The organism is Bartonella sp. CL100XZDX, assembly GCF_042195375.1.
Classification (GTDB): domain Bacteria; phylum Pseudomonadota; class Alphaproteobacteria; order Rhizobiales; family Rhizobiaceae; genus Bartonella.
Genome location: NZ_JBHIOH010000045.1, coordinates 115,343 through 173,013, shown reverse-complemented (window position 1 = coordinate 173,013; position 57,671 = coordinate 115,343). Strand labels below are relative to the sequence as shown.

42 protein-coding genes and 1 tRNA gene (2 of these 43 running past the window's edge) are annotated in these 57,671 nt (G+C 37.2%); 23 read left to right on the top strand and 20 right to left on the bottom strand.

Annotation, left to right across the window (positions count from 1 at the left end):
* On the bottom strand, window positions 1-480 hold the 5' end (the start) of the coding sequence (gene gyrB, locus ACFILU_RS04705) for a DNA topoisomerase (ATP-hydrolyzing) subunit B (RefSeq protein WP_273790211.1). It extends 1,953 nt beyond the left edge of the window; 480 of the gene's 2,433 nt are visible here — the first part of the coding sequence; the start codon lies at window positions 478-480; its stop codon lies beyond the left edge, outside the window.
* 1,307 nt (window positions 481-1,787) lie between these two features.
* Here gyrB and ACFILU_RS04700 point away from each other — a divergent pair.
* Window positions 1,788-2,693: a transporter substrate-binding domain-containing protein gene (locus ACFILU_RS04700; RefSeq protein ID WP_273790212.1), complete on the top strand. Its 906-nt coding sequence runs from the start codon at window positions 1,788-1,790 to the stop codon at window positions 2,691-2,693.
* 11 nt (window positions 2,694-2,704) lie between these two features.
* On the opposite strand, the gene ACFILU_RS04695 is transcribed toward ACFILU_RS04700, so the two are convergent.
* Window positions 2,705-4,237 (bottom strand): YifB family Mg chelatase-like AAA ATPase, encoded by a 1,533-nt coding sequence (locus tag ACFILU_RS04695; RefSeq protein WP_375630585.1) that lies wholly within the window; start codon window positions 4,235-4,237, stop codon window positions 2,705-2,707.
* A gap of 406 nt (window positions 4,238-4,643) precedes the next feature.
* On the opposite strand from ACFILU_RS04695, the gene ACFILU_RS04690 reads away from it, so the two are divergent.
* Window positions 4,644-6,608 (top strand): autotransporter assembly complex family protein, encoded by a 1,965-nt coding sequence (locus ACFILU_RS04690; protein ID WP_375674948.1) that lies wholly within the window; start codon window positions 4,644-4,646, stop codon window positions 6,606-6,608.
* Window positions 6,608-11,266: a translocation/assembly module TamB domain-containing protein gene (locus tag ACFILU_RS04685; protein ID WP_375674946.1), complete on the top strand. Its 4,659-nt coding sequence runs from the start codon at window positions 6,608-6,610 to the stop codon at window positions 11,264-11,266. Before ACFILU_RS04690 ends, ACFILU_RS04685 begins: the two co-directional genes overlap by 1 nt.
* 1,440 nt (window positions 11,267-12,706) lie before the next feature.
* Here ACFILU_RS04685 and ACFILU_RS04680 read toward each other — a convergent pair.
* The 3 genes from ACFILU_RS04680 to infC all read right to left on the bottom strand — a co-directional run bounded on the left by ACFILU_RS04680 (window position 12,707) and on the right by infC (window position 15,587).
* Window positions 12,707-14,473: an ABC transporter ATP-binding protein gene (locus tag ACFILU_RS04680; protein ID WP_375674944.1), complete on the bottom strand. Its 1,767-nt coding sequence runs from the start codon at window positions 14,471-14,473 to the stop codon at window positions 12,707-12,709.
* 64 nt (window positions 14,474-14,537) lie between these two features.
* Complete coding sequence (locus ACFILU_RS04675) at window positions 14,538-14,723, bottom strand: hypothetical protein (protein ID WP_375674943.1); 186 nt, start codon at window positions 14,721-14,723, stop codon at window positions 14,538-14,540.
* 345 nt (window positions 14,724-15,068) lie between these two features.
* Window positions 15,069-15,587: a translation initiation factor IF-3 gene (gene infC, locus ACFILU_RS04670; protein ID WP_273790218.1), complete on the bottom strand. Its 519-nt coding sequence runs from the start codon at window positions 15,585-15,587 to the stop codon at window positions 15,069-15,071.
* A gap of 195 nt (window positions 15,588-15,782) precedes the next feature.
* Here infC and ACFILU_RS04665 point away from each other — a divergent pair, with 195 nt between their 5' ends.
* The 3 genes from ACFILU_RS04665 to dapE all read left to right on the top strand — a co-directional run bounded on the left by ACFILU_RS04665 (window position 15,783) and on the right by dapE (window position 18,735).
* Window positions 15,783-16,562 carry an alpha/beta hydrolase gene (locus ACFILU_RS04665; protein WP_375660470.1) on the top strand — a complete coding sequence of 260 codons (780 nt, stop codon included), beginning with the start codon at window positions 15,783-15,785 and terminating at the stop codon, window positions 16,560-16,562.
* A 31-nt stretch (window positions 16,563-16,593) separates the two neighbouring features.
* Entirely contained in the window at window positions 16,594-17,340 is a 747-nt protein-coding gene (locus tag ACFILU_RS04660) for a M48 family metallopeptidase (protein WP_375674941.1), read from the top strand.
* 222 nt (window positions 17,341-17,562) lie between these two features.
* Window positions 17,563-18,735, top strand: coding sequence for a succinyl-diaminopimelate desuccinylase (gene dapE, locus ACFILU_RS04655; protein ID WP_375674939.1), 1,173 nt, complete (start codon window positions 17,563-17,565; stop codon window positions 18,733-18,735).
* Window positions 18,736-20,333: 1,598 nt separating this feature from the next.
* Here the strand turns inward: dapE and hemW are convergent.
* Window positions 20,334-21,533 carry a radical SAM family heme chaperone HemW gene (gene hemW, locus ACFILU_RS04650; RefSeq protein WP_375630575.1) on the bottom strand — a complete coding sequence of 400 codons (1,200 nt, stop codon included), beginning with the start codon at window positions 21,531-21,533 and terminating at the stop codon, window positions 20,334-20,336.
* Window positions 21,530-22,177 (bottom strand): RdgB/HAM1 family non-canonical purine NTP pyrophosphatase, encoded by a 648-nt coding sequence (rdgB, locus tag ACFILU_RS04645; protein WP_273790223.1) that lies wholly within the window; start codon window positions 22,175-22,177, stop codon window positions 21,530-21,532. Before rdgB ends, hemW begins: the two co-directional genes overlap by 4 nt.
* A 505-nt stretch (window positions 22,178-22,682) precedes the next feature.
* Here rdgB and hrcA point away from each other — a divergent pair.
* Both hrcA and grpE read left to right on the top strand, forming a co-directional pair.
* Window positions 22,683-23,753: a heat-inducible transcriptional repressor HrcA gene (gene hrcA, locus ACFILU_RS04640; RefSeq protein ID WP_375674937.1), complete on the top strand. Its 1,071-nt coding sequence runs from the start codon at window positions 22,683-22,685 to the stop codon at window positions 23,751-23,753.
* Between the two features lie 124 nt (window positions 23,754-23,877).
* Window positions 23,878-24,540 (top strand): nucleotide exchange factor GrpE, encoded by a 663-nt coding sequence (gene grpE / locus ACFILU_RS04635; RefSeq protein ID WP_375674935.1) that lies wholly within the window; start codon window positions 23,878-23,880, stop codon window positions 24,538-24,540.
* Between the two features lie 106 nt (window positions 24,541-24,646).
* Here grpE and thpR read toward each other — a convergent pair whose 3' ends face one another.
* From thpR to ACFILU_RS04605, 6 genes are all read right to left on the bottom strand, one after another.
* Window positions 24,647-25,186, bottom strand: coding sequence for an RNA 2',3'-cyclic phosphodiesterase (thpR, locus tag ACFILU_RS04630; protein ID WP_375674933.1), 540 nt, complete (start codon window positions 25,184-25,186; stop codon window positions 24,647-24,649).
* A gap of 624 nt (window positions 25,187-25,810) precedes the next feature.
* Window positions 25,811-26,104: an HPr family phosphocarrier protein gene (locus ACFILU_RS04625; RefSeq protein ID WP_012754483.1), complete on the bottom strand. Its 294-nt coding sequence runs from the start codon at window positions 26,102-26,104 to the stop codon at window positions 25,811-25,813.
* A gap of 10 nt (window positions 26,105-26,114) precedes the next feature.
* Window positions 26,115-26,516 carry a PTS sugar transporter subunit IIA gene (locus ACFILU_RS04620; RefSeq protein ID WP_273790227.1) on the bottom strand — a complete coding sequence of 134 codons (402 nt, stop codon included), beginning with the start codon at window positions 26,514-26,516 and terminating at the stop codon, window positions 26,115-26,117.
* A gap of 135 nt (window positions 26,517-26,651) precedes the next feature.
* Window positions 26,652-27,116 carry an HPr kinase/phosphatase C-terminal domain-containing protein gene (locus ACFILU_RS04615; RefSeq protein ID WP_375674931.1) on the bottom strand — a complete coding sequence of 155 codons (465 nt, stop codon included), beginning with the start codon at window positions 27,114-27,116 and terminating at the stop codon, window positions 26,652-26,654.
* A gap of 23 nt (window positions 27,117-27,139) precedes the next feature.
* The gene (locus ACFILU_RS04610) at window positions 27,140-28,924 is read right to left on the bottom strand and encodes a stimulus-sensing domain-containing protein (RefSeq protein WP_375674930.1); all 1,785 of its coding nucleotides are present in this window, start codon (window positions 28,922-28,924) and stop codon (window positions 27,140-27,142) included.
* Window positions 28,925-28,963: 39 nt separating this feature from the next.
* Window positions 28,964-29,686, bottom strand: a complete 723-nt coding sequence (locus ACFILU_RS04605; RefSeq protein ID WP_375674928.1) for a response regulator transcription factor — start codon at window positions 29,684-29,686, stop codon at window positions 28,964-28,966.
* A 386-nt stretch (window positions 29,687-30,072) separates the two neighbouring features.
* On the opposite strand from ACFILU_RS04605, the gene lysM reads away from it, so the two are divergent.
* Window positions 30,073-30,528: a peptidoglycan-binding protein LysM gene (gene lysM / locus ACFILU_RS04600; RefSeq protein ID WP_273790230.1), complete on the top strand. Its 456-nt coding sequence runs from the start codon at window positions 30,073-30,075 to the stop codon at window positions 30,526-30,528.
* 120 nt (window positions 30,529-30,648) lie between these two features.
* On the opposite strand, the gene ACFILU_RS04595 is transcribed toward lysM, so the two are convergent.
* Window positions 30,649-31,203 carry a copper chaperone PCu(A)C gene (locus ACFILU_RS04595; protein WP_273790231.1) on the bottom strand — a complete coding sequence of 185 codons (555 nt, stop codon included), beginning with the start codon at window positions 31,201-31,203 and terminating at the stop codon, window positions 30,649-30,651.
* A gap of 469 nt (window positions 31,204-31,672) precedes the next feature.
* Here ACFILU_RS04595 and ACFILU_RS04590 point away from each other — a divergent pair, with 469 nt between their 5' ends.
* The 6 genes from ACFILU_RS04590 (at window position 31,673) to lepA (ending at window position 42,178) form a co-directional block, all read left to right on the top strand.
* On the top strand, window positions 31,673-31,849 hold the full coding sequence (locus ACFILU_RS04590; protein WP_375637224.1) for a hypothetical protein: 177 nt from the start codon (window positions 31,673-31,675) through the stop codon (window positions 31,847-31,849).
* Between the two features lie 319 nt (window positions 31,850-32,168).
* The gene (gene dnaK / locus ACFILU_RS04585; protein WP_375674926.1) at window positions 32,169-34,061 is read left to right on the top strand and encodes a molecular chaperone DnaK; all 1,893 of its coding nucleotides are present in this window, start codon (window positions 32,169-32,171) and stop codon (window positions 34,059-34,061) included.
* Between the two features lie 158 nt (window positions 34,062-34,219).
* Window positions 34,220-35,362, top strand: a complete 1,143-nt coding sequence (gene dnaJ / locus ACFILU_RS04580) for a molecular chaperone DnaJ (RefSeq protein ID WP_375674925.1) — start codon at window positions 34,220-34,222, stop codon at window positions 35,360-35,362.
* Between the two features lie 1,728 nt (window positions 35,363-37,090).
* On the top strand, window positions 37,091-37,996 hold the full coding sequence (gene argB, locus ACFILU_RS04575; RefSeq protein ID WP_273790235.1) for an acetylglutamate kinase: 906 nt from the start codon (window positions 37,091-37,093) through the stop codon (window positions 37,994-37,996).
* 32 nt (window positions 37,997-38,028) lie between these two features.
* A complete protein-coding gene (locus tag ACFILU_RS04570) occupies window positions 38,029-38,943 on the top strand; it encodes a DMT family transporter (protein ID WP_375674923.1) in 915 nt (304 codons plus the stop codon).
* Window positions 38,944-40,372: 1,429 nt separating this feature from the next.
* Entirely contained in the window at window positions 40,373-42,178 is a 1,806-nt protein-coding gene (lepA, locus tag ACFILU_RS04565; protein ID WP_375611467.1) for a translation elongation factor 4, read from the top strand.
* Window positions 42,179-42,695: 517 nt separating this feature from the next.
* Here lepA and dapD read toward each other — a convergent pair.
* On the bottom strand, window positions 42,696-43,544 hold the full coding sequence (gene dapD / locus ACFILU_RS04560; RefSeq protein ID WP_375630559.1) for a 2,3,4,5-tetrahydropyridine-2,6-dicarboxylate N-succinyltransferase: 849 nt from the start codon (window positions 43,542-43,544) through the stop codon (window positions 42,696-42,698).
* A 106-nt stretch (window positions 43,545-43,650) separates the two neighbouring features.
* On the opposite strand from dapD, the gene ACFILU_RS04555 reads away from it, so the two are divergent.
* On the top strand, window positions 43,651-44,514 hold the full coding sequence (locus ACFILU_RS04555) for an LOG family protein (RefSeq protein WP_375674921.1): 864 nt from the start codon (window positions 43,651-43,653) through the stop codon (window positions 44,512-44,514).
* Window positions 44,515-44,546: 32 nt separating this feature from the next.
* On the opposite strand, the gene truA is transcribed toward ACFILU_RS04555, so the two are convergent.
* From truA to def, 3 genes are read right to left on the bottom strand one after another with little or no spacing between them, the layout of a single operon-like run.
* On the bottom strand, window positions 44,547-45,290 hold the full coding sequence (gene truA, locus ACFILU_RS04550) for a tRNA pseudouridine(38-40) synthase TruA (RefSeq protein WP_375630555.1): 744 nt from the start codon (window positions 45,288-45,290) through the stop codon (window positions 44,547-44,549).
* A 1-nt stretch (window position 45,291) separates the two neighbouring features.
* Window positions 45,292-46,221 (bottom strand): methionyl-tRNA formyltransferase, encoded by a 930-nt coding sequence (fmt, locus tag ACFILU_RS04545; RefSeq protein WP_375630553.1) that lies wholly within the window; start codon window positions 46,219-46,221, stop codon window positions 45,292-45,294.
* Entirely contained in the window at window positions 46,221-46,757 is a 537-nt protein-coding gene (def, locus tag ACFILU_RS04540) for a peptide deformylase (protein ID WP_273790310.1), read from the bottom strand. The genes fmt and def overlap by 1 nt, the downstream gene beginning before the upstream one ends.
* A 90-nt stretch (window positions 46,758-46,847) precedes the next feature.
* On the opposite strand from def, the gene ACFILU_RS04535 reads away from it, so the two are divergent.
* The 3 genes from ACFILU_RS04535 (at window position 46,848) to ACFILU_RS04525 (ending at window position 48,841) form a co-directional block, all read left to right on the top strand.
* Complete coding sequence (locus ACFILU_RS04535; RefSeq protein WP_375642998.1) at window positions 46,848-48,029, top strand: DNA recombination protein RmuC; 1,182 nt, start codon at window positions 46,848-46,850, stop codon at window positions 48,027-48,029.
* A 111-nt stretch (window positions 48,030-48,140) separates the two neighbouring features.
* Entirely contained in the window at window positions 48,141-48,728 is a 588-nt protein-coding gene (locus ACFILU_RS04530) for a hypothetical protein (protein ID WP_375674920.1), read from the top strand.
* On the top strand, window positions 48,719-48,841 hold the full coding sequence (locus tag ACFILU_RS04525; protein WP_375674919.1) for a hypothetical protein: 123 nt from the start codon (window positions 48,719-48,721) through the stop codon (window positions 48,839-48,841). Before ACFILU_RS04530 ends, ACFILU_RS04525 begins: the two co-directional genes overlap by 10 nt.
* A 1,478-nt stretch (window positions 48,842-50,319) precedes the next feature.
* On the opposite strand, the gene ACFILU_RS04520 is transcribed toward ACFILU_RS04525, so the two are convergent.
* Window positions 50,320-50,395, bottom strand: a tRNA-Ala gene (locus ACFILU_RS04520).
* 117 nt (window positions 50,396-50,512) lie between these two features.
* Window positions 50,513-50,893, bottom strand: a complete 381-nt coding sequence (locus ACFILU_RS04515) for a TIGR02300 family protein (RefSeq protein ID WP_273790244.1) — start codon at window positions 50,891-50,893, stop codon at window positions 50,513-50,515.
* Window positions 50,894-51,080: 187 nt separating this feature from the next.
* On the opposite strand from ACFILU_RS04515, the gene aroA reads away from it, so the two are divergent.
* From aroA to ACFILU_RS04495, 4 genes are all read left to right on the top strand, one after another.
* Window positions 51,081-52,409 carry a 3-phosphoshikimate 1-carboxyvinyltransferase gene (gene aroA / locus ACFILU_RS04510; RefSeq protein WP_375674918.1) on the top strand — a complete coding sequence of 443 codons (1,329 nt, stop codon included), beginning with the start codon at window positions 51,081-51,083 and terminating at the stop codon, window positions 52,407-52,409.
* Window positions 52,406-53,053, top strand: a complete 648-nt coding sequence (cmk, locus tag ACFILU_RS04505; protein WP_375617510.1) for a (d)CMP kinase — start codon at window positions 52,406-52,408, stop codon at window positions 53,051-53,053. The genes aroA and cmk overlap by 4 nt, the downstream gene beginning before the upstream one ends.
* 133 nt (window positions 53,054-53,186) lie before the next feature.
* Complete coding sequence (gene rpsA / locus ACFILU_RS04500; protein WP_026500132.1) at window positions 53,187-54,887, top strand: 30S ribosomal protein S1; 1,701 nt, start codon at window positions 53,187-53,189, stop codon at window positions 54,885-54,887.
* A gap of 228 nt (window positions 54,888-55,115) precedes the next feature.
* Window positions 55,116-57,671: the 5' end (the start) of a GH36-type glycosyl hydrolase domain-containing protein gene (locus ACFILU_RS04495; protein ID WP_375674917.1), read on the top strand. The gene runs 6,015 nt beyond the window's last position; 2,556 of the gene's 8,571 nt are visible here — the first part of the coding sequence; its start codon is at window positions 55,116-55,118; its stop codon lies beyond the right edge, outside the window.

Sequence of the window (57,671 nt, the reverse complement as noted above, 5' to 3'; positions counted from 1 at the left end):
ATCAGCTACCCCGTGGGTAAATGATATTTCATGAATTTTACCATTGCGTTTGATTTGCAATTTAAGCCAAACGGATAATGCATTCACAACAGAGACACCAACACCGTGTAATCCGCCTGAAACTTTATAAGAGTTTTGATCAAACTTTCCGCCGGCATGAAGCTGTGTCATAATAACTTCAGCTGCAGAAATACCTTCTGTTGGATGGATATCTGTCGGAATTCCACGTCCATTATCACGAACAGAACAAGAACCATCAGCATGGAGTGTGACGTTTACAAGAGTAGCATGACCGGCTAGAGTTTCATCAATAGCATTGTCTACAACTTCATAGACCATATGGTGTAAACCCGATCCATCATCAGTATCACCGATATACATACCAGGACGTTTGCGTACAGCATCAAGACCTTTGAGAACTTTGATAGAAGCGGCATCATAGTTATTGCTTTGTACTGGTGAGGTTATTTCATCACTCATAAGTTAGTCCATTCCTGTGTTCAATTTACAATATTTTATCCGCTTTTTTCAAAGCTCAATGTTCTGATCAGTTATTTATGGAATAACCACATTAAATATTTACCGTATATCAGATCTAGATTCAATATCTGTCGATATATAATGGAGAGAATGATGAAATGATAGTGTACTGTTATGCTGTAAAACACGAGGGCGGTGATATAAGGCGAATAAACACTTTTGACTTATACAAAAAGTTGTTTCATAAAACGATGCTATTTACTTTGTTTATTTTTGCATATGCGTAATGTTTTAAAATTAGTTATGCATTTTTGTGTTACTCTAGCAGAGGTCTTACTTGTTTTATCCATAAATCAATTTTCAATCCTAATTCTACCATATATTTAAAACAAAGGTTACGAGCTCTCTAAGCAGTTCAAACTTTTGTATGTTAGATTGAGGCGAAAATATTGTGTATATTGGTTTGTGTCATCTTTAAAATGTGAAAAAAGCCTCATTTGAGGAAAATATAAACGCGTAAATATAAAAACACGTTTCCACGATCATCTTTTTTTATATTCAACTTTACAATTTTAAAAAACGTCTACGGTGATGTTTTTGAATAATGATGGTGATGACGCATTATCTTACGCTTTATGTTTTTCTCATTCCTGTAATGGAGGTTACGTCCCTCATTTAAAACAAAGCACCATTGCGCTGATATTCTCGCGCTTTTTTAAGGAACATCTCTCAATGTTTCCAAACTCATTTTACAACGATGTTTGAATAATATAGCGCAAAATACCCTGTGAATACTACAAGATTCATGTCTCCCACCTTTCCCATCTTGACAATAAAGCACAAACCAGAATCATCATTTTATTTTTCAACTCTTAAATGTTGATGCAACCTTAATGTTGAGAAAAACCTCGGCATTTGAGGGGTATTTTTACTCTTTTCTTCAATAGTATCTATATACTTCCCTGGTTGTGATACGCAAGGAAATGGTCTTAATATTTTAAGATACGCGAGATATTTTGATAAAATAAAGTGTGCCACTAAAGTATATACAGCCTATTTCTTATATTTAAAAAATTAAATCGCCTTTCTCTAAAATTACCTTTTATATATTTATTTTGGAAAATTAACATCAGAAATCTAAGCATTTTCAATGGGTTCAAAAAAAATATATGAAAACTGTTAAATTTTTTAACAGTTTTAAAAAATAGCAAGAATTTTATTTATTAAACGCCAGATATTTTGGTGAAGTGCGTTAGATAATAGTTAAGAAGAGTTGCATCTTAGTTTTGAAAAATGGGGGAGAGATTTTGAAAATAAAAAAATCTATATATGTAAAACATCTTCAATTGCGTTTACGGTATCTTTTATTCAATAATCCATACAATATTTTTATTCGTATTTTATTTGTAGCAGGGGGGGTTCTATTTTCCTCTTACGCAGAAGCTGAAAGGCTGCCTTCTTTTTTTGATTCGCATGAACACTTGGTACAACCTGATACAACGGATATCTTTCGTTTGCGTTTTGTAACAACTTTTGATTTTCCTCCTTTTAATTTTATTGATCAAACGGGGCATCTTGCAGGTTATAATATCGATTTATTGCGCGCTATTTGTTCAAAATTAAAATTAGAGAAGCTTTGTGAAGTAGAAGTGATTCCTTGGAAAGAGCTTGTAGAACATGTTGAAAATGGTGATGCGGAAGTCATTATTGCGGGTTTAAAAGAAACAAGTAAAACCCAGCAAGATCTTGTTTTTACAAAGTCATATTTACGTTTTCCAGCGCGATTTGTTGCTTCTCGACGTTTAAATCTCGATGAGCCAATAAGCGATCAATTGATACATTTAACCAGTGGTGTTTTGTCTAAAAGTGTTCACGAAAAACTCTTTCAACATTATTTTCCTAAAGCCAAATGGCAAGGATTTAAAAAGAGAGAAGAACTCTATAAAGCGTTACAAGAGCGTAAAATTGACCTTATTTTTGATGATGGATTTGCTTTATCATTATGGTTCAAAAAACAAAAATCTGTTGATTGCTGCCATTTTGTTGGGGGGGCATATATGGCGCCACAGTTATTGGGGCAAGGAATGCAGCTTGCTGTTGCAAAAAAGAATGAAAAATTGGTTGATATACTCAATTATGCGCTGAAATCACTAGAAGAAGATGGTAAACTTACAGAACTTTATTTGCGTTATTTTCCAATAAGTTTTTATTGATGAATAGTTTTTTAATTAAGGGCTGTTAATCTTTCTGCACCTAGTCGATAGGAAATAGCTTCTGCGAGATGATAGCGTGAAAGAGTATCTGATCCGTCAAGATCAGCAATTGTGCGTGCAACTTTGAGAATGCGATGATAAGCGCGTGCAGAGAGGTGCATTTTTTCACTCACATCTCGTAAGAGTATGGTCGCACTTTTATCAGGAATGGCAATCTGTTCTATAATTTTGGCAGGGCAATCGCCATTGGTACGAATATGATCAAACCCCATTGTTGAAAAACGTTTAGCTTGAATGGTACGGCATCGTGCGACGCGTTTGGCAACGTCGCAGCTTTTTTCTGATTGTTCTGGTTGCATAAGGTCCATAGCTGTCAAAGCAGGGACATCAATCCGTAAATCAATTCGGTCAAGCAGAGGACCAGAAATACGGGACTGATAATCGATTTGACAGCGTATTCCTTTAGGGCAAACATGGTCTTTTTCGCCTGCCATACCACATCGGCAAGGATTCATTGCGGCAATGAGTTGGAAGCGAGCAGGATAGCTAATATGGTGATTAGCGCGGGCGATAACTGACTCCCCGCTTTCTAAAGGTTGACGAAGAGAATCAAGAACCTGCGGAGAAAATTCAGGCAATTCATCAAGGAATAACACACCATTATGGGCAAGGGAGACCTCTCCCGGTCGTCCTTTAAGCCCCCCACCAATCATTGCGGCCATGGAAGCAGAATGATGTGGGGAACGAAAGGGGCAATGAAGTGAAATGGTATTATGAACCGTTTCTCCTGTAATAGAAGCAATCAGAGAGACATCTAAAAGCTCACGGCTATCAAGAGGTGGCAAAATGGAAGGTAAGCGTTGCGCTAACATAGATTTCCCAGCACCAGGGGGGCCTACAAACAAAAGGTTATGGCGTCCAGCAGCACAAACTTCTAAGGCACGTTTGGCTGTTTTTTGTCCTTTGATTTCGCAAAGATCTGGAAGTTCAGTTTCGATAGTATATTGGCGCGGTTGTGGACGTTTTTGAATTTGGGTTCCTTTGAAATGGTTGACTATAGTGAGCAGAGTCTCTGGAGCAAGAATATTTATTTCTGCATTTGCCCATGCTGCTTCAGGTCCACATTGGAAGGGACAAATCAGCCCTTTATCGAGTGATAAAGCTGTCATGGCGGCTGGTAAAACACCATTAACAGCGGTAAGTGAACCATCCAGTGATAATTCTCCTAAAATGATATAGTCTTGTGCTACTTCAGGAGGGAGGATTCCCATAGCAAGCATTAAGCCTACGGCGATTGGCAAATCATAATGCGATCCCTCTTTAGGCAAATCAGCTGGTGCAAGATTAATCGTAATTCGTTTAGTAGGCATAGAAAGTCCACAAGCGTGGAGGGCTGCTTGTACACGTTCACGGCTTTCTGCAACTGCCTTATCAGCTAATCCAACAATAGCCATTCCTATTTTACCAGACGAAATCATAACCTGTACATCGACAGGGACTGCTTCTAGACCGCGAAAAGCAACAGTTGTAATACGTGCGATCATTTATTTATTTTCCCCCTTTAGACTTGGTAGAGACAATCATATCTATTTATAAAAATCAAGAAGCATCTCTATGGTTTTTTTATAGAGAGATCTATATACATGGGCAGTTTTTAGCGTTCTCATGGAAAGTCATTTGTACAAATTTAACCATGATAATATGGGACGCAATAAAACATTTATAATAAGCTAAATAAATATGTTAAGAAAAAAAGAATGAGGCTGTTCGTGTTATACAACAGTGCAGAATTTTATGAAAATATAAGGGGAGGGTGACGTTATGTATCGCAGAGTGTTATTTGATGTGATAAAACGCGTAAAATGTGCAAAGTAATTATATTTACCTTTCTTATTTTTATATTATTTAAAGCGTAGTAGATGCAAAGTGTATTATAAGGTATCTGATTTTATGGTATACCAGACAAGAATTTTGTTAAAATCAGGGACTGTGCGCTGTGTCTTTATAGGCTTGTGTTTTTCTTTTTCTTTTCCACAGCCTCTTGCTGCATTTGATTTTTTCGGCATTCCTCTTTTTGGTAAAAAGAAAACAAATTCTCCTTCACATTATGCAAAAAGTACAGAGAGATTTTATAAAGTTGATGTTGTTGCACCGCCAGGTGCGCCATTAGAAGGTATAAAAATAGTTAAATCTGTTTCTTCTCTTGTTGCTGATAAAGAGAAAGCATCCGCTAGTTCTTCTGGTTTGCTAGCCAAGGCGCGTTCAGATTATCGAGCAATTCTTTCTGCTCTTTATGCTGATGGACGCTATGGTGGTGTCATTAGTATTAAAATTAATGGTTTAGAAGTCGCTGATTTAAGTCCGGTAACTCAACTTCCAGCACAATCGAATATCGTTATTACAATTAATGCTGGTCCACAATATGTTTTTAGTATTGCCAATATTGATAAAGTAGCTCCGTTTGAAAAACGTAAAGCGCATAAAATGCCCACAATTGAAGAATTGGGCTATAAAGTTGGGGCTATTGCTAAATCTGAAACCATTTTGAAAGCAGAAAAATGGGCGATAGAAGGATGGCGGCAACAAGGTTATGCTAAAGCTAAAATTATGAAGAGTGAAGTCGTGGCTGATCATGCTACATTGCGTGTTGAAGGACGGATTGTTGTTGGTCCTGGACAAAAGGCTCATTATGGTCCTTTAAGTGTGCGTAATATAAGTAAGAAACCACGTGTAGATTCAGCTTATATCGCGTGGATGACTGGATTGAAACCAGGGCAGATATACGATTCCGATGCGTTAGCTAAGGCAAATGAACGTCTTGCGCGCCTTGGTGTTTTTCGTGCTATCAATATACGTGAGGCTGATACTATTAATCTAGATGGTAGTTTACCGCTTATGCTTGTTGTACAAGAACGTAAACCGCGTCGTTTTGGTGTAGGCGGTAGCTATTCAACATTAGATGGTGCTGGTTTTGAGACTTATTGGATGCATAACAATCTTTTGGGTCATGCAGAGACTCTTAAAATTGAAACAAAAATAAGTGGTGTTGGTAGCAATAAAAAGCAATCATATAATTTTAAAAATTTTGATTATCTTTTCGGTGGTACGTTTATAAAGCCTGGTGTACTCACGCCAGATACAGATCTCAGGTCAGAATTAAAAATACAACAAGATGTTTTAGAAAATTATACGACAAAAGCCATCAAAGGAAAATTAGGTATTACGCATATTTTCAATGGTAATCTATCGGGACAGGCTGCTGTAGAAGTTTCAAATGGTTATTCACGTGATATCTATTTTGGGAGCCGTAATTTTACAACAATCGGTTTCCCTAGCGGCTTGATTTACGATAGTCGTAATAATAAGTTTAATGCAACAAAAGGTTTATATGGTGAAGTTTTCATTGAGCCTTTTTATGAGATGCGTTTTAGCAACTTTGTTGCAAAAGTAACAGCAGAAGGTCGTTCTTATTGGGCGTTGGATGAAGGGGATCGTTTTGTTGTTGCTGCGCGGGCAAAGCTTGGTACAATTCTTGGGAATGATACAGCACAAGTACCCGCAAATACGCTTTTTTTTGCTGGTGGTGGGGGCTCTGTTCGTGGTTATGCTTACCGTAATATTGGTATCAAAACAGAAAATGATGCGGTTGTTGGTGGACGGGCGCTTATTGAGGGATCGGCAGAATTGCGTGTTTCTTTAAATGATAAAATAGGGTTTGTCGGTTTTCTTGATGGAGGTTTAGTAGGGGAAAAGGCGAATTTTGATTTTTCTCAAAAAATTAAATGGGGAGCCGGTATAGGAGGACGTTATATGACGGGTCTTGGTCCTTTACGCGTTGATTTAGCCTTTCCTTTAAAGAGAGAGAAGGGTGACCCTCGCATTGGTTTTTATGTGGGTATAGGGCAAGCATTTTAATGAAAAAAGGTGTACGTTTCTCAGCTTTCTTCTTTGTATTTTTGTTTTTTGGGGTGGGTGGTTTTGTTTTTGCGCAAAGAGGAGACATTCTTCCCTCTAGCGAAATGAAAACAGATGATCGCTCATGGTTTGTTTCTTTAATTGAACGAAAGCTTTCAGCGCCTAATCGTCAAGTTCGTTTACACAATATGCAAGGGACACTGTCTTCTCAAACATCAATTGATACTATTACTGTCAGTGATAAAAAAGGGGTTTGGCTTAAAATTACCAATGCTAAAATGGATTGGAATCGTCTAGCGTTGCTGAGAGGGCGGATGGATATTAACCAGCTTTCGGCAGAACAGGTTACATTTTTACGCAAACCGCAAGGCAATTCTTCTTTTGTTTCTTCCCTTGAGACGGGTAAGTTCTCTTTACCAAAATTACCGCTTGCTCTTTCTATCAATACGCTTACAGCTCAACATGTGACATTTGAACAGAATCTTTTTGGTTTTTCTGCTGATATGTCCTTAAAAGGCAATTTCACCTTGGCTAGTGGTAATTTTGATGTCGATATAGCGGCGCATCGTTTAGATGCACCGGGTTCTTTTTCTGTTCTCACCAAGATATCTGATAGTAATCGTACAGCTCAAATTGATATTTCTGCTAACGAACCACAAAATGGTATTTTGGCGAATATTTTTAACATTGAACAATGTCCAGCATTAAATCTCGTCCTGAAAGGTGATGGTACTTTTGATGATTTGGTTATCAAACTTTCTTTAGAGTCCGATCATCATTCTATTTTAGATGGTAATGTTATTCTTGCAAGTGTTCCAGAAGGACAGAGTTTTTCTACGAAACTAGAGGGAACACTGAGCCCTTTAATACCTTCTCAATATCGTAGTCTCTTCGAATCTAATATAACATTAAAAGCAAAGGCAAGAAGAACAAAAGAAGGTGTGACACACCTTGATCAGATGGTTATTCAGAACAAAGCAATGAATGTTATAGCCAATGCTGAAATAACCGCCGATGGATTTTTGCGACGGCTTTTTGTTGATGGAAAAATGGCTCTTGATAACAAAAAGGATTCTGTTCATTTACCTATATCAGACGTGCCAAAATCTGCGAATACTCTTGCTTTGAACATTGACTATGGTCGCGAAGGTCAACAATCTTGGAGTGGGCGGTTGGTTGTAAATCATTTAAGCAATAAAAATATTTATATTCGCGATGCAATTTTTGATATGGGAGGAGTAAGCGAAAATCTTGATAATGCAGCTTCTCGTCATGTTGGTGTTCAGGTTAAAGGGACGCTTCAAGGGGTTAAAAAGATAAAGGGAGCGTTAGTAGAAAATTTAAGCCAAGCGGTTCATGTGCATTTAGATACGGATATTGTTTCGAACAAACCAATTTTGATTCATGATCTGAGTGTTACGGCTCAGGGTTTTTCTTCTTGGTTAAAAGGGACAATGGAGAATTTTGTTTTTAAAGGCGATCTCGGTTTAAAAGCTCAAACATTAACTCCTTTGGAAGTGTTCAGTAAACAATCACTTTCTGGTAGTGCAGATATTAAAGCCAAAGGAACGATCAGTTTATTGAGTGGCATTTTTGATCTCCAATTATCAGGAATGGCTGACGATATGAAAATAGGCATGCAGTCTTTTGATCGTTTATTCAAAGGAAACATCACTCTTTCAGGTGGTGTTACTCGAAATACGAGGGGTGTCATTTTTCGTCATTTTAATTTGAAAAATCAATATACAAACATAGAGGCTAATGGTTATTTTTCAGATGAAAGCGCTAAAATGGATCTATCTGCTCAAATATCTGATTTGTCCAAATTAGATCCAAAGATAAGCGGTGCGCTTACAATTCAAAGTACGGCGAGAGGGCGCAATAGCCATATAAAACTAAATACACGTGCCCATATTGCTGAAGCATTAATTGTAGGGAAGAAACTTCAAAACACAACACTTAACATAGATGCATTTGTAGATAATACAGCACCAATTACTTCTTTAACGGGGGTGGTAAAAGGTGAAGGGATTTTTGCTAAGAAACCTTTGCATGTATCGGCCTCTTTTGAAGATTCTCATAAAATTCGAAAACTTAAAAATATCGATATTAGAGGGGGAAGTGCAAAAATAACGGGTGATCTTTCTCAACAACTTGGCGGTTTTTTGAAAGGAGCGCTGCATATTGATGCCGATGATATTTCCGTACTTTCAGCGTTATTTTTGCAGGATGGTAGTGGAAAAGTAAAAGGAGATTTTATTTTTGATGAACAAAATGGCAGACAAAAAACCAATGTGAAGGCGCATGTTAACCATTTGAATTTTTCCAAGAATAAAATAAAAAAATTGGCAATAGATGCTGACATATTCGATCCTTTTGGCATGACTCAGTTTGAAGGAGTTATCAATGCAGAACATATTCAAACACCTTTGGTAATGGTCAATCGTTTAAATGCTCACGCTGATAGGAATAATGGACAAACGGTTTTTACTGTCCAAGCGATGTTGCATGATACTCTCAATGCACGGCTTTCTGGTTGTTTAATGGTTGAGGAACTTCCAGAAAGTATAAAACGAGAAGTGCAAATTGAAACTGTGGACTTAAAACAACATACTTTTCATGCAACATTGCCGAAGCCATCCATAATTGCTTTTGATAAAGATGGAATGACAATCAATGAATTAGGAATTGCAATAAATGGAGGCAACATCATCTTAGCAGGGAATATTCAAGATACCCTGAATTTGCAACTTACAATGAATGCGCTTCCTGCTGCTTTAGTCAATCTGTGGAAATCCGATCTTGGAGCAGCAGGGAGTGTAACAGGGCAGGTTATGATTCGTGGTCATTTAAAAAAACCTAATATAACTTACGATATAAAAGGTGAGGGACTGACAACCGTTGCTTTTCAAGATAAAAAAATTATGCCTTTTTCTCTTTCTGCTACGGGGAACACTGTAGATCAAAATCTTACTTTGAATGCAAATTTAACAGGAGAAGGAGTACAAGCACAAGCTCAGGGGCATGTATCTCTAGAGAAAAATGCGCTTGATCTTCATATTAATTTGCAAAATTTATCTGCACGTTTGGCGAATGGTTTTATTGCAGGACAAGCGCTTGATGGGACAGTGATAGGTAAAGTTGATATTGGTGGAACAATGAAGGATCCATCTGCTCATTTTGAGCTTTCTAGTCAAAATTTAACCGCTATGACGCATAAAGGACCGATGTCAATCAATATAAATGCTCGTGGTTCTTATAAAAAATCGACATTTCATATTGAAAATATGATAGCTACTGGAGATAAAGGATTAGATCTTTCCATCCATGGGCCTGTGTCTCTTAATGGTTCAGAGGCAAAATTAAACGTTAAAGGGATAATGCCTCTTGATTTTGTTAATCTCTTATTAGCCAAGCGTGGTGCACATATAACGGGTACAGCAAGAATTGATACATCTCTTAATGGGGCGTTATCAAAGCCACAATTGTTAGGAAATATTTCTATAGGCGACGGTAGCTTTTTTGATTCACAAACAAATGTAGGATTGAATAATATAAAGCTTGAAGGCAAATTGAAAGGTGATCATATCCTTATAGAGAAAGCTTCAGCTTCTTCGTTTGAGGGGGGGGGAATTTCTGCTTCAGGTCGTATCTCTAATAGTCTAGAGACAGATTTGATATTTCATCTTGATAATGCCAATTATAATGATGGTTCTATGATTCTGGCAACATTATCAGGTGAGATGACAATGACAGGTCATTTTTTAAATAATCTTGTTCTTGGTGGTGATATCATCGTTGAAAAAGCTGAAGTTTTTGTTCCTGATTATTTTAAAAGTGCCAAGTTTCTTGATGTTAGAAATAAGAATTTAACTAAATCGATTCAAACAACACTTGAACGTGCTGATGTTAAGAACACGAACAAAAGCAAAAGCCGTATAGTTACACAAGAATCGTCATCTGTCGTGCTATCAAATATGCGTATTACAGCACGCAATCAATTTTTTGTACGCGGAAAAGGCTTAGATGCTGAACTGGGAGGACGCATTAATCTAGCAGGTCCATTGAATGATGTGCATCCAGTTGGTGAATTTAGAATGATTCGTGGACGTTTTGATATCCTGTCGCAACGTCTTAATTTTGATCAAGGACAAGCGAGTTTTAGTGGTAATCTTAATCCTACGGTTTATTTTGTAACCAACAATAACAGTGGTGATATTCGCGTCACTGTAACTGTAAGTGGGACGGTTGATAATCTTGATATTAATTTTTCTTCACAACCAAATTTGCCTCAGGATGAGATTTTGGCTCGTTTGATTTTTAATCGCTCTCTTAATGAATTATCACCATTTCAGATTGCTCAACTTGCAGCAGCAGCGGCTGATCTTGCAGGTGCTTCTAATACATCTTTGTTGAATACTTTACGAACTAAAATTGGACTTGATGATCTTGATGTTATCGTTAATGAGAAGGGTAATACAGGCTTACGTATTGGACGTTACATACACAATAATATTTATTTGGGCTTTGAAGCAGGGTCTGATGGAACGACGAAAGGGACAATTAATTTAGATATTTCGCGTCATCTCAAAGCTAAAGGTGCCATAGGAAATGAACAAAATTCTAGTATAGGTCTCTTTTATGAAAGAGATTATTAAAGATTGAATTTTAAAAAAAACAATTTCTTCGTTTTTTGTCTTTCATTTCTAAATCTGAGGAAGGAGGCATAGACTAGAAATCCTATAAAAGAAGAAGCTTTTTGTTGAGGCGTGAAGAGATATATCTGAAATATTCGATTTTTTGTTATGCTATTCTCTAAAGGGACAAAATCTTCACGAAAGATAGTATGTTATTTTGCTGATATATATTTATTTTAGAGAAATACCTTACCTTGTTTTCAAGCCCATATCGTGCTGTTGCCTAAAGAATGTAGTGTGTGCAATATATTGATTTATAAAGATAATTTATTGTTATTCAACTTGAATTAGAACTTTGAATATCGTACGAATCTCTTTCGTATTGAATCAATCAAAACCATTCGGCTTGTATGCTACAAGCGGGGAATCCTGTGTGGATAAAACTATTAAGAAATGACTAAAAATGCCTCTTATGAATCATCTCGAGAGCTAAGAGCTGTCGCAACATTAGGGACTGGCAGAATAGTGTGAATGGTGCCGGTTTATTACTCCATAAGCGTAAAGATAGAGGGGGTTAATGGATTTATCGTTATACAATTCACGAATGTTATCGCGAAATGGGCTTAGGGAAGACTTTGAGAGAGGTCTCTTTAAAACAAGTACGTGAATTTGCAACACAATGGCATTCTGTTTTTACATGAAGGACATGATTCCATTAAAGACCGTCAAAAGCATGAGGCAAGCAGAGAATTCATAAGATATCGATTTTATTGTCAAACGCATTTAAAGCAATATTTTTTAATAATAAAAATTACCTATTATTTTAGATTTTTGTTTATTGTGTCTTGAATGAGATCACTTTTCTTATAACGAATAGCTCCCCAAACAGAATACTCCAAAATATAACATTATTGTGTTGCAAGTTTATGTACTTGTTTTAAAGGAACATTTCTCAGTGTGCGCTTGAGTCTATTTCATAAGATTGCTTGTGAAATGGTATAAAGTACCTCTTATGAATGGTATAAAATCTACACTACCGTTATTAATAAAGGTATAAGTATTTGCTAAAGCTATAAGCCGGCATTATCATTCTATTTTCCAGCTTTTCATATTGCTGACAATCTTTTCACTTGAAAGTGTAGAGGTATTTTTATTGCTTATCTTAAGAGTTTTTATGCATATACCAATATCTCTTATGACGTACAACAAGCGCTTTTGATTGATTCATCATAAATATAAAGAAAATTTGCAATAAGCAAATTACATCTTATCTTTTGCATTCAACAAAACAACGAGTAAAGTTTTCATCTAAATCCAAGAATTTTATTTTCAATAAACCATAAATTATTTACCAATTCTTGATTGAAGTAATGCTTTTTCTTGATAACAAGTCTTTTTTTATAAATGGAGCATTACCTTCTATCCATTTTTTATTTCAAATCTTATTTAAGGATCTAGAAATTAGGGGGTATGTTTTTTGAACTGGATATTATGAAGTTTTTTATAAAACCCATGTTCTTTTGCTAGCAATTCTTTTTGAGTACCTTGTTCAATCAGTTGTCCATTTTGTATGACCACAATTTTATGAGCACGAGCAATCGTTGAAAGGCGATGAGCAATAATGATCGTTGTGCGTCCTTTAGTAAGGTGGTGAATGGCTTCATTAATTTGTGCTTCGGTGTGTGAATCGAGCGCACTTGTTGCTTCATCAAGAATCAGAATTTCACTATCGTGAATCATTGCTCTAGCGATAGCGAGTCGTTGTTTTTGCCCCCCTGAAAGATTACAGCCATTATCACCTATCTGTGTATCATAACCATTTGGCAAACTCATAATAAAGTCATGAGCATTTGCTGCTTTTGCTGCTTCGATAATTTCGTCATCACTAGCCCCTTCTTTTCCAAGCCCGATATTATATTTAACAGTTCCTTGAAAGAGAAAAGTATCCTGTCCTACATAAGCCATCAGGTTTCTCAGAGAGCGAAATGTTGTGTAGCGAATGTCTTGATCATTAATCAATATGCGTCCTTTTGTGGGGTCATAGAGGCGCATAATAAGGTTGATAAGGGTTGATTTTCCCGAACCGGATGGTCCCACCAATGCTGTCATTTTTCCGGCTTCTATTTCTAGATTGATGTCTTTCAATATCATTTTGTTATTAGTGTATGCAAAAGAAACATGTTCGAAACGAATAGTTCCTTGCGTTTTATTCAGATCTTTAGCTTCTTTATGTTCTACAACTGTAAGGGGACAATCGAGTATTTCAAACATCGTACGGATATTGACCAAGCCAGATTCAATTTTAACACGTACATTTGCTAGTCTTTTTGCGGGTTCATAAGCTAAAAGTAAAGCAACAATAAAGGACATAAATTCACCTTGAACACCTGCGCGTTGGGTTGCAAGATAACCGGAAAAACAAATAATACCTGCAATGGCAACACCCGTGAGTGTTTCCATAATTGGATTGGTAATAGCTTCGAGTGTTGCAATACTGTTTGTTTGTTTTTCAACATCACAAATGGCTTTGTCCATCCGTTTTTTCATGACTTCTTCTAGTGAAAAGGCCTTGATGATTCGAATACCAACAGCCGTTTCCTGTACGATTTTGATAATTTCACCAAGTGAAAGGAGCTCTTTTTCCATCAAGCTGCGAACGCGTTTTAAAGCCATTCGAACGCCTAAAAAAGCTAGTGGTCCTACGATTAAAGTAATGGAGATTAACACAAAGTTTTGAATGAACATGACAAGCAACAGACCACTAACGGAAAGCAAATCACGTACAAAAGTTGTGATAATAGTATCAATTATATTACGTACGGCTGTTGCATTATGAGTTACACGAACAAGAAGATCAGATGAAGTATTATTATGATAAAAAGAGACTCCTTGTTCCATAAGTCGTGCAAAAATTTTACGCTGTTGTTCAGCAATGATACTGTTGCCTGCTTTGTTTAGAAAGTAAGTTTGGAAAAAAGTTGCAACTCCTTTGAGAATAAAGATAAAAGCAATGCAGCTAGAAATCAAAACAATCATAGGAAAATTTTGTGCATCAATAATCTGATTAACAACATCCCGCATAATCCATGCACTGGTTGCTGTGGTACAAGAAATGATGATCATTGAGAAGATAGCCGCACTGTACCAACGCATATGTTTACGAAAATTTTCTCGTAAAAGGCGGATAATAAGATGTTTGTCGAAAGAGGAAATTTGTTTTTTAGCCATGAAGTGCTTCTATATTCTCTCATTATTTTATGCAAGATTGAAACACTCTTAATTAAAAAGCCCCTTAATCTTTTTTACAAAAATAGTCTTTTCTTTCAAGGCTCATCATATCAATTTCACGACGGCGAGAGTGAAGAATGTAGTGCAAAGTTTCTGTAAAAGGTATAACGAAAATTCGTTGTTCATCATTATTTGTAGTTTTCAATAAAAGATACCGGCGAGTTTCACTATTGTATTTACCAATTTCCATATTGTGATAGCCTTTGGCACTTGAAATGGCTCACAAAAAACATTTCTGCTTTTTTAATAATTTTTTATGTATCATCTCCATTTGTGATGTGTAAGCAAACAATTTCGCCGCATTGCATGATAAGAGTGCTTGAAATAAGAAGGCCTTACGATGTTTGAGCTTTCTCATTTAATATGCAAAATAACGAATTCTTCTTATAAATCGATCAAGCATTATTAAACTCTTAAAAGGCTTTATACACATTTATAAAACCTTAAAAGCACCACAAAAACTCTATGTGGTGCTTCTAAAAATACCATACGCTCATGCTGATGAGTTGCATGCGAATATTATTCCAATGCAAAACTATTTAGGTGCTATCACCATCATCATTTGCCGGCCTTCAAGCTTTGGCTCCAATTCGATTTTGGCAATTTCACTTGTATCTTCTTTCACACGCTGAAGAAGCTTTAATCCAAGATCTTGGTGAGCCATCTCACGACCACGAAAACGCAAAGTAATTTTTACTTTATCACCATGATCAATAAAGCGATGAACAGCCTTGAGCTTGACTCCATAATCATGGACATCAACATTTGGGCGCATCTTAATCTCTTTGATTTCGATGACTTTTTGCTTCTTACGTGTTTCAGCAGCTTTTTTTTGGGTTTGATATTTTAATTTTCCCAAATCGATGATTTTACATACGGGTGGCTCTGCATTTGGTACAATCTCAACCAAATCAAGTCCCGCATCTGCAGCCATAGCAAGAGCTTCTTGTATCGCAACAACTCCCTGATGTTGTCCCTCATCATTGATAAGCTGAACATGAGGTACCCGAATATCCTTATTTGAACGTGGTCCGTCTTTTTGGGTAGGTGTCATTTTAAACGGTTTACGAATGGTTTATGCTCCTTAAATTTTGATTCAACTACAGTTAATTTAATATACAATTATGCACCTAAAAACAACTATAATTCGTGTTATTTTCATTATTTGATTTATTACTTTTTGGAATGATTTAGATTATAAAAGTTTTCTCTTAATTTAAAGAAATTGTTTTATGGAGGATAAAGAATCATGGATCAACATATTCCTTGTCAGTTTTTTTCGTTTGAGAACACCACACTTGCAGTACGCTATCGCAAGGGGCGCCAATCTCCAGGTTTGGTTTGGCTTCCTGGCTATCAATCCGATATGTTGGGAAGTAAGGCAACGTTAGTTGATCAATTTGCTCAGAAGAATGATTTGTCTTGTTTACGTTTTGATTATTCTGGACATGGAGAATCTGAAGGTGATTTTTTTCAAGGAACAATTTCGCGTTGGGTTAAGGAAAGTTTAGCGACTTTTGAAACCTATTGTGAGGGTCCACAAATTTTGATTGGTTCCTCTATGGGTGGGTGGATTGCACTAAGGCTTGCTATGATGCTAGCACAGAAAAATAAGAAGCTTGCTGGCATGATATTGATTGCTCCAGCGCCTGATTTTACACAAACATTGGTGGAACCAAAATTAGGCCCAGAAGAATGGAAGATTTTGGAAGAAAAAGGCTATATTGAACGACCTGCTGTTGATGATACAGAGCCAATGCCCTTTACAAAAACATTAATTGAAGATGGGCGCGAAAATTGTGTTATGAAAGGATGCATTGATGTTGGGTGTCCAGTCCATATTCTACAAGGGATGGAAGATGAAGATATTCCCTATCAGCATACATTGACTTTACTTGATCATTTACCTCTCCATGATGTAACGTTGACACTTGTTCGTGATGCAGATCATCGCTTTTCTCGTCCACAAGATTTAGATTGCCTTGAAACAGTATTGAGATCTTTTATTAATCAGATTAATGCAAAATAAGGGGTACATTTATTGATGAAGATAAAAATATATGAGCATTTCTAAACAGCATTTTATTTTTTCTGATCGCTCTGTACCTGTACGGGTGCGGGAAAATAAGTATGCACGCCGTCTTACCTTACGTATTGATGCCAGCAGTCAAGAGATTTGTGTAACAACACCACCAGCGATAAGTCTCTGTACGATTCAAAGTTTTATTGAAAAGCATCGATCTTGGATTGAGGCACGTCTTGCTCGTTTACAAATCTCTCATGAAAATGCTTATCTCAAAGAGGGGGCAATGATTCCTTTATTAGGTGTTTCCCATACCATAAAGCATAAAGAAGGGCGTGGGGTAACAGAAATCCTTACAGCAGATGCGGAGCAAGGACCTAAAATTATTGTTTATGGTCAATTAGAATACCTCCCAAGACGCATTGCTGACGTTTTGAAAAAACAAGCAGCACTTATTATAACACCTTTGGTGGCACATTATGCCCATAAAGTAGAGCGTAAAGTCAAATCAATTTGTTATAAAGATACGAGAAGTCGTTGGGGATCTTGTTCAATAGATAAGCGTCTTTCTTTTTCTTGGCGCCTTGTTATGGCACCAAAAGAAGTTGTGGAATATGTTGTTGCTCATGAGGTTGCTCATCTTGTTGAAATGAATCACGGACCAAGATTTTGGGCTCTTTGTGAAGAGCTATGTCCTGATAGTAAAACGTACCGTGCTTGGTTGAAGGAAAATGCCCATAGATTGCAAGCAATTAATTTTGATTCATATAATTTAGAGGCGTAAAAAACTTTCAAATGAAGGCAACATTTAACGGAACTTTTTGTTGAGTGTTTTGTTGTGTGTGTGCTTGCTCATGTATAATGAGGAAGCCATTGAAGCTCTCAGCACGATTGTTCTCCCCTGCTTGGTTTGCTGAGTGTCTTCAATGTTTTTTCTTTATCTTTTTTGTAATTCAGCGTAATAACCTTAAGTTCCGATGACTTATAAAAAATGGGAAGGGACCTTATGCCTGTTCTTACAGATCCACTTCAGCTACTAAAGAGACTTATCCGTTGTCCTTCTGTTACACCTCATGAAGCGGGAGCTTTATCAACTTTGGAACAATTTTTGAAAAAAATGGGATTTCACGTCGAGCGCCCTATTTTTACGGATAAAAATACAGATAATGTTGAAAATCTTTATGCAAAAATGGGAAATGAAGGACCCCATCTTATGTTTGCGGGTCATACAGATGTCGTACCACCAGGTGCATTGGAAGATTGGACTTATTCACCTTTTGAAGCTGTCATAGATCAGGGAAAATTATATGGGCGGGGTGCTGTTGATATGAAGGGCGGAATCGCTTGTTTTATTGCGGCGCTAGCGCGAGTTCTTGAGAAACGATCCATTAAAGGAATGGTAAGTTTTTTGATTACCGGTGATGAAGAGGGACCTGCTGTTAATGGTACCGTCAAACTTCTCAAATGGGCAGAAAAAAAAGGCGAAAAATGGACCGCGGCTCTTGTGGGGGAACCAACAAGTGTAAAGACTGTTGGGGATGTCATCAAAATCGGTCGCCGCGGATCGATTTCTGGTATCATTACCGTGAAAGGTCGCCAAGGTCATGTTGCTTTTCCAGAGCGGGCTGCTAATCCCTTGCCTTTGGCAAGTAAGCTTATTCAAGCATTGACACAAACTGCTTTAGATAAAGGGACAGAGAATTTTCAACCCAGTAATCTAGAGCTAACAAGCATTGATACCGGTAATTTAGCGGTCAATGTTATCCCAGCGCAGACAACAGTTCATTTTAATATACGCTACAATGATCTTTGGACAAAAGAAACACTGATGAAGGAAATTGAAAAGCGTCTTGCTTTGGTGCAATCAAAAAACAATGGTGACCAATATCCCTCTTATCAGCTTGAATGGATTCCAAGTTTAGGAGATGTTTTTTTGACCAAAAATGATAAACTCATTCAAACTTTATCCAATGCTATTAAAAGTGTAACAGGGAATATACCAGAATGTTCCACTTCTGGTGGTACTTCAGATGCGCGATTTATTAAGGATTATTGCCCAGTGATTGAATTTGGCTTACCAGGGCAAACGATGCATATGGTAGATGAGTGTGTGGCCCTTAATGCAGTGGAAACTCTTACTACTATTTATGAGCGTTTTATTATTGAATTTTTTGCATAAAGAAAAGATTTTTGGTTCAAAAATACCTTTATCTTGTTGAGCTATAAGATATTGACATTTAAGGTGTGGTGATATGAGTCTCGTAAGACTTAATATATTAAGTGGTTTTAGAGTAAGTGATGAATATTCTTAAGTTGGGATTCTTGCCTGTAGAGTTTTTAGTTAAGTGAATTACATAATTGGAAAGCCAAGAGAGACCTGCTTGAAGAAGTAGAACTGTTTAGACCATATTGGATTGAAAATATTCGTTCTTTAAAGTGTAGAAAGGAAGTCACACGCAATCATATATGGAAAACAATGAATATTATATCATCATTGTGTGATGACAGGTTGAAGCCATAAAGACACACAAAAACATGCTGCTATTGTAAAAAGTTCGTACAACATAAATGCGCTCATTCACAGCTCATGTTTTGATATGTTTTCTGCACTCTCATAAAAGGTACTTCTTGTTCCAATTAGACTCTCTTAGAATAAAGCCTATAGGAAAAGCGCTTTAAGTTTGTTTTATTTCATATATTTTGCCATGCTTTTTTTGTCCCCAAGAACTTCCGTTGCAAAATCATTACGAGATAGAAGGTGAGCTTATTTAATCAGCTTGAATCTTGGTTATGATAAAGATACACAGAATTTTTTGTAGCAGCATGTTGACTTCTTGAGCCAAGGATTGTCCTAGTATTATTCTCAATTTTTTAATAAAATAACCTTAAAGGACGCGTACAGATACTCATAAGTATTATGCATACAAGTAAGATCATATGGGATTAACATCGTTTCGCTCGCTAACAAAGCAATCTCGATTCATATCGGGTATATTTGCCATTTGAGTGCATTATTTGTTTAATAAAGCTCGTGATTTTGCTGTGACCTATAAATCAATACCAATCATACAGCCGCGTATCTCAAATAAATATTGGTTCAGTACTTTTTGCGATAACCGCTTTTACATGCCAGAATAGGATAAAAGTATTGCGTATATCTATTTTTTATAATCTCTGAAACAGACTTACAATCTCATTGAGGAAAAATATAAAGGTATAAAGGTGAAAATCAGCGTGCTTTTTTACTTTCTTTTTTATTCGGCTTTACGGTTTTCAAAAGTAAATAGAGTAAGATCTTTTTAAATAATCAGAAATTGATGCATGGTTTCATGCTTATTTCTATGGTTCTTTTAATGGTGCCACGATTTCATAAAGAAAAAATACATTATCGTGTTATGCATTCACGTATTTGTTTTAGAGGAATTTTCTCAATGTTTGTCACATTTGTGCTACTACGGTGCTTATGAATGTTGTAATATAAAATCTATAATGCCTCCCCATCTTTATGTTTATGAAAAATAAAGTTAGAGCACCATACACTTTCTAGCTCAAAATATTGCAATAGCTTTTAGCACTTAAGAGTGTTCATAAGAGGCCTTTTTACTCCTTTTTTATAGTTTTTATCCACATGCTTCTCTATTTTTAAGGTGTAAGCAAATGGCGATAACTAACTTGCTATAAATAGTTTTGAAATGAGAGAAGCTCACAATATTCTAATCTCACCTTGCTATGAAAAATGATAATTATGATTAAAATAAGTATGTTGTTATAAAAACTTTAATTTGCAAGTTGGCTGATGATGTGATCAAGAACAATACGTCCTTTGGTTGTTGCTTTTAAGCGTTGGTTATCCACCATTTCTATCAATTCTTGGTGTTGTAAATCGATCAGTTTTTCCATTGGGATACGTTTAGGGCTTAAGGTTTCATAGCGTATAAGTTCTAAGCCTTCGCAAAGGCGTAATCCCATAAGGAGCATTTCATTTGCCTGTTGTTCAGTGGTTAAATGTTCCGTTTCAATACAGCCATGTCCTGTTGTTTCTACCAAATTAAGCCACTGTTCGGGATGCTTTTCATTTATTGTGACATAACGTTCGCGGTTTTCAAGGTGTGATGACAATGTTTTTGAACAGAAAGAGGAATGATTCGATGCGTGCTCAATGAAACGTCCATGTGCTCCTGGACCAAAGCCTGCATATTGGTGATAACGCCAATAAAGAAGATTGTGTGCTGATTCGGCACCGGGCATTGCATGGTTTGAGATTTCATAGGCAGGAAGTCCATGTAGTGCCGTTATTTCTTGAGTAAGATGATACAGATCTGCTGCTAGCTCTGATGGGGGAAGGATAAGTCTTCCTGCATCATGAAGCCGTTTAAAGGCGGTTCCTTCTTCGATCGTCAATTGATAAAGAGAAAGATGGTCCGCTGCTAAATCAATTGCTTGTACAAGTTCAGATTTCCATTGTTCAAGGGTTTGTTCGGGGCGGGCATAAATGAGATCAAAGGATAAACGTGGAAAAATTTGCCGTGCTAAAGCAATGGCACAAAGAGCTTGTTCCACATTATGGAGTCGGCCAAGTTTGCGCAATGCTTTATCATTGAGCGCTTGTATCCCTAGAGATAAGCGATTAACACCTGCCGCACGGTATCCACGAAAGCGCTCTGCTTCCACACTGGATGGATTAGCTTCTAATGTAATTTCAACTTTATCATCGACTACCCATTTTTTTGCAAGTGCTTGCAATAGGGCATCGACAGTTTGCGGCTCCATAAGGGAAGGGGTTCCTCCACCAATAAAAATACTTGTAATATGGCGTGGGCCTATTTTGTGGTATTGTGTTTCTATTTCGCGCTTAAAGGCGGTGACAAAACGTGGTTGATCAACACCATGGATGCGAACATGCGAATTAAAGTCACAATAAGGACATTTAGCTGCACAAAAGGGCCAATGAATGTAAATGCCAAAAGGTTCTTTCATGAGAATGCTAAAAGGTTTTCTGCCAAAAGTTTGAAAGCACGTGCGCGATGTGAAAGAGGGGGAATATCATTACGTTTCCAGTTGTGTTTTTGCTCTGTTGACATTTCTCCAAAGGTATTTTCACATCCATCGGGTAAAAAAATAGGATCAAAACCAAAGCCTTTATCTCCCCGTGGAGGCCAAATGAACGTTCCTTCAACGCATCCACGGAAGTAATCTGCATGAGCATCAGGCCATGCAATGCAAATGACGGATATAAAACGGCATTTCCGTTGACTTTTTTCTCGTGCTCCGACTTTTTGGAGTTCATTTTCTATTTTTTTCATAGCTTTTGGAAAATTACGTGTACCATCGGCTTGAATTGCCCAATCAGCGGTATAAACGCCTGGCGCACCCTCCAATGCATCTACCTCTAAGCCTGAATCATCAGATAGGGCAGGAAGTCCTGTTTTTTTTGCTGCTGAAAAAGCTTTAATATAAGCATTTTCTTCAAATGTTTTTCCCGTTTCTTTTGGTTCTGGCAAGCCCAGTTCTTTTGCCGATTGTATTATTAAACCGAAAGGCGTAATTAAAGTAGTGATTTCATGCAATTTTCCGGTGTTATGTGTAGCAATGACAAGTTTTTTATCTGCTATGCTTCTCATATAGATTTCTCCAAAAATGAAAGGGGAATTATTTTTGTGCTAAAAACCGACTTTAATGCTCATACACACACATTTTACATGATATGATTATTTTACACGTTTAATGATATTTTATTCCAATAAAATTTTTTATCTTGTATGAAAATAACCTTGCAAAGATATGAAAGACATGTCTTTATTTATGATAGCATTTTTATGGTAAATTTCCAATTTCCTGCTTGCTCTAAAGGGTGAAATTTTCTATCTACAGCGGTTTTTAATCAATCTAGATTCTCTTGATAAGTCCCTACAGCAGACCACTTTACAGATCAACTCTTATCTTAAATATTTCTCACACACTCTAACAAAAAATATTTCCTGCGTAATTTATCAAGCATCACTCTGAAAGGTAGCATTTTACAGCTCAATAGGATAATATATTTTTATACTACTTTAGACTATTTGACCAAACCTTGGCAAAACTTATATAAGAGATGAGGATTTTAAAAGTAGTGAAACAATTGAGATGAAGCACAAAACTATTGATAATGAACTAAAATATCTTGATGAACGTTCGCGTGATATTTTTCGCCATATTGTTGAAGCTTATCTTAATGATGGTGAACCTGTAGGGTCACGTAATATTTCGCGGCTTTTACAACAGACATTATCGCCTGCGACGATTCGCAATGTGATGAGTGATCTTGAACATCTCGGTTTGATTTATGCACCACATGTTTCTGCGGGTCGAATGCCGACACAATCAGGTTTACGCTTTTTTGTTGATGCATTTATGGAAGCGGGTGATTTGCCAAACGAAGAGCGAGAAAATATTGAAATGCAAGTCAAAGAGGCTGGTCATGCACAATCGGTTGAACATTTTCTTGTTCAAGCAAGCCGAGTTCTTTCAGATCTTTCACGTGGGGCAGGGCTTGTTTTAGCAACAAAACAAGAAGGAACATTGAAACATATTGAATTTGTGCGCCTTGATAGGGAGCACGCTCTTGCCGTTTTGGTGACTCAACAAGGTGAAGTTGAAAATCGTATTGTTCATTTACCAGAAGGGGTTACCCATGCACAATTGACGGAAGCAACGAATTTTCTCAATGCCCATATTCAAGGGCGTACATTGAGTGAAGCTAAAGGGGAAATTGCCCGCTTATGCGCAGAAACAAGGGCCGCACTTGATGATTTATCACATCATCTTGTTGAAACGGGATTAGCTCTTTGGGGAGGAGAAGATGCTGATCATAAAATACACCTCATTGTTCGCGGGCGTAGCAATTTACTTGAAGATGTGAAAGCAGAAGAAGATTTAGAACGGTTACGCCATTTGTTTGATGATCTTGAAACGCGCGAGAGTATGGCACAGCTTCTCGATTTAACGGATGAAGGTTCTGGGGTTAGAATTTTTATTGGTTCAGAAAATAAGTTATTTTCTCTTTCTGGTTCTTCTTTAGTTGTAGCACCTTATCGAGATTCACAACAAAGAGTCATTGGTGCTTTAGGTGTTATTGGTCCTACACGGCTTAATTATGCAAGGATTGTGCCCATGGTTGATTATACAGCTCAACTTGTGTCACAGTTATTGCGTTAAAACGATGCAAGTAAGTATTTGTACTATAAAAGCTCATTGTATTATATACATCGCTACCCCTTGATTTTTGTCTGTAGAATTTCGATATCGAGAATAAAGAATCTTATGAAGGAATAAAATTTTTATGTCTGATGAAAAAAACAAATTTACTGACGCTTCATTTGAAAATTGTGATTTAAAAAATCCAGCTGATCGTAATACACTTAAACAGGCAGCCGATGAATTTTTAAAAACACATAAAACAGAGGAACACGAAGTCATTGAAACAGAAAGCAATGAGGTTAGTGATCTTTTAGCGTCTTTGCAGGATGAAAATAAAGAACTGAAAGATCAGCTTTTACGTCTTGTTGCAGATATGGAAAATCTTCGACGCCGTACTATGCGAGATGTGGCGGATGCAAAGGCTTATTCCATTGCTAATTTTGCACGGGATATGTTATCGGTTTCTGACAATCTCAGTCGTGCTTTGGAAGCTATTCCAGAAGGTGCACGGGAGAGTGATGCTGGTTTGAAATCATTGGCAGAAGGCGTTGAAATGACTGAACGTGCCATGATGGCAGCATTAGAACGTCATGGGGTGCAAAAAATTCATCCAGAGGGGCAAAAATTTGATCCTCACTTTCATCAAGCGATGTTTGAAATTCCCAATGCTGATGTTCCAGATAATACTGTTCAACAAGTGGTTCAGGCAGGTTATATTATCGGGGAAAGGGTGTTACGTCCAGCTATAGTGGGTGTAGCTAAAGGAGGAGCAAAAGAAGCTTCTGTTGAAGCTGATTCGGCTTAAAACACATCAATAACAAACCTCTATCGTAAAATGCAGTATTCCCTGCAGTTTCATATATATAGGGTCTTTTCTCAAAGAGTTTTTAAAGGGTGTGACAAACACCCTTTTATTTTTGAAGTGGCCAATTTCCTTTTACAATATAGGGAGCCTTATTTAAGGGAGAGGCCGATAACAATAAAACAAAATGATCAACTTCAAAAGGAGGGACAAAAAAATCATTTTGAAAAGATAGATAAGAAGAAAGATCTTTAAGATTAATATCAAATATTCGTGCAAGAGTGATATGCGGAATAAACAGTCTTTCATCAGGCTTTAACTCTAATTTATTCCGAATATATTGCATCTTTTCATGTAAAAGAGTAAGCTTTTCACAAGGTTCAATGCGAACCACAAGAGAATGGGGAGCATTTTCTGAACCAAAAACTTCAAAATCCTTTATCTGTAGTGTAAAAGAAGGAAGTTCTATAGTGTTAAAGGTATGCATAATTTCATCTGCTGTAGAACTTTCAACTTCGCCAAAAAAAGATAAGGTGACATGAAAATTTTGCGGGTTGATCCATTGCGCTTTTGGTAAGCCATTTTGCAATGATACGAGGGCTTTTGTTGTTTGTTGAGGAATCTGGAGAGCACTAAATAGACGACCCATGATATTATCTCCTTATAATGAAAGATGCTATCCCAAGCGCAATATAGATAATAAGGGCGGGGCACGTACCACATAAAACAAGGCAATAGTGTAGAAAAAGAATGTCTAAAAAATGCTTACTATAATTATGAGCGTATAAAGCTTATTCGTTTTAAGAAAATGGTTATGACATTGATAAGAATTGCGTTTTCATGATCTGTATCACAATGATGTGCAATGGAAGATTACTTGTGTATTATAAAGGCTACAAAGTTAGCAGAAAATAAGAAAAGTTGATAGATTGTTGATGTGCGAAATTATTTTGACATTTATCTTTAGCCTAAAATAAAGCATATTCTAATACAAGGTGAAGAGTTCTCTTTTCTGTAAAGATTTAATTATATGATTAAGTCGGGGAATAGCCATAATACGCAAAACTATTCAAATTGGTCAAATAATGTTAGGAAAGGAAGAAAAAACCAGCATAACAAAATTACTATAAGCTTTTACATTTATGATAATTATACCAATCCATAATGGATATGAATATTGGTATAAAAGCGGGAAGAGAAATTAAAATTCAAAATAATGATGGAAAGTTCCTATTTTCTAAGAATTATCATCCTTGTTTATGATGAAAAAGCACTAGTTTTCCTCTCCAAAGTTGTTATTGATGAGCTTTTCAAGAGCATTAAGAGCATCTGTTGCTTCTGGTCCTGAAACACGAATGGTGAGGTTGCAACCGGATGAAGCCGCTAGCATCATAAGTCCCATAATTGATGATCCGCCAACAATTTTTCCATCTTTTTCAACTTCAACAGTAACATTAAAATTGTCAACAGTTTGTACAAATTTTGCAGAAGCACGTGCATGCAACCCACGTTTATTACAGATATTAAAATGACGACTTATACACGGGAGGGTATCTTTGGAAAACATTGGTATTTTATTATCCGCTAATCATACTTGGTACATTAATATATTTACGCCCTGCTTCTTGTGCTATTCTTAACGCGTCTGATAATGAAATATCAGGACATTTGCGAATAGAAATCAGTTTAATAAGCATGGGCAAATTAACACCCGCAATCATTTCAACGCGCCCTTTTTCAATAGCAGGAATAGCTATATTTGATGGTGTTCCACCGAACACATCTGTTAATATGATGACGCCATGATCCGTATCTGTATCGGTTACTGCGGCTATAATATCACCTCGGCGCTGATCTATATCGTCATCGGGATAAACGCATATTGTTGCGAACTTTTCTTGTACTCCAACAACATGTTCCACGGCATGTAAAAATTCGACAGCCAGCTCACCGTGCGTTACAAGCACGAGTCCAATCATTTACGCAAACTCCTGTTAACTAATAAGACCCAACCATATTGGTGGGAAAGACATTGTACAAGGCTTTATCTTGCTGCCAAGAAAAATTTGCAAAAAAAAGGCAAAAATTGTGATTTTTTTATCTTTAGAAAAAAATTAGACAGATTTATGCCATATTTTTTTAAACAAAAATGCTTCAATAGCTTGACAAATGGCGGTACAATCGGCTTCACGAAGAGAGGGAAGTTTTAAAAGAGGAATGTGCAAATTTTCAAATTGAAAAGTTTTATTTGTGGAAAAACGTTCATATTCCGGACCGAGAAAAATAGCACAATCGATAGTTGTGTGCTTTTCAAATTCTATCATATAAAGACCAACGCCACGAATCTCGATGCCGCCCTCTAAATTATCGGGAGTGTATCCGTGAAGCTTTCCATTTTCCGCACGCAACATTGTATAATCATCACTGATAAGCTTCGCTTCACGTTTTGACCACTCAGCGCGGTCAAGCAAAGAAAGGGTGAGGGTTGATTTTCCTGATCCCGATGGACCTATAATTAACAGCCCCTTGCCGCCTAGTTGAAGGCAATTTGCGTGGAGTATTTCACATTTTGTTTTCATGTCTTTTACTTTGGATAAAAGATTTATTTAGCAAGCGGAAGCATAATAGTAAAACGTGCACCAGTTTTACACTTCCCAAGTGTAGGATCAATAATATTTTCGGCTGTAATTGTCCCATTATGAGCTTCGATGATTTGCCGACTAATAGAAAGGCCAAGTCCAGAGTTTTGCCCAAAAGCATCTTCATTTGGTCGATCTGTATAAAAACGTTCAAAAATGCGTTCAATATTTTCTGAACGAATACCTGGGCCATTATCTTCAATGGTTAAAATAAGGGTTGAAGCATGACTTTTCATAGTAATGCAAATTTTGCCACGATTCCGAGGAATAAAAGAACGCGCATTTTCAAGAAGATTTGAAATCACTTGTCCTAAACGGAGTTCGTGTCCCAATACAAGATAGGCTTTTCCATGAGGACGTGGAACAATATTAAGGCTTATATCAATGGTTTGCGTATTACGATACACTTCCTGAACAGCATGAACAAGACTTTCCAAAAGCGGTGTCATATCAACAATCTCTGCGGTTTCTCGTGCAAGCTCTGCATCGAGCCGTGATGCATCAGAAATATCTGTAATCAACCGATCAAGGCGGCGCACATCATGTTGAATAATTTCAAGCAATTTCTCTTGTGCTTCTTCATTTTTAGCCAGAGGGAGCGTTTCAACAGCACTGCGTAGAGAGGTGAGAGGATTTTTTAATTCGTGGCTTACATCAGCAGCAAAGCGTTCAATGGCTTCAATACGCATATAAAGGGCATTGGTCATATCACGAATAGAAGTTGAAAGGTGACCAATTTCATCTTCACGCATTGAAAAATCAGGAATTTCTACACGCTGATTATTGCCATTACGCACTCGATTAGCCGAGGCAGATAATTTACTTAATGGATGGGCAATCGTATGGGCCAAAAAGAGAGAAAGAACCAAAAGTACGCTACCTACAACGGCAAAAACTTTAAAGATAACCAGTCTTTCGCCTTTTACAATGTTATCAATATCGGAACCAGTGGTTGAAAGAAGAAGAGCTCCAACCACTGCGCGATAGCGTTGAACAGGAACGGCAACAGAAACAATTAATTGCCCTTGTCTGTTGCGTCTTTTTGCCGTAGCAAGAGATCCGTTTAATGCACGGTACACTTCTGGATAAGCAATACCACTGGTTTTTATTTGTTCTCTGTCAAGAGCAATACCTTTGCCATAAAATGCGCTTGAATACCATGAAGTAAGGCGATCCCACATGTTTTGTTCTGTTTTAAGTGGGGGTAAATCATAACTAAAAACTTCTCCACTAGAATAAAGAACGCGCGAATCAAGAAGGAGAGTAGCATCACGATCATAGATACGTGCTCTTGTCGTTTTAGGTGTGATGAGACGCCGTAAAAGAGGGGCAACTTGCTCAGGGTTAATAGGAAAATCCCAAGAATCGGTTGATTGAGGGGCTGGTGTAACGCTTTCACCAGTCTGTAACTCTAAGAGTTTTTGGGGATCAATGAGGATAGAATTTGTATCTACTGTTGCAGAAGCAGCAATAGCCCCAGCAATAATTTTTCCTTGGGTACATAAACTTTTAATTTTTGCTTCAATTAAACCATCGCGAAATTGGTTAAGGTATAAAATGCCTGTAACTAAAACGGCAAGGGCAGCAATGTTTAATATAACAATGCGACGTGTAAGGCTGGAAAAAAGCAATTGTCTAAAGAGACGTTGTATTCGAAGATGCAAACGAGCAAACATAAGAAATGGCGTTGAGGATGTACCATTAACGGTTGTTTTTTGTAAAGTTTCCAGTTGAGAATTGTCTGTCATCGATTTGATTGCCGTTCAAATTTTTGCGACAAAGTAGTTTTATACCTCGTGGAAACGATAACCTACACCATAAAGTGTTTCAATCATTGCAAAATCATCATCCACTTGTTTAAACTTTTTACGCAGACGTTTAATGTGACTATCAATGGTGCGATCATCTACGTAGACTTGATCACTATAGGCAGCATCCATTAAAGCATCACGACTTTTTACAACTCCTGGTCTTTGTGCTAAGGTTTGCAGAATCAAAAATTCCGTAACGGTTAAAATAACAGGTTTATCTTTCCATGTACAGGTATGGCGTTCTTGATCCATCACAAGATCTCCACGTTTGATAGAAGAGGTGGAAGAAGTTCCTGTAGAAAGCGGTTGGTTACGTGCATTAGAACGGCGCAAAATAGCTTTCACGCGTTCAATAAGAAGACGTTGGGAGAAAGGTTTAGTAATAAAATCATCAGCTCCCATTTTGAGACCAAATAATTCATCAATTTCATCATCTTTAGAGGTGAGAAAAATAACTGGAAGATCAGATTTTTGACGCAAACGACGCAAAAGTTCCATCCCATCCATTCGGGGCATTTTAATATCAAAAATAGCTAAGTGTGGAGGGTGAAGTGTGAGACCCTTGAGTGCAGATGCTCCATCTGTATAGCTTTCAACCCGATATCCTTCTGTCTCAAGCGCAAAAGATAAAGATGTCAAAATATTGCGATCATCATCAACAAGTACAATCGTTTGTGTGATTGTTGGTGTATCTTTCATGGTTTCTTAGACCTTTCTATTGCTGTGGTAGCAAATTACCCACACTTATTTATATGGGAGTTCATATTTTTTTTGCAAAACAAATATGATACAAATTGTAGCAAAGTAAAAAACCTTTTGTCATTACTGTAAAATCTTGTTTTGCTTTCATAATTTATAATGTTTCTATGTCTATTAAGATCCCTTCATTTGAGAGAAAATTTTCATAAAGGCTTTTTTTATCAAGGTTTATTACAAAGTTTATTATTGTATTTGTCTCATAATTGAACAGATGTAGTTTTGATTGTTGAAGTTTAGAAAATCTGCCTATGTGTTTTAAGAGCAAAGAAAAGAATGTGGCAATATATGCACAAAAATTTGTTTCTGCTACACGAAAGAAGGTCGTAATGGGATTTTTTAATTTTATTAAAACTGTAGGGGAAAAGTTAGGTATTGGGGACCATGAACCAAAAGAAAAGGATTTTAAAAGAGCATTTGATGATTTTCAACTCGGTACAGAAAAAGTCAATATTCAAGTTGAAGACGGTAAAGCTATTTTAAGCGGTGAAGTTCCAGACAGGGAAACACTTGAAAAAGCACTGCTGGTTGTTGGCAATTCACAAGGTATCTCTTCTGTAGATGTTGATCAATTAAAGGTTATAGATACAACGCCTAGAAAAACTTCTCGCTTTTATGAGGTTAAATCTGGTGATAATCTTTGGAAAATTGCTGAAGAGGTTTATGGAAAAGGGCAAGGTAATAAAAACACATTTATTTTTGAAGCCAATAAGCCAATGCTAAAATCTCCCGATAAAATTTATCCTGGACAAGTTTTACGTATTCCTGAAATTGACCATAGTTAATTCATCAAAGAGGATAATTTTTTACTGATGGCATTAAACAAAAAATAAAGGAGCGTAAAAAAATTCACGCTCCTTCATTTTATAAAGTGTGTATTTATTGTGTATTTATATAAAAGGAGCTTAGTGAACAAGAGAGGATTTAGAAGGTGATGGTACTTTCATAGCGTTTACAGAGAAATCAACATCAATGGTTCCTGCTTTCTCAAATGTCAATTTTGCGCTAATTTTATCACCTAACTTGAATGGTTTTGAAAGCCCCATAAACATAATATGATCACCGCCAGGCTTAAGCGTGATTTCTCCATTTCCCGGAATTTCAATGCCATTGTGCATTTTTTCCATTTTCATAATATCATTAACGACAGCCATAGAGTGTATCTCTGTTGTTTTTACTCCGTTTGTGGAAATAGAAACCAAACGGTCTGGGGTATTACTGTGATTAATAATATAGAGATAACCGCTACCAACTCTTATACCTTTAGGTGTTTCTCGTGTCCAAGGATTGAGAATTTCTATGTCGCCAAGTTTATATTGCTGAGCACCTGCTGGCAGGGTTATACCAGCAAAGAGAAGAGCACACACGATATTTATGATAACCTTTTTGTATGGATATTGTGTATGGATTATATTCTTAAAGATGAGATTTGTTATTTTCTTAATAATAGATGTCATCATTGATTTACCCTCCTTCATAAGATTCACACTTTGAATATTTTTTTATTTTAGCAGAGCTTTTATTTAAAATAAAAGAAAGAAATACTAAAATGAAATTGATTTGAATATGAGAATAAAAATCATAGAATTATTTGATTTTAAAGAAGGCAGTAAGGTTTACAACGACAACACACCTCTCAACGCTTCCGTGTTCATCTCATAAATAATATTTGTAAATGGTATAAAATCTATGATGCACTACTATTTTGCTTAATAAATATAATATAGAACAATCATCAACCACTTTACCAAGTTTAATATTATGACAGCTCTTGGCATTTTAAAGCGTTTATACAGAGGCATTTTTATATATTTTCAAAGTTCAAAATTATATAGTTAAGAAAAAACGCTTTAGGTGAGTTTAAAGCATAGATTTCAAATAACCGCAAACAATGAGACCGTTAGAAGGAGAATTTTTGAAAGGAGATCGATGGATAATACCTTTACAGATGTGAGCATTAGATATGATGATTATTTTAGTCCAAGAAAAATTTATAATATTCGTGATATAAATTATTCGCCTTTTAAAAAGCTTTTACGGGAGTATCATTTTATCAATGATGAGAAGATCAAGAGCGAGAGTGCAATCGCTCTTTTATTTTTTTAATTTTTATAGAAAGATATATTTGTTGAGAATTGCAAGAAAAATATATTATGATCTCAAGTCTCTCATAAATATGGTATTTATGGGTCATTAGAGTGCCTATTTTAAAATAAATTTTTTATTTTAGAGATGTTTCTCTCATTATTCTCTTGTAGCAATAAAAGCCTGTTCTTATATACGAGGCAGCAAGGCTTGTTGCGACTTGCAGTTTATTATTATTTATGTTGCTTGAAGCAATATACGGGCTTTAGGTGTTATGAGGAGCTATCTTAAAAAGATGCTTTATGAAGGTTGAGGTAGCTTGCTGAATGGAGATTATAATATGGCAAAAGTAATTGGTATTGATTTGGGGACAACGAACTCTTGTGTGGCTGTTATGGATGGCAAAAACGCAAAAGTTATTGAAAACTCAGAAGGAGCGCGAACAACACCTTCCGTTGTTGCCTTTACTGATGGGGGGGAGCGGCTTGTTGGGCAGCCTGCTAAACGGCAGGCGGTGACAAATCCTGAAGGGACAGTTTTTGCAGTTAAACGTTTGATAGGGCGCCGTTTTGATGACCCTATGGTTGAAAAAGATAAAGCACTTGTGCCTTATAAAATTGTTAAAGGTGACAATGGTGATGCATGGGTTGAAGAAGCGGGAAAGAAATATTCTCCGTCGCAAATTTCAGCTATGATTTTGCAAAAGATGAAGGAAACAGCAGAATCTTATCTTGGTGAAAAAGTTGAACAAGCCGTTATTACGGTTCCTGCTTATTTTAATGATGCGCAACGTCAAGCTACGAAAGACGCGGGTAAAATTGCTGGACTTGAAGTTTTACGGATTATTAATGAGCCAACAGCTGCTGCTTTAGCTTATGGTTTGGACAAAAAAGACGGAAAAACAATAGCAGTTTACGATCTTGGTGGTGGTACATTTGATATTTCAGTTCTTGAAATTGGAGATGGCGTTTTTGAAGTTAAATCAACCAATGGAGATACGTTTTTAGGTGGTGAAGACTTTGATATGCGCCTAGTTGGTTATTTTGCAGATGAATTCAAAAAAGAGCAAGGAATTGATCTGAAAAATGATAAATTAGCTTTACAGCGCTTAAAAGAAGCGGCAGAAAAAGCAAAGATTGAGCTTTCTTCGTCACAGCAAACAGAAATCAATTTACCATTTATCACGGCAGATCAATCAGGTCCCAAGCACTTAACAATGAAATTGACTCGGGCAAAATTTGAATCTCTCGTTGACGATTTAGTGCAGCGTACCATCGAGCCTTGTAAAGCTGCGTTGCAAGATGCTGGATTAAAGGCTGGTGAAATTGACGAAGTTGTTTTAGTAGGTGGTATGACACGTATGCCCAAGATTCAGCAAGTCGTGCAGAGCTTCTTTGGTAAGGATCCACACAAAGGTGTTAATCCTGATGAAGTGGTCGCAATGGGTGCTGCCATCCAAGGAGGTGTATTGCAAGGCGATGTCAAAGACGTGTTGTTGCTAGATGTAACGCCTTTATCTTTGGGTATTGAAACCTTGGGTGGGGTTTTCACACGCCTTATTGAGCGCAATACCACTATCCCAACAAAAAAATCGCAAGTTTTTTCGACAGCTGATGATAACCAGAGTGCTGTGACGATTCGTGTTTTCCAAGGTGAACGGGAAATGGCAAGTGATAATAAGTTATTGGCTCAATTTGATCTTGTTGGTATTCCTCCAGCACCACGTGGTATACCTCAAATTGAAGTTACTTTTGATATCGATGCGAATGGTATTGTTAATGTTTCGGCCAAAGATAAGGGAACAGGTAAAGAGCATCAAATTCGTATTCAGGCATCAGGTGGTTTAAGTGATGCTGATATTGAAAAAATGGTAAAGGATGCAGAAGAGCACGCGGCTGAGGATAAAAAACGCCGTGAAGGTGTTGAAGCTAGAAATCAAGCGGAGGCTCTTATTCATTCAACTGAAAAGTCGCTCAATGAATATGGCGATAAAGTATCAGCTGAAGAAAAGGGACAGATTGAAACAGCAATATCTGATTTGAAATCTGCGCTTGAAGGCAGTGATACGGAAGAAGTAACAACAAAGATGCAAAAATTAGCAGAAGTCAGTATGAAGCTTGGACAGGCTATGTACGAAGCCTCACAAGCAGCGAGCGCTGACACTGAAACAGAGGCAAAGAATGATGATGTTGTTGATGCTGATTTTGAAGAAGTTAATGATAAGAAGAAATAGTGTCAGCATATGTGTTGATTAATTTATAAACCCGGCCTTTGAAATATAAGGCTGGGCTTTATTATTTGAGATAAGTTGCAACTTTGTTGCTAAAAATATAAATTAAAAGCAATATTATCCATAAAGATGGATGACAGAAAAATTATCAGGAATACATGATGAAGGTTGACTATTATGAAATTCTTGGCGTGACTCGCGAATGTGATGATAAAAAGTTGAAATCTGCTTTTCGTAAGTTGGCAATGCAATATCATCCTGATCGCAACGCGGGGGATAAAGAGGCAGAGCGAAAATTCAAAGAAATTGGCGAAGCCTATGAAGTTCTTAAAGATCCTCAGAAGCGTGCTGCTTATGATCGATTTGGCCATGCGGCCTTTGAAAATAGTGGTGGTCAAGGGGGAGCAAATCCCTTTGGCGGTTTTGCTGCTGGTGGTGGATTTGCGGATATTTTCGAAGACTTTTTTGGTGAGATTATGGGAGGGACACACCGTAAGCGTGGTGATAGTCGCGAACGTGGTGCAGATTTGAGTTATAATATGGAAGTGACTTTAGAAGAGGCATTTTCAGGAAAAACTGCAGAAATTAATATTCCCAGTTCCGTCACGTGTGATGTTTGTGAGGGATCAGGAGCGAGAAAGGGCTCTAAGCCGCAAGTTTGTGGAATATGTCATGGATCTGGTCGTGTGCGTGCAGCACAAGGTTTCTTTTCTATTGAGCGAACATGTCCTTCATGTCATGGACGTGGTGCAACTATTACGGATCCATGCCCCAAATGTCAGGGGACACGACGCATAGAGAAAAAACGTTCATTGAGCGTAAATGTTCCAGCTGGTATTGAAGATGGAACGCGTATTCGCCTTTCTGGTGAGGGTGATGCTGGTATTCGTGGTGGCCCCAATGGTGATCTTTATATTTTCCTTTCCATTAAACCGCATGAGTTTTTTCAGCGAGAAGGAGCAGATCTTCACTGTCGCGTTCCTATTTCAATGGTAACAGCTGCTTTAGGAGGAGAGTTTGAAGTTTCCGACCTTGATGGTGTTAAAGCACGCGTTAAGATTCCAGAAGGGACACAAAATGGACGTCAATTCCGCCTTAGAGGCAAAGGTATGCCCATGTTGCGCCGTCAGCAAGCAAGGGGTGATCTTTACATCCATATCACGATTGAGACACCGCAGAAATTAACGCAAGAACAACGTGAATTGTTGCAAAAATTTGAAAAGCTCTCAAATCATGAAAATTCACCGCAATCACATGGTTTTTTTTCACGTATGAAAGAATTTTTTGAAAATATTTCTGGTTAAAATATGTGAATGTTCTCAGAATAATTAGAGAGAGCTGTAGGAAAGTTATTTTCATTAAGTTTTCTATTATCTCATTGTCTTTGAAAAGCATTTTTTCTTGAAAAGAAAAGATAGAGACAGCTAATTTAGGATAAACTCCTGCTGCTGATAGTTTTTATATTTCATGAGTTTTATGGATAAGTCTTATTTTTGAGTGTCTATGACATTTTAAAAAGGGCTTATCCATATAAGAACGCAATTGAGTGATTGATAATAAATATTGCCAGTGTCATGATAACTGCCTTTATGCATTCAGTATTTTTTGTGTTTATTTTTTCACTCAAAATTTCTTTTTAAAGGCTCTATAATAAAACTATAAAATAGGTAGCGGCTTGCCAAGAAACGCTAAATAAGCTGTTAGGCAATCCATCTTTTTCAAATAAAGTATCAACTTCTTATAACCGATTTTATTTTTGGCATTTTTCATAGTTTTAATCACTGCTTCCTTTAAAATAAGGGTTATTTTATTTGGAATAGCTTTTACATGCCTCATCTTAGCTTTTAGCCGTAATCATGTCTTTTTAGATGCGGATTTAGTTTTGTATTTCTGATGTCATAAATACTTCTTCCAGATAATAAAAAACGCTATAATCAAGTGTATTTTGTTCCAAAGAAATTGTGGAATGAGATAATGTGTGTTTAATGCTAAAGAAGACATAACAAAACACTTTTTGAGGTATTCGATGTATCTCTCTTGTGGGGAAACAGATTCGATGGAGTTCACTTAATTGAATTTATTGGCATAATAAAAAGTTGGTGGGAAGATAGAGGAAGTTACCTTTAAAAAGAAAAAATAAATACAATAAAAAATAGCACAATATGCTTAGAAAATAGCACGATATATTATTGAAATTGTTAGTGATATGGAAAGAGAAGTATACGAAATGAATCTTTTTTCATAAAATAACATAATTAAAATAATACATTAAAGGAATTAAAAATTCTAAAAAACGTTGAATAGTTCAAGCATGTATTGCTATGCAAAAAGAAAAACTTAATGACAGATCATGAAAATGAGAAATTTTATCAAATCTTACGAAGAGAGTAATCTAAACAATTAAATGCTTTTACGAAGATGCTTTTGAAGAGCTATCACAATATATGGATAATGTTGCAAAGCCTTTTTTCGATTTTACGATATAAAAAGATAAATTATTATTATAAATCAACTTATTATGATTCTCCATGAGGAGCGTTCAATCGACATTTCCTCATGTTTAATGATTGAGAAAAAGTCAAATTTTTAAAACCAAAGTTATAGTTTATTGGGATAAGCTATAAAGCAGTTGAGTGATTTCTTATCTTAGGAATATGTTAATTTTATTATTATAAGAAACTTTACTTTTATCTTACAAAATCAATGGTTGTATATATTCCTATTCATTGTTAAGTATCCATAGGGATAAACTAATGAGTTGAATGTGCAGCGTAGCTTCAAAATTTTGCTTTTCAATTTTATATATAAGATCATAAAATAATGACGTTTTTTTACGCCTATTTTGTTTAATTTTTCGCTGTCAATTTTTAAAGGAAGTTTTTGTATTTCATTTCGCTATTCCTTTTTCGTAATTTAGAGGAAAATTGACGATTTTCAGGGGGGGGGTGGATAGAGTAAAGTTTGGTTTTATTGTTTTCACTTTTCCTAAATTTCATTAAGAGATGGTAAAAAGTGATGAGGAGGCTCTATTGATGGATGATGCTAAAAACGGTGATGTAGATGTTTTGGAAAAACAAGCAGCATTTTTATCGTCTGCTTTACCCTATATGCAAAAATATGAAAATGAAACGGTCGTGGTAAAATATGGCGGCCATGCTATGGGTGATCCTGCTTTGGGGCGAGCATTTGCGCGTGATATTGCTCTATTAAAGCAATCGGGGATTAATCCTGTTGTTGTTCATGGTGGTGGGCCTCAAATTGCTGAAATTTTAATGAAAATGGGGATTGAATCGCGATTTGAAAACGGATTACGGGTAACCGATGAGCGGATCGTTGAAGTGGTTGAAATGGTTTTAGCGGGTTCCATAAATAAAGAAATTGTTGCTCTCATCAATGCTGAGGGAGAATGGGCAATAGGATTATGCGGCAAGGATGGCAATATGGTTTTTGCCGAAAAGGCTTATAAAACTGTCATTGATCCTGATTCGCATATTGAGCGTGTTTTAGATTTGGGGTTTGTTGGTGAGCCTGTTGAAGTTGACCGCACATTGCTAGATCTTTTAGCATGTTCTGAAATGATACCGGTTCTTGCTCCTGTGGCTCCAGGACGCGATGGTAAAACTTATAATATTAATGCTGATATTTTTGCTGGAGCTATTGCTGGTGCATTAGAGGCTAAACGCCTTTTATTTCTCACTGATGTTCCTGGTGTTTTGGATAACCAGGGTAAACTTTTAAAAGAATTGACAGTTTCTGAAGCTGAGAAATTTATTAAAAATGGGACAATTTCAGGAGGCATGATTCCAAAAGTAGAGACTTGTATAAAAGCCCTTCAAAATGGCGTGGAAGGTGTTGTCATTTTAAATGGTAAAACTCCTCATTCTGTTTTACTAGAGCTGTTTACCGAACAGGGAGTTGGAACGCTTATTGTTTCATAAATTGTGGGGAAAATTGGAAGAGAAAGTTTTTCATGGTGAATCTAAAACAGTTTAAATATCCTTTATTAAGTAAGCCAGAATTGGCAATATTTACTGCGACAATATTGTGGGGCGTTACATTTTTAGTCATTCACATTGCGGTACGCTATAGTGGTCCTCTGTTTTTTGTTGGATTTCGTTTTATTGTTGCATCTCTTATATGTGGGGTAATTTTTTGGCGCTCTATAAAAGGTATAACTGTTTATGAAGTTTTCGCTGGGATGGCGATAGGTTTAGCCATGTTTTTTGGTTATGCTTTTCAAGCAGCTGGACTTCAAACAATTATTAGTAGTCAGTCAGCTTTTATCACAGCGCTTTATGTACCGATGGTTCCAATCTTGCAATGGATTGTTTTTAAAAAACCTCCCCGTTTAGCTTGTTGGATTGGTATTATTTTCGCTTTTAGTGGGCTTGTATTTATTTCAGGACAAAAGCCGGGAAATTTTGATTTTTCAAAAGGCGAAATTTTAACTTTGTTAGGCGCTTTAGCGATTGCTGGAGAAGTCATACTCATCGGAATTTTTGCGAACAAGGTTGATAGTCGGCGTGTAACCATTATTCAGTTATTTTTTAGTGGTTTTTTTTCATTTGCTTGTATGCCTTTGATGGGTGAAAGCATCCCTGAATTTTCGTGGGTGTGGTTTAATATTGGTATAGGATTGGCATTAATGAGTGCCATCATTCAATTAGCTATGAATTGGGCACAAAAGTCTATTTCCCCTACGCGTGCGACACTCATTTACGCAGGTGAACCGGTATGGGCTGGTATTGTTGGGCGTTTGGCTGGCGAACATTTATCTCCCTTAGCTTTATTGGGCGGTTTGCTTATTCTGATTGGGATAATTGTGGCTGAATTACAACCTTCACAATGGCGTAAAAAAAATAAAGCAATTAAAAAAATTGATTAGCTATACATTTTTTTATTATGATTTTATTGCATGAGATTTTTGCTTGTAGAGTCTTCATTTTTGAAGCTTTTTTAATATTAAGATGATTAAGAAGTTCTATAAGTTATTCCAGCTTTTGCATGTATCTGTTTGCCTAACTTCTGAAACGGGAAGACAACCTTTATTGAGCCAAAGCATGAGGTGATATAAAGGTAAAAATTAACGCTCATCTTTACGATCATGTTTAAATTTGGCTTTAACAACTTTCAAAAACATCTACGGTAATGTTTTTGAATAATGAGAATTACGCACTGTCGCACGTTATTTCTTTTGTCCTTTAATAGAGTTACGCTTCTCATGCAAAATAGAACGCCCAAAGTATCCCCATAACGTTGTACATTAAATCGTTTTTTAAAAGATAATTTTCTCAATATACATCATATTCATTGACAGTCCGCATGAAGTATAGAAAAACCACAGAGCATCATCATTTTACTTAAAATAAAGGATACTAGCATTTTCTTTATCAGTTCTCAATATTATGATAGCCTTTGGCATTTGAAAGAGAGAGGCATTTTTACTCATTTCTTAAACGTTTTTATCCATACACTAGCTCTGTTTTATAATGGGGAAGCAAAAAATTTATTGATTCATTATGAGAAGATTTAAAATGAGAGAGGCTCGCGATATTCAGAGTTTTAATTTAAATCGCAAAACAATAAACGATCATTATAAATCAATGCGTTATCCAATGAATCGAAGAGGATTGGTGTGCTTTATGCTTAATGGAGGAAGGAAGGAGTTATATAAAAAGTATATAAAAACATTACTCAATAGAGCATATTTCTAAAGTTTTAAAAATTGAGAAGAAACTCCCTCGATATTCATATTATTTTATATAAGATTACTAAAAAAGAAGATTATTGCGTACAAATAAAAAAGCATTTCTTGCGAATTTTATTGCAAGCCTAAGTGATATACACGCCCATCATATAAATATGATAATACATTGATTTATAATTATAATATAGCACTATTCACATTGAATTAGAACCCTGAATACCGTAAAATTTTCTCACGTCAAATCATTTTCATGTTAAATCAATCCAAATCACTTGCTTACACATCACAAGTGGGTGGGGGCATGTGGGTAAAGACTGTACAAGAAAGGCATATCTCTTATAAACTTTTTCAAGTGTAAAGGATCGTCGTAATATTGGAGGCTGGAAAAGTGTGTGATGGTGCCGGCTTACTACAGATATGAGTTATCAAATAAGATGTGAAAGGATCATTTTATCACCCTTGGATTTAATTTAGCAAACAAAAGCCTCATTTTTTAGGCTATAAAAAGTTGTGTTTTGAGAAGCTTTTTAGGTTTATATTATTTTGATAGAAGCCGGAACATAATTGGTCTTTGCGTTTTGTATTATTCTTTGCTAAATCGCCTTATATGACAATAGATCGTAATTATATTCGTAATTTTTCCATCGTGGCGCATATTGATCACGGCAAATCAACTTTAGCTGATCGTTTGATTCAAATAACAGGTGGGCTTGATACACGTGAGATGAAAGAACAAGTACTCGATTCCATGGATATTGAGCGTGAACGTGGAATTACTATTAAAGCACAAACGGTACGTTTACACTATAAGGCAAAGAATGGTGAAACCTATATTTTAAATCTTATGGATACACCTGGTCATGTGGATTTTGCTTATGAGGTTTCGCGTTCATTGGCAGCTTGTGAAGGTTCTCTGTTGGTGGTGGATGCAAGCCAAGGCGTAGAGGCGCAGACGTTAGCAAATGTTTATCAAGCCATTGATAATTCCCATGAGTTGGTTGTTGTTCTCAATAAAGTTGATCTTCCAGCAGCAGAACCTGAGCGTGTTAAAGAACAAATTGAAGATGTAATAGGCATTGATACATCTCAAGCAGTAGAAATATCAGCAAAAACAGGTTTGGGTGTTCCTGATGTTCTGGAGGCAATTGTTGCACAATTACCACCTCCACATACAGGCGATGTTGCAAATCCCTTGAAAGCAATGTTGGTTGATAGCTGGTATGATGCATATCTTGGTGTCATTGTTTTGGTACGGGTGATAGATGGTATTTTAAAAAAAGGCCAAACCATTCGTATGATGGGTACAGGAGCAAAATATCCAGTTGAGCGCGTTGGGGTTTTTACACCTAAAATGGTACAGGTTGATGAATTAGGACCGGGCGAGATTGGTTTTATCACTGCTTCTATCAAAGAGGTAGCAGATACACGGGTTGGGGATACGATTACTGAAGAGCGCCGTCCTTGTGAAAATGCTTTACCTGGTTTTAAGCCTGCGCAACCGGTTGTCTTTTGTGGACTTTTTCCAATTGATGCTGCCGATTTTGATGATTTGCGTGCAGCCATGGGCAAATTACGCTTAAATGATGCGAGTTTTTCTTTTGAAATGGAAACATCTGCGGCTTTGGGGTTTGGTTTTCGCTGTGGATTTTTGGGACTTCTGCATCTTGAAATTATTCAAGAGCGATTAGAGCGTGAGTTTAATTTGGATTTAATCGCGACAGCACCTTCGGTTGTTTATCGCATGAATATGAATGATGGTTCTGTTAAAGAGTTGCACAATCCAGCGGATATGCCTGATGTGGTTAAAATTTCTTCCATAGAAGAACCGTGGATTCGGGCGACAATCATGACTCCTGATAATTATCTTGGGTCAATTTTAGAACTATGCCAAGAGCGGCGCGGGGTACAGGTTGGTTTGTCCTATGTTGGAACCCGTGCTATGGTAACGTATGATTTACCACTGAATGAAGTTGTTTTTGATTTTTATGACCGGCTAAAATCAATCTCAAAGGGTTATGCTTCTTTTGATTATCAAATGACAGATTATGCAGAAGGTGATTTAGTTAAAATGTCTATTTTGGTGAATGGAGAGCCTATTGATGCATTATCGATGCTTGTTCACCGCACGATTGCAGAAAAGCGCGGGCGTTCCATGTGTGAAAAACTGAAAGATCTTATTCCCCAGCATATGTTTCAGATTCCAGTTCAAGCGGCTATTGGTGGTAAAGTTATAGCGCGCGAAACGATTCGTGCTTTGCGTAAAGATGTAACAGCGAAATGTTACGGGGGTGATGTTACGCGTAAGCGCAAACTTTTGGAAAAGCAAAAAGAAGGCAAAAAGCGGATGCGCCAATTTGGAAAAGTAGAAATTCCACAATCAGCATTTATTCAAGCGCTCAAAATGAACAAATAATGAAAAAAGGAGTATTTTCTCTCATTGATTGCGCTTTTGCTTTTGTCGATTGGTTCAGGTGTTTAAAGGACACTTTAAATAGAATTGCGCCGTGCTTCATGTTTTTGTGTATTGCGTAAAGGTGTCACTTTCTCATGTAAAACAGAATGCTTTAAACAAAATGCGTTTGTGTTGCATATTTGTGCACGTATTTTAATAAATATCTCTCAATACACTCGACCTCATTTCACGATAGCGTGCGTAGAAAGTATAACGGTAAAGCTTCCGTGAATGACATAAAACTCATAACCATATTTATTGTCATAAAGACACATGGTGCTTGAGAAAATTCATTAAAGACATTTTTATTCTTTTCTTAAAGTGCTTCTTATCCATACACCAACAGTGTTTATGAGACGAGCAGGAAATGATAGTGATTGATTCACTATGAAAGGATTTGAAATGAGAGAATCCTTGTATTCGAGGTTATTATTCAAGTTAAAAAACGATGAAATATTATTATGCATTAATCTTGTGTCTAAGAACGTAAAAGATCATTAATGGATGTTTTTTCTCGTGTTTTTTGATCAACACGTTTTACAATAACAGCACAATAAAGGCTAGGTCCTGCTTCACCATTTGGTAAAGGTTTTCCAGGGAGAGAACCTGGTACAACCACTGAATAGGCTGGTACTTCACCAATAAAAATTTCACCTGTTGTACGATCAATAATCTTTGTTGATTTTCCAATAAAGACTCCCATTCCCAAAACAGCACCTTCACGGATAATACAGCCTTCAACAATTTCAGAGCGAGCACCGATAAAGCAATGATCTTCAATGATTGTTGGATTTGCTTGCAGTGGTTCCAAAACACCTCCAATACCAACACCGCCAGAAAGATGGACATGTTTACCAATTTGTGCACAAGAACCAACAGTGGTCCATGTATCAACCATTGTGCCCTCATCGATAAAAGCACCAAGATTGACAAAGGAAGGCATCAATATAACGTTGGGTGCAATGTAAGCAGAATGACGTACAATGGCTCCAGGAACGGAACGGAAATCAGCACTTTTAAAATCTGCCTCTTGCCAACCAGAGAATTTTGAAGGAACTTTATCCCACCAATGTGTCCCATTGATTCCACCAGTAATAATTTGCATAGGATTAAGCCGAAAAGAGAGTAAAACCGCTTTTTTCAACCATTGATGAACATGCCATTGTCCATTTTTGTGTCGTTCTGCAACACGGATTTCACCTTTATCAAGAAGGTTCAATGCATGTTCAACACTCTCACGTATTTCGCCTTTTGTGGTAGTATCGATAGAATCGCGATCATCAAAAGCTTGTTCGATAATAATTTCAAGTTGTGTGATATGGGTCATGACGAGAGTTCCGTTAAACAAGTTGAAAGCTTCAAGATTTATTCTCTATGAACTACGCGAAGAAATGTGTTCAGTCAATAAAACGATGAGGAAGTAGGACAGGTGTATGAAAAAAAGCTGTAAAGAAAAAAGAAAAGCAGAGCAAGAAAACTGGGCACCACTTCTCCATGCGAAGGATGCTCTACAACAAATACATAAAGTTTCTAATTCAGCACAAATGCGTTCGTCTACTTATCGTTTAGCCTATACCGATCAAGATTTTATGATGCGTCCAGAGCTGCGCTCACAACGTATTAGTCTTGAATTTTTAAAGCCGGAAATAACCCTTAAAGAATATGATATTCAATCAACAGTTGTTTTGTTTGGTGGTGCGCGTATTCCTGAACCTGGGCAAGCAGCGTGGGCTGCAAAAAATGAAATACAAAAGAAAAATTTGCATGCTATGTCACATTATTACGATGAAGCAAGAGAGTTTGCGCGTTTGTGCTCACTTTATTCTGCTACGACAGAATATCGTGAATTTGTGGTTGTTACGGGAGGCGGACCAGGAATCATGGAGGCGGGAAATCGTGGTGCTTGTGATGTTGGTGCCCCAACGATTGGCTTGAATATTATTTTACCACATGAGCAAGAGCCTAATTCGTATGTGTCGCCGCATTTGTGTTTCAATTTTCATTATTTGGGGATGCGCAAAATGCATTTTTTAGTACGAGCGAAAGCATTAGCTGTTTTCCCTGGAGGATTTGGGACTCTGGATGAACTGTTTGAGACGTTAACTTTAGTACAGACAGGGCGTATGAAACAGGTACCAATTTTATTGTTTGGCAAAGAATTTTGGAGCAATACTGTCAATTTTGAGTATCTGTCTGCACAAGGTACAATCTCTCCTACTGATGTTAATTTTGTGAAATTTGTTAATACAGCAGCAGAAGCTTTTGAAGAAATTCGTTCTTTTTATAAACTGCCTTAACGACTTTTGAGACGCTCACTCTTGAAGGATCATTAATACTCTACTTTGGTTAAATAAAGTCCTGAGGGGGGGGCAACAACACCACAACGTTTACGATCTTTAGCATGAAGAGCTGCTTCCAGATCTTGAGCTGTCCAACGTCCAATACCCACTTCCATGAGGCTTCCTGCGAATGAACGGATTTGATGATGAAGAAAAGAACGAGCTTGTGCATAAAGAAAAATTTCTTCACCTTCTCTTTGAATATCGAGGCGTTCAAGGGTGCGAATAGGGCTTTTGGCTTGGCAATGTGCTGAACGGAAAGTTGTAAAATCATGTTGTCCTACAAGCTTTTGCGCAGCTTCATGCATGGCGTCAGCATTAAGAGGCTTTGGCAACCACCACACGCGTTTGGCATTTAAAGCTGGTGGAGAGCGACGATTGAGGATTTTGAAAAGATAATGGCGTTTGGTTGCGGAAAATCGTGCATCAAAGTCATCAGGGACATTTTCTACATTTAAGATTGAAATCGCCTCTCCCTGTTTACGTAAAAGAGCATTGAGCGCATCTCGTACAGTATGGGAGAGCCAGTTTTTTTCAAAATCAACATGCGCAACTTGTCCCGTAGCGTGTACGCCCGCATCCGTTCGTCCTGCTGTTGTTATGGTCAATTGTTGTCCACTAAAGCAAAAAATCGCTTGTTCAAGAGCTCCTTGTATCGTGTGAAGTTTTGCTTGACGCTGCCAACCAGCATAATTTGAACCATCATATTCAAGAGTGAGTTTAAAACGTGGCATCTTAAAAAACAGCAGAAATATGAGCACCTCGCAAAAAGGTTGCGCTATCAAGAATTTTACCGCCAGATCTTTGGAGAGAGGTTATTTCTATCCGTCCTTGCCCACAATGGATAATCAAAGAATCTGGTTCTATCCGTCCAATTTCAAGAGAAGGACCTGTTGTTAAGCGACTATCAAGAATTTTTACACGTTCTTCTCGTCCACCGATATTCATATTGCACCAGCAACTAGGAGAGGGAGAGAGCGCGCGAATATGCCTATGAATAAACTCTGCAGGTTTTGTCCAATCAATGCGGGTCTCTTCTTTTCTAATTTTGGCGGCATAGGTGATGCCTTCTTCTGATTGTGGGGTCAGTTTAAGTCGTCCTTTTTCAAGAGTGGATAAAGTCTCTACCATAAGTTCTGCGCCAATATGTGAAAGTCTGTTTGAAAGCTCAGCAGTGGTGGTGTTATCCGTAATGGGGATGGAGCGAGAAAGAGCGATAGGCCCCGTATCAAGTCCTTCATCCATTTTCATGATCATGATACCTGTTTCTTTATCACCAGCCATAATTGCCCGTTGAATAGGCGCAGCACCACGCCAACGTGGTAAGAGTGAAGCGTGGGCATTAAAACAACCAAAACGCGGCGTTTCGAGAATAGCTTTGGGTAAAAGGAGTCCATAAGCCACCACAATAGCAGCATCAACAGAAAGTGCTGCAAATTGCTCCTGTTGTTCGATTGTTTTAAGTGTTTGAGGTGTAAAGATGGGTATAGATTTCTCTTTTGCTACGGTGTGAACAGCGGAGGGGATTAATTTAAGCCCTCGACGTCCTGCTGGGCGAGGGGGTTGACTATAAACAGCAACAACATCATGACCTGCATCCAGTAAAGCATGTAAAATAGGAACAGAAAAATCTGGTGTTCCCATAAAACTTAATCGTAAAGCCATTACAAAACTGCTTCCTGCATGTTTTTTTCTTTTGCGCGTTTTTTAAATTTTCGTATCACCATATCGCGTTTGATCTTTGAAATGTAATCAATAAAAAGGCGCCCATCTAAATGATCAATTTCATGCTGCAAGCAAGTTGCTAAGAGATCGTCTGCTTCAATTTCTGTTTGTTTTCCTTCACGGTTCTGATAGCGAACACGAAGGCGTTTAGGACGTTCAACCTCTGCAAAATAATCAGGAATAGAAAGACAACCTTCTTTGTAAATATTACGCTCATCTGAAAGCCATAAAATTTCAGGGTTGATAATAACAAGTGGTTTTTTCTGCTCATCTTCAGAATTTCCAGAGACATCTATAACCAACATACGTAGCGGTATACCAATTTGAATAGCAGCAAGACCAACGCCCTTAGCATTATACATGGTTTCCAACATGTCATCTGCAAGTTTTTGGAGAGATGAATCGACCTGCTCAACAGGTTTGGACACTTCCCGTAAAATCGGATCAGGTAAAGTAATTAAAGATCTCATTGGCATAAGTAGAGATTAATCAATGGTTTGTTATTGGTCAATATTGAATAACGGATTCTTGCGTTTTTTTACAATAAGAGCGTTATATTACAATTTATGTTTGATTCGTTTTTTTCCATACTCGCTGGTGATTTTTTTTCTAAACTAGTGCTTTTGCTTTTATTTATACTTGTCTGTTTGGCATTTTTTATGTTGATACATTCTCATCGAAAAAAAGCATTTTTGGAAAATGAAATTGCTGAACGCGCACGTGAGGCACAAATGCAGATGGCTACCTTGCTGAAAACACAAGCTGAAATGCAAGGGCGAATGCAAACGATGGCGGAAATTTTTGGTCAACGGCAGGCTGAATTGAATAAATCACTCAGTGAGCAACTCAATGGGATGACAACAAGCTTAGGCCAAACACTTCAGGTACAGACTAAATCCACTTATGAAAATTTGAATCGTTTGCAAGAGCGTTTAGCAGTGATTGATGCGGCACAAAATAATATTCAATCGCTTACGGGACAAGTTGTTCAGTTACAGTCTATTTTAAGCAATAAGCAGACACGTGGTACTTTCGGTCAGGGGCGGATGGAAGCAATTATTGCCGATGCCTTACCAACAAACGCTTATGCTTTTCAGGCCGTTCTTTCTAATGGAAAGCGCCCAGATTGTCTCATTCATATGCCCAATAAAGCCCCTTCTCTTGTTGTTGATGCTAAATTCCCTCTGGAGGCTTGGAATGCTATGCGTAAGGCAGAATCAGCGCAAGAGCGTCAAGAGGCAGAACGCCAATTTCGTACCAATATGGAAGTCCATATTCGTGATATTGCACAAAAATATTTGATTCCTGGAGAAACTCATGACACTGCTTTCCTTTTCGTGCCATCTGAATCGATTTTTGCAACAATTTATGAGGACTTTGAGGCATTGGTACAAAAATCCAATAGAGCTCATGTGATTATTGTTTCACCATCTTTGTTGATGCTCTCTGTCCAAGTGGTACAAACCATTATGAAAGATGCGCGGATGCGTGAACAAGCGCATTTAATTCAATCAGAAGTAGCGAAATTGATGGAAGATTTTGGACGAATGGATATGCGTGTTCGCGCATTACAGAAGCACTTTCACAAAGCAGGTGAAGATATAGAGGGAATTTTGATATCGTCCTCCAAAATTATGAAACGGGCAAATCGCATTGAAACTGTTGAATTAAAAGAAAATTACTCTGAACCAACAAAAATGACAACATTAGCTCAGTCGCAAGCATTGCGTTTTGCTGATGAGGAATAAAGCAAAGCAAGCTTCTTAAATATCACAAGTTAGATCATGTTCTTTATTGATTGGTAATCATTTTTTAGTATCTCTATCTTGTTTTATTTCTTAAACGAGAGGAATAGGAATATGCGACACCTTTTGTTTTTAGGGGCACTGGTGTTTTTGCTAGAGGGATGTGCAACAACCACTCCCATCCACACAAATAATGCTTGTGCTATTTTGGCACAAAAAAATGGTTTTTTTGACAATTGGGGTAAAGTGTCTCAAAGAGCGGAAATGCGCTATGGAATTCCTGTGCCTATCATTCTTGCAACCATTAAGATGGAATCGAGCTTTCGTCACAATGCACGTCCTCCACGCAAAAAACTACTTGGTTTTATCCCATGGAAGCGTCGGTCGACAGCTTATGGTTATGCTCAAGCGCTTGACAGTACATGGGCAATGTATCTTCGCTCGACAGGAAAGTCTTTTGCATGGCGTACGAATTTCGCAGATGCTGCTGATTTTGTTGCTTGGTATCATCGCCAAAGTGTTCAACGCAATGGGGTGAGATTTGATGATGCATATAGCCTTTATTTAAATTATCATATGGGACATGGTGCTTATGCGCGTAGTGGCGGGCATGCCACTACGGCACTCTCACAGGCAGCACAGCGCATGGCAAGGATATCGAGGCTCTATGAACAGCAATTAAAAAGATGTGGATGGCATTAGGGAAGATTTTTGAAAATCTCAATCAGGGAATTGATGTGGTAAAATCATTTGAGGGAAAAATTTTTTATGATACGACAAAGCTGTCTCGTTTTTCTGATCATTCAATGAAATAAATTGTTATTTTTTAGAATAAACTCAAGCAACAGAAAGCTTTTGCAATACACAATATATTTGAAGATACTCTCGACATTTTTACCTCCTTTGTTTAAAAAATTTACAATGGAAACTATCTTCTATTTAGCGCTGGCATTTCGCATTGGGCTAAGTACTAGAGGTTATTGAAGAAAAATTTTAAAATATAATATCATTTTTTATTTTCATTATGCGTATTACTGGCTGATTATTATATGAATATTTTCTTTGTTAAGCGTATAAAATAGCAATTAAAACAAATGCAATTCGGGCATCATAAAAAGGGTGAAATATTCAATATAAAAAAACGAGAAATGCATTAAACGAAAAAACGTTGTTTTGTATAAAGAGGGCGCTACAGTCCTCAAAAGAACTAAGTATATTTAGTATTGTATGAAATAAAACATACTCGTCCATCCAGTCCATTTTAATTGAAAGACGTTATCTTATTGTATTGTAAAAACACTATCGTTTATAGGATGATAAGGTATATGCAACTTTACACACAATGAATATTCAGGGTAGGGAGTAGTCAGAGAAAGATTTGTAGCGCCTATGAAGTAACAAGTCAGTCTCCAATGTTGTGATAGCTTTTGCATTTGAGAATATTTATGAGAAGCATTTTTATTCTTTTTCTTAAATTGTTTAAGCATATTGGTTTATAAAGATAATATATCGTTATTCATATTAAAGTAAGAATTTCGAATGACGTAGGGTTTTATCGTTTCAGATCTCTTGAGGTTGAATCAATAAATCCATTGGCTTGCACATAACAAGCGCAATTGGCATGTGGATAAAAACTGTGAAAGAAAAGACTAAAAATGTTTTTTATGAACATTCTAAAATGTAAGAATTATCGCCAACATTGGGAATTAGCACAATAATGATGGCGCTACTTTGCTCTCACACCTCAACCTTTCTTGTGATGCGCAAGGAAAAAATAATTGATTCAATATATTATTTAAGCGTTAATACACCTTAGTATTGAGCAGGTAGATGCTAATCAAAGTGAGTAATTTTTTTGGCAGGACATCTGATCAGATTAAAAATACTCAAAAAAAGCTCTAATTTTCAATAATTGAGAAGTATATTTTAATATTTTATTCTCTACTCTTTGTTTAAGTACTTCATACCTTTTAAAAAGATATCGGTAGCCAACATATTATGATTTTGTGGAAATATTGTGGTAAAGGAAATTCAAATTTTGTCCTTGAAGACAAGGCGTAGGTTAAACAGCACATTTTCTATTTCTGTGCAAAACATAAAAGAATTATCTACTTTCACGGTTGCAACAGTAAAATTTTATAATCCAACAAATGATTAAAAACGTATTATAATATCATTAAAATGCAAGGAACAAGCGCTATTGGAATTATGATTAAATAGCAAATAAACCTTTTAAATTGATGTACACATCCTTTATTATAATTGATTCCCTTGATAGAACAGTTTGTCCTTTTGGTGGAGCTAAGCGGGATCGAACCGCTGACCTCTTGCATGCCATGCAAGCGCTCTCCCAGCTGAGCTATAGCCCCTATAAAAACAAATTTTTCCAAAAGGACAGTATACAATTCCAACTTTTCTAGAACGATCAAAGTCGAAGATCAAGAAGAATTTACATTCAATGGAAAAGATGTCCTTTTTTATTTCTCTTAAGCATCGTCATCATTAGAAACACCGCCTCCGAGAATATTAGTAACGTCATCATCTTCATCGTCACCATCATGAGATAAAAATGTATCATCATCATCACCAAGATCTACATCACTATCTTCTAAATCAGGAAGATCGTCATCTTTAGAATCCTCATCATCCTCTTCAAGAAGCATAAAAGCAGATTTTTCAAGTGCTGTATCAAGCTCTTCAGTATCAACTTCTTCCTCATTGTTTGCTTCAGCTGCTGCAACTTCAAAGTAAGAACGCGGATAAGAAATTCCTGTATAGGGCGACACAATAGGATCGCGATTTAGATCGTAAAATTTTTTTCCTGTTTCTGGATCAACACGTTTAGTTCCAAGTTCTTGTTTTGCCATAAACCGTGCCTCTTTGATTAACTATTATTCCATTAAAAGATAAATTTTATGGTGCTTAATCGAAAAATAATACCTTTGTCAAAGATAAATACACTGTTCCACAGTGATTTTTTCATGACGTCTTTTAAAGCATGTGCTAAAGGATGCACAATTTCATAAAAGTTAGATAGAATTAAATAGAATTTCCATGCAAAAAGCAATCCCTATAACCACCTATAAATCGAGTAGTCTCTCTGGAAAAATTCAAATACCAGGAGATAAATCAATCTCTCACCGCTCTCTTATATTGGGAGGATTAGCAAGTGGTGAGACATATATTCATGGATTACTTGAAAGCGCTGATGTACTCAATACAGCTGCTGCTATGCAAGCTATGGGTGCCTGTATTATTAAAAAAGATGACTTCTGGATCATACGAGGAACAGGGAATGGTTGCCTTTTAGCTGCACAAAAACCTTTAGACTTTGGAAACGCTGGAACAGGTGCTCGTTTGGTTATGGGAATGGTTGGTCCGTATCATATGAAAACAACCTTTATTGGTGATGCTTCTCTCTCTAAACGTCCAATGGGACGTATCCTTGATCCACTGCGTCTCATGGGGGTTGAAATTGAGGCAACGCGCGACGATCATCTTCCTTTAACGCTTTATGGTCCGAAAATGGCTAATCCGATTCGTTACCGTGTTCCAATAGCTTCCTCCCAAATTAAATCAGCAATCCTGCTTGCTGGACTCAATACCGCCGGCATTACAACTGTTATTGAACCAGTTCTGACACGAGATCATACGGAAAAAATGTTAAAAGCATTCGGTGCGCAACTTGAAATAGAAAAAGATAACGAAGGTGCGCGTTTGATTCACCTTAATGGTCAACCCCATCTTACTGGGCAAACGATTCATATTCCAGGGGATCCTTCTTCTGCTGCTTTTCCAATTATCGCAGCCCTTCTTGTAGAAGACTCTGATATCACCATTGAAAATGTTTTGATAAATAACTCTCGAATAGGACTTATCGAAACATTGTGGGAAATGGGTGCTCAAATTGAATTTTTGAACCGACGTCAAACAGGTGGAGAGGATGTTGCTGATCTACGGATAAAATCATCGGTCCTTAGAGGCGTTACGGTGCCCAAAGAACGTGCTCCATCGATGATTGATGAATATCCTGCTTTGGCAGTAGCAGCAGCCTTTGCAGAAGGCAAAACAGTAATGCTAGGAATTGAAGAGTTGCGTGTAAAAGAATCAGATCGACTGTCTGCTGTTGCTCAAGGACTCGAAATTAATTGCGTAGACTGTGAAGAAGGTCAAGATTTTCTTATTGTTTATGGAAAAGGTTCTGCCAAAGGTTTGGGTGGTGGACATGTCTCCACACATCTTGATCATCGAATTGCTATGTGTTTTCTCATTTTTGGGCTTGTATCAGAAAAACCTGTTACTATTGATGATAAACGAATGATCGCTACGAGCTTTCCAGAATTTATTCCTTTTATAAAACAACTTGGGGGAAAAGTCGCTTGAAGCCTTTTGTTATCGCCATTGATGGACCTGCAGCCTCAGGCAAAGGAACCTTAGCACGCAAAATTGCTGCACATTATCGCCTTCGCCATCTCGATACTGGTCTTACTTATCGTAGTGTTGCTCATACGCTTTTACAACAAAATTTAGCTCTTAATGATGAAAAAAATGCTATTATTTATGCTAAAGAACTTGATTTTAATACCTTAAATCCTTCTCTTCTTTCTTCTCATGAACTTGGTGAAGCGGCTTCAAAAATAGCAATTAATCCTGCTGTACGCAAAATTCTTGTCGAAAAACAACGCAACTTTGCTAAAGTTTTGCCCGGCTGTGTGCTTGATGGGCGTGATATCGGAACTATTGTTTGTCCTGATGCCGATATCAAGTTTTATATTCTAGCCAATGTCCAAACACGCGCCAAACGTCGCTACCAAGAGATTTTAAAAAAAGGTGTTCAAGCAAATTATCATGAAATCCTAGCTCAACTTGAACAGCGCGACAGTCGCGATATAACGCGCAAACAAAGTCCATTAAAACCAGCAAAAAACGCCCACTTGCTTGATACGTCAGAATTGAGTATAGAAGCAACATTTGAAGTTGCATGCAGTTTTATTGATCCAATCATAAAAATGCATATAATTGGATAAATTCGTTAAGGTAACTTCCAGCCTAGCGCTAACTTTTTTTCCTTTATTCAAGGAAAAAGGCTAAGAAGTTGCTTATGTTAACACTAACCCAGCGCTCATACCTTATAATACAAGGTATATATTAGGAGTTCTTATGTCACAATACAATCCCACAACAGCGGATTTTGAAGCCCTTTTAACAGAATCTTTTCAAACTAATGATCTTAATGAAGGATCTGTTGTTAAAGGTCGTGTTATTGCAATCGAAAAAGACATGGCCATTATTGATGCTGGTCTTAAAGTTGAAGGACGTATTCCTCTCAAAGAATTTGGAGCTAAAGCAAAAGATGGTTCTTTGCAAGTTGGCGATGAAGTTGAGGTTTACATTGAACGCATTGAAAATGCGATGGGTGAAGCTGTTTTATCGCGTGAAAAAGCACGGCGCGAAGAAAGTTGGGTCCGTTTGGAGGAAAAATTCAATGCTGGTGCACGCGTTGATGGAGTGATCTTTAGCCAAGTAAAAGGTGGTTTTACAGTCGATCTTGATGGTGCCGTTGCTTTCTTGCCTCGCAGCCAAGTTGATATTCGTCCCATTCGTGATGTTTCACCCCTCATGCATAATTCACAGTCCTTTGAAATTTTGAAGATGGATCGTCGTCGTGGCAATATTGTGGTTTCACGTCGCACTGTCTTAGAAGAAAGTCGCGCTGAGCAACGTTCAGAAATCGTACAAAATCTTGAAGAAAACCAAATCGTTGAAGGTGTGGTGAAAAATATTACAGATTATGGTGCCTTTGTTGATCTTGGTGGGATTGATGGTCTCTTGCACGTTACAGATATGGCATGGCGGCGTGTTAATCACCCATCTGAGGTGCTCACAATTGGCCAAACGATTAAAGTTCAGATTATTCGCATTAATCAAGACACGCACCGTATTTCTCTTGGAATGAAACAGCTTGAAAGTGATCCTTGGGAAAGCATCAGTGTCCGGTATCCGATTGGTAAAAAAATTACGGGTGCTGTTACCAACATTACTGATTACGGTGGTTTTGTTGAAATTGAACCAGGAATCGAAGGGCTGATCCATGTTTCTGAAATGAGCTGGACAAAGAAAAATGTTCATCCTGGAAAAATTCTGTCTACATCACAAGAAGTAGAAGTGGTTGTTCTTGAGATTGATCCTTCTAAACGGCGTATTTCTCTTGGCTTAAAGCAAACATTTGAAAATCCATGGGAAGCTTTTGCCAATAAATTTCCTGTCAATTCGCAAATTGAAGGAGAGGTTAAAAATAAAACAGAATTTGGTCTGTTTATTGGGCTTGAAGGCGATGTTGACGGTATGGTTCATTTGTCTGATCTTGATTGGAACCGTCCTGGTGAACAAGTTATTGATACTTATAATAAAGGCGATATCGTTAAGGCTGTGGTCCTTGATGTTGACATTGAAAAAGAGCGCATTTCTCTTGGAATTAAGCAGCTTTCCAGCGATAAAGTTGGAGAAGCAGCTGCTTCTGGCGAATTGCGAAAAGGTGCTGTTGTAACATGCGAAGTGATTGCTGTTAACGACAATGACATTGGTGTGAAATTGATTGATCACAACCTTGAGACAACCATTCGGCGTGCTGATCTCGCGCGTGATCGTGATGAGCAACGTCCTGAGCGTTTCGCAATTGGGCAAAAGGTTGATGCTCGCATCACAGCATTTGATAAAAAAACACGTAAAATTTCAGTATCGATTAAAGCTTTAGAGATTGCAGAGGAAAAAGAAGCTGTTGCACAATATGGTTCTACAGATTCAGGTGCTTCTCTTGGTGATATTCTTGGTGCAGCTTTGAAAAAACAAGAACAAGATTAATCATCAATCATTAAAGTTAGTGTTATTATTAAGGTCGCTCATTTTAGGAGTGACCTTTTTATTTTCTAAAAAAATTGTCTGCTTATTTTTAAATTATTGAAACAAAAATTATAAATGCTTGCAAATAAAAACAAAAAGTTTGTTTTTTGTCTAACAACGGTTCACTATTCAGATAAAATGCTTAAAATTTAAATAAAAAACGATGTAATTGAATAACAATGGGACATTATGACGTGCATAAGACCTTTCATAAAGTGCATTTTTTCTCAAAAAGAGAAAAAAGACCATTTTATTAATACGGATTTTCCTCTTCGTGCAATTTATAAGGTACAGGAAGATCTTTATAACTTAGGGCATGATATAGCTTCTGGTAAAGAAATTTTACTCCCTGAATATGAAGGAGTAGAAGATTTTCGCAAGAGATTGAATGAAAATGCTAAACTTATTCTTCATGCCTTTCACACCAGTGATTTTGCTGCCCGAAATGATGAAATCATCGCACCTTCTGCTCAATGGCTCATTGATAATCATTACACCATTGATAAAACCATACAAAATCTACGTCGTAATCTACCCAAGTCCTTCATAAAGCAACTTCCTCTTTCTATACACAAAGCGGGAATACCACGAATTTTTGCTTTAACTTGGCTTTATATTGCGCATACCGATAGCAGCTTTTCACAAGAAACACTCACTGCTATGACCAACGGATTTCAAGAAGTTTGTGCGCTCACAATTGGTGAATTGTGGGCTCTTCCTTCTGTTATGCAAATGCTGCTCATTGAAAATGTCCGTCGTCTTTCAGTCCGTATCGAAAAAGCGCGACATATGCGCCATCTTGCTAGTCAAGTAGCTGATAAAATCTCTCTTGTAGAAAATAAAACAAATCTACACTCTCTTTTTACGCAGTATAAACCATTTACTGTTGATCCAACTTTTTCAGCACATTTATTCTATCGCCTGCGCAGTGCATCTGTCGATTCAACCGTAGCATTAACTTGGCTTGAAAAGCAATTGAAAAGCCAAGGCAGTAGCTTAGAGATTGCAACAGCTGATGAACATACCCGACAAGCAGCAGATGGTGTGACCATGGGAAATATTATCCGTGCTCTTAAAGCTATAGATGATGTTGATTGGACAGCATGGTTTGAAACAGTGAGTTGTGTTGATTCTATTTTGCGTAAAAATAGTGATTTTTCTGAAATTGATTCTCACTCACGCAATATTTATCGACAAGTCATTGAAAAAATTTCACGCTTTTCGCCTCTTAGTGAGCTGGAGATTGCACATAAAGTTGTAGAAATGGCAAATTCCACTTCTAAAGATATGCCTCATCATTCTTGTGTGGGGTGGTACCTTGTTGATGATGGTCGTGGCATATTTGAAAAGGCTTGTGGGTATATTCCGCCCTTTCTCATAAAATGGACACGCGCTTCTTGTTGCTCAAAATTGAGAGTCATCGCCCTTCCTGTCTCTTTTCTGACGCTTGCTCTTTTGCTGGTAATTTACGCCCTTTTACAAATATCTGGCATGACACAATGGATGTCTTTTTGCTTTACTGTATTGGCGCTTTTTCCTGCTATGGATGCTGCTTTTGCTTTATTTAACACTGTTGTTTCGTGGTTTGTCCCATCAAGACAGCTCATTGGTTATGAATATAAAGAAGGTATTCCAAAACATGCACGGACAATGGTTGTTGTACCTACTTTGATGACATCACGCGATGATATTGATGAACAAGTGCGCAATCTTGAAGTGCACTATCTTTCCAATCCTAAAGGTGCCATTCATTTTACACTCATTACAGATTGGGTGGATGCTCCATTGAGAGAAACGCAAGATGATCTTGATTTATTGCACTATGCGCAAAAGAGTATTGATAAACTCAATAGTCGTTATCATCGTGATGAACTTCCGCTTTTTTTCCTTTTACATCGCCGACGCCTTTATAATACAAGCGAAAAATGTTGGATGGGATGGGAACGAAAGCGAGGAAAACTTCATGAACTTAATCGGCTCTTAAGAGGCGATAAAAATACAAGCTTTTATCCTCCCAATCCACATCTTCCTATGGATTGCCGTTTTGTTGTGACGCTGGATTGTGATACACGTCTTACTCCAGAGAGCGTCGCGAAACTTGTTGGAAAGCTTAACCATCCACTCAATCATCCCGTTTTTGATCCACAAAGTGGAAAGGTTGTAAAGGGCTATAGCATTTTACAACCACGCATTATTCCTTCTCTTACAACAGGAAAAAAAACATCAATTCTCCAACGGGTTTTTTCTATCAACCGTGGCATTGATCCTTATGTTTTTGCTGTTTCTGATACTTATCAAGATCTTTTAGGAGAAGGCACCTTTATCGGTAAAGGTCTTTATAATATTGATGCATTTGAACAAGCGCTTAATGGCAAAATTAAAGAAAATACTATTCTTAGCCATGATCTCTTAGAGGGAGGTTATGCTCGTACTGCTCTGGTAAGTAGCATAGAAGTCATTGAAGACTATCCAACCGCTTACAATATTGATGTTATGCGTTATCATCGTTGGGTCCGCGGTGATTGGCAGCTTTTGCCTTATCTTTTTTCCCACCGTCAAATAAGTTTCGTGACGCGTTGGAAAATGCAGGATAATTTACGTCGTTCTCTCACTCCACTTATGTGGTTAATCGCAGCATTTGCAGGATGGGCTTTTTTGTCTTTAAAGAGTGCAATCGTCTGGCAAATATTCTTGTTGTTTAGCTCCTTCATTTCACCCATTCTATGTGTATTAAAAACGCTTGTC

Bases quoted from the DNA above. Each gene is read 5' to 3' on its own strand.
- ACFILU_RS04695 (WP_375630585.1), bottom strand. From the start codon at position 4,237: ATGATCGCACGTATTACAACTGTTGCTTTTCGCGGTCTAGAAGCAGTC.
- ACFILU_RS04690 (WP_375674948.1), top strand. From the start codon at position 4,644: ATGGTATACCAGACAAGAATTTTGTTAAAATCAGGGACTGTGCGCTGT.
- ACFILU_RS04685 (WP_375674946.1), top strand. From the start codon at position 6,608: ATGAAAAAAGGTGTACGTTTCTCAGCTTTCTTCTTTGTATTTTTGTTT.
- ACFILU_RS04680 (WP_375674944.1), bottom strand. From the start codon at position 14,473: ATGGCTAAAAAACAAATTTCCTCTTTCGACAAACATCTTATTATCCGC.
- ACFILU_RS04675 (WP_375674943.1), bottom strand. From the start codon at position 14,723: ATGGAAATTGGTAAATACAATAGTGAAACTCGCCGGTATCTTTTATTG.
- infC (WP_273790218.1), bottom strand. From the start codon at position 15,587: ATGACACCTACCCAAAAAGACGGACCACGTTCAAATAAGGATATTCGG.
- ACFILU_RS04665 (WP_375660470.1), top strand. From the start codon at position 15,783: ATGGATCAACATATTCCTTGTCAGTTTTTTTCGTTTGAGAACACCACA.
- ACFILU_RS04660 (WP_375674941.1), top strand. From the start codon at position 16,594: ATGAGCATTTCTAAACAGCATTTTATTTTTTCTGATCGCTCTGTACCT.
- dapE (WP_375674939.1), top strand. From the start codon at position 17,563: ATGCCTGTTCTTACAGATCCACTTCAGCTACTAAAGAGACTTATCCGT.
- hemW (WP_375630575.1), bottom strand. From the start codon at position 21,533: ATGAAAGAACCTTTTGGCATTTACATTCATTGGCCCTTTTGTGCAGCT.
- rdgB (WP_273790223.1), bottom strand. From the start codon at position 22,177: ATGAGAAGCATAGCAGATAAAAAACTTGTCATTGCTACACATAACACC.
- hrcA (WP_375674937.1), top strand. From the start codon at position 22,683: ATGAAGCACAAAACTATTGATAATGAACTAAAATATCTTGATGAACGT.
- grpE (WP_375674935.1), top strand. From the start codon at position 23,878: ATGTCTGATGAAAAAAACAAATTTACTGACGCTTCATTTGAAAATTGT.
- thpR (WP_375674933.1), bottom strand. From the start codon at position 25,186: ATGGGTCGTCTATTTAGTGCTCTCCAGATTCCTCAACAAACAACAAAA.
- ACFILU_RS04625 (WP_012754483.1), bottom strand. From the start codon at position 26,104: ATGTTTTCCAAAGATACCCTCCCGTGTATAAGTCGTCATTTTAATATC.
- ACFILU_RS04620 (WP_273790227.1), bottom strand. From the start codon at position 26,516: ATGATTGGACTCGTGCTTGTAACGCACGGTGAGCTGGCTGTCGAATTT.
- ACFILU_RS04615 (WP_375674931.1), bottom strand. From the start codon at position 27,116: ATGAAAACAAAATGTGAAATACTCCACGCAAATTGCCTTCAACTAGGC.
- ACFILU_RS04610 (WP_375674930.1), bottom strand. From the start codon at position 28,924: ATGACAGACAATTCTCAACTGGAAACTTTACAAAAAACAACCGTTAAT.
- ACFILU_RS04605 (WP_375674928.1), bottom strand. From the start codon at position 29,686: ATGAAAGATACACCAACAATCACACAAACGATTGTACTTGTTGATGAT.
- lysM (WP_273790230.1), top strand. From the start codon at position 30,073: ATGGGATTTTTTAATTTTATTAAAACTGTAGGGGAAAAGTTAGGTATT.
- ACFILU_RS04595 (WP_273790231.1), bottom strand. From the start codon at position 31,203: ATGATGACATCTATTATTAAGAAAATAACAAATCTCATCTTTAAGAAT.
- ACFILU_RS04590 (WP_375637224.1), top strand. From the start codon at position 31,673: ATGGATAATACCTTTACAGATGTGAGCATTAGATATGATGATTATTTT.
- dnaK (WP_375674926.1), top strand. From the start codon at position 32,169: ATGGCAAAAGTAATTGGTATTGATTTGGGGACAACGAACTCTTGTGTG.
- dnaJ (WP_375674925.1), top strand. From the start codon at position 34,220: ATGAAGGTTGACTATTATGAAATTCTTGGCGTGACTCGCGAATGTGAT.
- argB (WP_273790235.1), top strand. From the start codon at position 37,091: ATGGATGATGCTAAAAACGGTGATGTAGATGTTTTGGAAAAACAAGCA.
- ACFILU_RS04570 (WP_375674923.1), top strand. From the start codon at position 38,029: ATGGTGAATCTAAAACAGTTTAAATATCCTTTATTAAGTAAGCCAGAA.
- lepA (WP_375611467.1), top strand. From the start codon at position 40,373: ATGACAATAGATCGTAATTATATTCGTAATTTTTCCATCGTGGCGCAT.
- dapD (WP_375630559.1), bottom strand. From the start codon at position 43,544: ATGACCCATATCACACAACTTGAAATTATTATCGAACAAGCTTTTGAT.
- ACFILU_RS04555 (WP_375674921.1), top strand. From the start codon at position 43,651: ATGAAAAAAAGCTGTAAAGAAAAAAGAAAAGCAGAGCAAGAAAACTGG.
- truA (WP_375630555.1), bottom strand. From the start codon at position 45,290: ATGCCACGTTTTAAACTCACTCTTGAATATGATGGTTCAAATTATGCT.
- fmt (WP_375630553.1), bottom strand. From the start codon at position 46,221: ATGGCTTTACGATTAAGTTTTATGGGAACACCAGATTTTTCTGTTCCT.
- def (WP_273790310.1), bottom strand. From the start codon at position 46,757: ATGCCAATGAGATCTTTAATTACTTTACCTGATCCGATTTTACGGGAA.
- ACFILU_RS04535 (WP_375642998.1), top strand. From the start codon at position 46,848: ATGTTTGATTCGTTTTTTTCCATACTCGCTGGTGATTTTTTTTCTAAA.
- ACFILU_RS04530 (WP_375674920.1), top strand. From the start codon at position 48,141: ATGCGACACCTTTTGTTTTTAGGGGCACTGGTGTTTTTGCTAGAGGGA.
- ACFILU_RS04525 (WP_375674919.1), top strand. From the start codon at position 48,719: ATGGCATTAGGGAAGATTTTTGAAAATCTCAATCAGGGAATTGATGTG.
- ACFILU_RS04515 (WP_273790244.1), bottom strand. From the start codon at position 50,893: ATGGCAAAACAAGAACTTGGAACTAAACGTGTTGATCCAGAAACAGGA.
- aroA (WP_375674918.1), top strand. From the start codon at position 51,081: ATGCAAAAAGCAATCCCTATAACCACCTATAAATCGAGTAGTCTCTCT.
- rpsA (WP_026500132.1), top strand. From the start codon at position 53,187: ATGTCACAATACAATCCCACAACAGCGGATTTTGAAGCCCTTTTAACA.